The sequence below is a fragment of the Bradyrhizobium sp. USDA 10063 genome (genome assembly GCF_054063735.1).
Map to the genome: position 1 here is coordinate 4656902 of NZ_JBSSGP010000002.1, position 57168 is coordinate 4714069.

General features: G+C 63.4%; 54 protein-coding genes, 1 tRNA gene and 1 pseudogene (2 of these 56 only partly in view). 24 read left to right on the top strand and 32 right to left on the bottom strand.

Features of this window, described 5'->3' with window-relative positions; all coding sequences use genetic code 11:
• From ACVJGD_RS24070 to ACVJGD_RS24080, 3 genes are all read left to right on the top strand, one after another.
• Positions 1-853, top strand: partial view of a DUF2855 family protein gene (locus ACVJGD_RS24070; RefSeq protein WP_456636637.1) — the 3' portion only. It extends 233 nt beyond the left edge of the window; only the last 853 of its 1086 coding nucleotides appear in the window; its start codon lies beyond the left edge, outside the window; the stop codon is at positions 851-853.
• Positions 854-1046: 193 nt separating this feature from the next.
• The gene (locus ACVJGD_RS24075) at positions 1047-2834 is read left to right on the top strand and encodes a flavin-containing monooxygenase (protein WP_456636638.1); all 1788 of its coding nucleotides are present in this window, start codon (positions 1047-1049) and stop codon (positions 2832-2834) included.
• Between the two features lie 26 nt (positions 2835-2860).
• Positions 2861-3835, top strand: a complete 975-nt coding sequence (locus ACVJGD_RS24080; RefSeq protein ID WP_456636639.1) for a peptidyl-alpha-hydroxyglycine alpha-amidating lyase family protein — start codon at positions 2861-2863, stop codon at positions 3833-3835.
• A gap of 304 nt (positions 3836-4139) precedes the next feature.
• On the opposite strand, the gene ACVJGD_RS24085 is transcribed toward ACVJGD_RS24080, so the two are convergent.
• Entirely contained in the window at positions 4140-5900 is a 1761-nt protein-coding gene (locus ACVJGD_RS24085; protein ID WP_456636640.1) for a chloride channel protein, read from the bottom strand.
• A gap of 190 nt (positions 5901-6090) precedes the next feature.
• Between ACVJGD_RS24085 and ACVJGD_RS24090 the strand changes: the two genes are divergently transcribed.
• Positions 6091-6648 carry an HNH endonuclease gene (locus ACVJGD_RS24090; protein WP_456636641.1) on the top strand — a complete coding sequence of 186 codons (558 nt, stop codon included), beginning with the start codon at positions 6091-6093 and terminating at the stop codon, positions 6646-6648.
• Between the two features lie 77 nt (positions 6649-6725).
• On the opposite strand, the gene ACVJGD_RS24095 is transcribed toward ACVJGD_RS24090, so the two are convergent.
• The 7 genes and pseudogenes from ACVJGD_RS24095 to ACVJGD_RS24125 form a co-directional block, all read right to left on the bottom strand.
• Complete coding sequence (locus ACVJGD_RS24095; protein WP_456636642.1) at positions 6726-7049, bottom strand: hypothetical protein; 324 nt, start codon at positions 7047-7049, stop codon at positions 6726-6728.
• 195 nt (positions 7050-7244) lie between these two features.
• Positions 7245-7418 (bottom strand): annotated as a pseudogene (locus ACVJGD_RS24100) (VOC family protein); the annotation flags it as partial.
• Between the two features lie 355 nt (positions 7419-7773).
• Positions 7774-8361, bottom strand: coding sequence for a hydrolase (locus ACVJGD_RS24105; RefSeq protein WP_456640352.1), 588 nt, complete (start codon positions 8359-8361; stop codon positions 7774-7776).
• A 308-nt stretch (positions 8362-8669) separates the two neighbouring features.
• Entirely contained in the window at positions 8670-9584 is a 915-nt protein-coding gene (locus tag ACVJGD_RS24110; protein WP_456636643.1) for a LysR family transcriptional regulator, read from the bottom strand.
• 217 nt (positions 9585-9801) lie between these two features.
• Positions 9802-10194, bottom strand: a complete 393-nt coding sequence (locus ACVJGD_RS24115) for a YciI family protein (protein WP_456636644.1) — start codon at positions 10192-10194, stop codon at positions 9802-9804.
• A 106-nt stretch (positions 10195-10300) separates the two neighbouring features.
• Positions 10301-11179, bottom strand: a complete 879-nt coding sequence (locus tag ACVJGD_RS24120) for a VOC family protein (RefSeq protein ID WP_456636645.1) — start codon at positions 11177-11179, stop codon at positions 10301-10303.
• 265 nt (positions 11180-11444) lie between these two features.
• Entirely contained in the window at positions 11445-12485 is a 1041-nt protein-coding gene (locus ACVJGD_RS24125) for a LysR family transcriptional regulator (protein ID WP_456636646.1), read from the bottom strand.
• A gap of 296 nt (positions 12486-12781) precedes the next feature.
• Here ACVJGD_RS24125 and ACVJGD_RS24130 point away from each other — a divergent pair, with 296 nt between their 5' ends.
• The 3 genes from ACVJGD_RS24130 to ACVJGD_RS24140 all read left to right on the top strand — a co-directional run bounded on the left by ACVJGD_RS24130 (position 12782) and on the right by ACVJGD_RS24140 (position 15382).
• Positions 12782-13024 carry a DUF3551 domain-containing protein gene (locus tag ACVJGD_RS24130; RefSeq protein WP_456636647.1) on the top strand — a complete coding sequence of 81 codons (243 nt, stop codon included), beginning with the start codon at positions 12782-12784 and terminating at the stop codon, positions 13022-13024.
• Between the two features lie 119 nt (positions 13025-13143).
• Positions 13144-14826 (top strand): Na/Pi cotransporter family protein, encoded by a 1683-nt coding sequence (locus ACVJGD_RS24135; RefSeq protein WP_456636648.1) that lies wholly within the window; start codon positions 13144-13146, stop codon positions 14824-14826.
• A gap of 250 nt (positions 14827-15076) precedes the next feature.
• Positions 15077-15382: a hypothetical protein gene (locus ACVJGD_RS24140; protein WP_456636649.1), complete on the top strand. Its 306-nt coding sequence runs from the start codon at positions 15077-15079 to the stop codon at positions 15380-15382.
• Positions 15383-15391: 9 nt separating this feature from the next.
• Here the strand turns inward: ACVJGD_RS24140 and ACVJGD_RS24145 are convergent, their stop codons facing one another.
• On the bottom strand, positions 15392-16630 hold the full coding sequence (locus ACVJGD_RS24145; protein ID WP_456636650.1) for a cytochrome P450: 1239 nt from the start codon (positions 16628-16630) through the stop codon (positions 15392-15394).
• Between the two features lie 207 nt (positions 16631-16837).
• Between ACVJGD_RS24145 and ACVJGD_RS24150 the strand changes: the two genes are divergently transcribed.
• The 3 genes from ACVJGD_RS24150 to ACVJGD_RS24160 all read left to right on the top strand — a co-directional run bounded on the left by ACVJGD_RS24150 (position 16838) and on the right by ACVJGD_RS24160 (position 20912).
• A complete protein-coding gene (locus ACVJGD_RS24150; RefSeq protein WP_456636651.1) occupies positions 16838-17062 on the top strand; it encodes a dodecin in 225 nt (74 codons plus the stop codon).
• A gap of 115 nt (positions 17063-17177) precedes the next feature.
• Entirely contained in the window at positions 17178-19058 is a 1881-nt protein-coding gene (locus ACVJGD_RS24155) for an AMP-dependent synthetase/ligase (RefSeq protein ID WP_456636652.1), read from the top strand.
• Positions 19059-19394: 336 nt separating this feature from the next.
• Positions 19395-20912: an AMP-binding protein gene (locus ACVJGD_RS24160; protein WP_456636653.1), complete on the top strand. Its 1518-nt coding sequence runs from the start codon at positions 19395-19397 to the stop codon at positions 20910-20912.
• A 203-nt stretch (positions 20913-21115) separates the two neighbouring features.
• On the opposite strand, the gene ACVJGD_RS24165 is transcribed toward ACVJGD_RS24160, so the two are convergent.
• Positions 21116-21538: a DUF1810 domain-containing protein gene (locus ACVJGD_RS24165; RefSeq protein WP_456636654.1), complete on the bottom strand. Its 423-nt coding sequence runs from the start codon at positions 21536-21538 to the stop codon at positions 21116-21118.
• Positions 21531-22025, bottom strand: a complete 495-nt coding sequence (locus ACVJGD_RS24170; RefSeq protein WP_456636655.1) for an NUDIX domain-containing protein — start codon at positions 22023-22025, stop codon at positions 21531-21533. The genes ACVJGD_RS24165 and ACVJGD_RS24170 overlap by 8 nt, the downstream gene beginning before the upstream one ends.
• A gap of 164 nt (positions 22026-22189) precedes the next feature.
• On the opposite strand from ACVJGD_RS24170, the gene ACVJGD_RS24175 reads away from it, so the two are divergent.
• The 3 genes from ACVJGD_RS24175 (at position 22190) to ACVJGD_RS24185 (ending at position 25458) form a co-directional block, all read left to right on the top strand.
• Positions 22190-23251 carry a DUF2252 family protein gene (locus ACVJGD_RS24175; RefSeq protein ID WP_456636656.1) on the top strand — a complete coding sequence of 354 codons (1062 nt, stop codon included), beginning with the start codon at positions 22190-22192 and terminating at the stop codon, positions 23249-23251.
• Between the two features lie 144 nt (positions 23252-23395).
• Positions 23396-24367, top strand: a complete 972-nt coding sequence (locus ACVJGD_RS24180; protein WP_456636657.1) for a S1C family serine protease — start codon at positions 23396-23398, stop codon at positions 24365-24367.
• Positions 24368-24384: 17 nt separating this feature from the next.
• Entirely contained in the window at positions 24385-25458 is a 1074-nt protein-coding gene (locus ACVJGD_RS24185) for a carboxylesterase family protein (protein WP_456636658.1), read from the top strand.
• A 75-nt stretch (positions 25459-25533) separates the two neighbouring features.
• On the opposite strand, the gene ACVJGD_RS24190 is transcribed toward ACVJGD_RS24185, so the two are convergent.
• Positions 25534-26274, bottom strand: a complete 741-nt coding sequence (locus ACVJGD_RS24190) for an SDR family oxidoreductase (RefSeq protein WP_456636659.1) — start codon at positions 26272-26274, stop codon at positions 25534-25536.
• A 120-nt stretch (positions 26275-26394) separates the two neighbouring features.
• Here ACVJGD_RS24190 and ACVJGD_RS24195 point away from each other — a divergent pair, with 120 nt between their 5' ends.
• Positions 26395-27282, top strand: a complete 888-nt coding sequence (locus ACVJGD_RS24195; protein ID WP_456636660.1) for a LysR family transcriptional regulator — start codon at positions 26395-26397, stop codon at positions 27280-27282.
• Between the two features lie 81 nt (positions 27283-27363).
• Entirely contained in the window at positions 27364-27570 is a 207-nt protein-coding gene (locus ACVJGD_RS24200; RefSeq protein ID WP_456636661.1) for a hypothetical protein, read from the top strand.
• Between the two features lie 16 nt (positions 27571-27586).
• On the opposite strand, the gene ACVJGD_RS24205 is transcribed toward ACVJGD_RS24200, so the two are convergent.
• Together ACVJGD_RS24205 and ACVJGD_RS24210 are read right to left on the bottom strand one after the other, a co-directional pair.
• The gene (locus ACVJGD_RS24205) at positions 27587-28249 is read right to left on the bottom strand and encodes a DsbA family protein (protein WP_456636662.1); all 663 of its coding nucleotides are present in this window, start codon (positions 28247-28249) and stop codon (positions 27587-27589) included.
• Positions 28250-28401: 152 nt separating this feature from the next.
• The gene (locus ACVJGD_RS24210; RefSeq protein WP_456636663.1) at positions 28402-28893 is read right to left on the bottom strand and encodes a hypothetical protein; all 492 of its coding nucleotides are present in this window, start codon (positions 28891-28893) and stop codon (positions 28402-28404) included.
• A gap of 188 nt (positions 28894-29081) precedes the next feature.
• Between ACVJGD_RS24210 and ACVJGD_RS24215 the strand changes: the two genes are divergently transcribed.
• The gene (locus ACVJGD_RS24215; protein WP_456636664.1) at positions 29082-29354 is read left to right on the top strand and encodes a PsiF family protein; all 273 of its coding nucleotides are present in this window, start codon (positions 29082-29084) and stop codon (positions 29352-29354) included.
• Between the two features lie 230 nt (positions 29355-29584).
• Positions 29585-30649 (top strand): AbrB family transcriptional regulator, encoded by a 1065-nt coding sequence (locus ACVJGD_RS24220; RefSeq protein WP_456640353.1) that lies wholly within the window; start codon positions 29585-29587, stop codon positions 30647-30649.
• A gap of 533 nt (positions 30650-31182) precedes the next feature.
• Here ACVJGD_RS24220 and ACVJGD_RS24225 read toward each other — a convergent pair.
• The gene (locus ACVJGD_RS24225; protein ID WP_456640354.1) at positions 31183-31695 is read right to left on the bottom strand and encodes a disulfide bond formation protein B; all 513 of its coding nucleotides are present in this window, start codon (positions 31693-31695) and stop codon (positions 31183-31185) included.
• A gap of 176 nt (positions 31696-31871) precedes the next feature.
• On the opposite strand from ACVJGD_RS24225, the gene ACVJGD_RS24230 reads away from it, so the two are divergent.
• A tRNA-Leu gene (locus ACVJGD_RS24230) sits at positions 31872-31956 on the top strand.
• Between the two features lie 300 nt (positions 31957-32256).
• Here ACVJGD_RS24230 and ACVJGD_RS24235 read toward each other — a convergent pair.
• From ACVJGD_RS24235 to ACVJGD_RS24255, 5 genes are all read right to left on the bottom strand, one after another.
• The gene (locus ACVJGD_RS24235) at positions 32257-33855 is read right to left on the bottom strand and encodes a DUF1254 domain-containing protein (RefSeq protein WP_456636665.1); all 1599 of its coding nucleotides are present in this window, start codon (positions 33853-33855) and stop codon (positions 32257-32259) included.
• Positions 33856-34114: 259 nt separating this feature from the next.
• Positions 34115-34243 carry a hypothetical protein gene (locus ACVJGD_RS24240; RefSeq protein WP_456636666.1) on the bottom strand — a complete coding sequence of 43 codons (129 nt, stop codon included), beginning with the start codon at positions 34241-34243 and terminating at the stop codon, positions 34115-34117.
• Between the two features lie 645 nt (positions 34244-34888).
• Positions 34889-35923 (bottom strand): D-alanine--D-alanine ligase family protein, encoded by a 1035-nt coding sequence (locus ACVJGD_RS24245; RefSeq protein ID WP_456636667.1) that lies wholly within the window; start codon positions 35921-35923, stop codon positions 34889-34891.
• Positions 35920-36948 carry a putative zinc-binding metallopeptidase gene (locus ACVJGD_RS24250; RefSeq protein WP_456636668.1) on the bottom strand — a complete coding sequence of 343 codons (1029 nt, stop codon included), beginning with the start codon at positions 36946-36948 and terminating at the stop codon, positions 35920-35922. The genes ACVJGD_RS24245 and ACVJGD_RS24250 overlap by 4 nt, the downstream gene beginning before the upstream one ends.
• A 138-nt stretch (positions 36949-37086) precedes the next feature.
• Positions 37087-37419, bottom strand: coding sequence for a TOBE domain-containing protein (locus ACVJGD_RS24255; protein ID WP_456636669.1), 333 nt, complete (start codon positions 37417-37419; stop codon positions 37087-37089).
• Between ACVJGD_RS24255 and ACVJGD_RS24260 the strand changes: the two genes are divergently transcribed.
• Entirely contained in the window at positions 37408-37824 is a 417-nt protein-coding gene (locus ACVJGD_RS24260; RefSeq protein WP_456636670.1) for a hypothetical protein, read from the top strand. The genes ACVJGD_RS24255 and ACVJGD_RS24260 overlap by 12 nt on opposite strands.
• A 449-nt stretch (positions 37825-38273) precedes the next feature.
• Positions 38274-39869, top strand: a complete 1596-nt coding sequence (locus ACVJGD_RS24265) for an ABC transporter substrate-binding protein (protein WP_456636671.1) — start codon at positions 38274-38276, stop codon at positions 39867-39869.
• Positions 39870-39984: 115 nt separating this feature from the next.
• Here ACVJGD_RS24265 and ACVJGD_RS24270 read toward each other — a convergent pair whose 3' ends face one another.
• The 4 genes from ACVJGD_RS24270 to ACVJGD_RS24285 form a co-directional block, all read right to left on the bottom strand.
• Positions 39985-41076, bottom strand: coding sequence for an ABC transporter ATP-binding protein (locus tag ACVJGD_RS24270; protein ID WP_456636672.1), 1092 nt, complete (start codon positions 41074-41076; stop codon positions 39985-39987).
• Between the two features lie 15 nt (positions 41077-41091).
• On the bottom strand, positions 41092-41943 hold the full coding sequence (locus ACVJGD_RS24275; protein WP_456636673.1) for a carbohydrate ABC transporter permease: 852 nt from the start codon (positions 41941-41943) through the stop codon (positions 41092-41094).
• Positions 41943-42884, bottom strand: a complete 942-nt coding sequence (locus ACVJGD_RS24280) for a carbohydrate ABC transporter permease (protein WP_456636674.1) — start codon at positions 42882-42884, stop codon at positions 41943-41945. Before ACVJGD_RS24280 ends, ACVJGD_RS24275 begins: the two co-directional genes overlap by 1 nt.
• A 91-nt stretch (positions 42885-42975) precedes the next feature.
• Complete coding sequence (locus tag ACVJGD_RS24285; protein ID WP_456636675.1) at positions 42976-44310, bottom strand: ABC transporter substrate-binding protein; 1335 nt, start codon at positions 44308-44310, stop codon at positions 42976-42978.
• A gap of 255 nt (positions 44311-44565) precedes the next feature.
• On the opposite strand from ACVJGD_RS24285, the gene ACVJGD_RS24290 reads away from it, so the two are divergent.
• The 3 genes from ACVJGD_RS24290 to ACVJGD_RS24300 all read left to right on the top strand — a co-directional run bounded on the left by ACVJGD_RS24290 (position 44566) and on the right by ACVJGD_RS24300 (position 47635).
• Positions 44566-44868: a hypothetical protein gene (locus tag ACVJGD_RS24290; RefSeq protein ID WP_456636676.1), complete on the top strand. Its 303-nt coding sequence runs from the start codon at positions 44566-44568 to the stop codon at positions 44866-44868.
• Positions 44869-45035: 167 nt separating this feature from the next.
• The gene (locus ACVJGD_RS24295) at positions 45036-45713 is read left to right on the top strand and encodes a response regulator (protein ID WP_456636677.1); all 678 of its coding nucleotides are present in this window, start codon (positions 45036-45038) and stop codon (positions 45711-45713) included.
• Complete coding sequence (locus tag ACVJGD_RS24300; protein ID WP_456636678.1) at positions 45710-47635, top strand: sensor histidine kinase; 1926 nt, start codon at positions 45710-45712, stop codon at positions 47633-47635. Before ACVJGD_RS24295 ends, ACVJGD_RS24300 begins: the two co-directional genes overlap by 4 nt.
• 351 nt (positions 47636-47986) lie before the next feature.
• Here ACVJGD_RS24300 and ACVJGD_RS24305 read toward each other — a convergent pair whose 3' ends face one another.
• The 3 genes from ACVJGD_RS24305 to ACVJGD_RS24315 form a co-directional block, all read right to left on the bottom strand.
• Positions 47987-48709 carry a hypothetical protein gene (locus tag ACVJGD_RS24305; protein ID WP_456636679.1) on the bottom strand — a complete coding sequence of 241 codons (723 nt, stop codon included), beginning with the start codon at positions 48707-48709 and terminating at the stop codon, positions 47987-47989.
• Positions 48710-48828: 119 nt separating this feature from the next.
• Positions 48829-49074: a hypothetical protein gene (locus ACVJGD_RS24310; RefSeq protein ID WP_456636680.1), complete on the bottom strand. Its 246-nt coding sequence runs from the start codon at positions 49072-49074 to the stop codon at positions 48829-48831.
• A 144-nt stretch (positions 49075-49218) separates the two neighbouring features.
• Positions 49219-50178, bottom strand: a complete 960-nt coding sequence (locus tag ACVJGD_RS24315) for an NAD(P)H-dependent flavin oxidoreductase (protein ID WP_456640355.1) — start codon at positions 50176-50178, stop codon at positions 49219-49221.
• Between the two features lie 113 nt (positions 50179-50291).
• Between ACVJGD_RS24315 and ACVJGD_RS24320 the strand changes: the two genes are divergently transcribed.
• A complete protein-coding gene (locus tag ACVJGD_RS24320; protein WP_456636681.1) occupies positions 50292-51854 on the top strand; it encodes an AMP-binding protein in 1563 nt (520 codons plus the stop codon).
• Between the two features lie 155 nt (positions 51855-52009).
• On the opposite strand, the gene ACVJGD_RS24325 is transcribed toward ACVJGD_RS24320, so the two are convergent.
• From ACVJGD_RS24325 to ACVJGD_RS24345, 5 genes are all read right to left on the bottom strand, one after another.
• The gene (locus tag ACVJGD_RS24325) at positions 52010-54061 is read right to left on the bottom strand and encodes an ATP-binding protein (RefSeq protein ID WP_456636682.1); all 2052 of its coding nucleotides are present in this window, start codon (positions 54059-54061) and stop codon (positions 52010-52012) included.
• A gap of 188 nt (positions 54062-54249) precedes the next feature.
• Entirely contained in the window at positions 54250-55023 is a 774-nt protein-coding gene (locus ACVJGD_RS24330; protein WP_456636683.1) for a thioesterase family protein, read from the bottom strand.
• Between the two features lie 11 nt (positions 55024-55034).
• On the bottom strand, positions 55035-55670 hold the full coding sequence (upp, locus tag ACVJGD_RS24335) for a uracil phosphoribosyltransferase (protein ID WP_456636684.1): 636 nt from the start codon (positions 55668-55670) through the stop codon (positions 55035-55037).
• 170 nt (positions 55671-55840) lie between these two features.
• The gene (locus ACVJGD_RS24340) at positions 55841-56809 is read right to left on the bottom strand and encodes an NAD(P)H-dependent flavin oxidoreductase (RefSeq protein ID WP_456636685.1); all 969 of its coding nucleotides are present in this window, start codon (positions 56807-56809) and stop codon (positions 55841-55843) included.
• A 165-nt stretch (positions 56810-56974) separates the two neighbouring features.
• Positions 56975-57168, bottom strand: the 3' end of a protein-coding gene (locus tag ACVJGD_RS24345) for a hypothetical protein (RefSeq protein ID WP_456636686.1). The gene runs 364 nt beyond the window's last position; only the last 194 of its 558 coding nucleotides appear in the window; the start codon falls outside the window, past its right edge; its stop codon occupies positions 56975-56977.

A 57168-nucleotide genomic window follows, 5' to 3' on the forward strand; every position in this document is an offset into this window, starting at 1 on the left:
CGAGGTGATCGCCTCCCGCCATCCGAACGTTGCCGAAGGCGAACGGCTGTTCGGCTATTTTCCGATGGCAACGCACCTCGTGATCGAGGCCGCCGATGTCAGCAAGCGCGGCCTGCGCGACGGCGCCGCACATCGGCAGGGCGTGGCGCCGGTCTACAACGCCTATGCACGCGTGAGCGGCGATCCCGCCTTTGCCGGGCGGCAGGGCGACTACCAGGCCCTGCTGCGGCCGCTGTTCATGCTGTCGTTCCTGGTCGACGACTTCCTCGCCGAGAACGGATTTTTCGGCGCGGAGAGCGTGATGCTCTCTTCCGCCTCCAGCAAGACCGCCTTCGGGCTCGCGCATCTGCTGCACACCAGAGGCATCAAGGTGATCGGCCTGACATCGGTTGCGAATACCGGCTTCGTGAAATCGCTCAGCTGCTACGACGAGGTCGTCACCTATGATCGCGTCGCGTCGCTGGCTGCGGATCGGCCGGCGGCGTTCGTGGACATGGCCGGCAACAGCGGCCTGCGCGAAGCGTTGCACCGGCATTTCGGCGCTCAGATGAAATATTCCGGGCGCGTCGGGCTGACGCATCGTCGCTCTGAGGAGAACGAGCCGGAACTGCCGGGCGCCAAGCCGAGCTGGTTCTTCGCACCCGACCAGATCCGCAAGCGTGCCAGGGAGTGGGGACCCGGCGGGATCGATACGCGCTTCGGCGCCGCCTGGTCCGGCTTCGCGCCGAAGCTCGAACAATGGCTTGAGGTGACCGAGGGCCGCGGGCCTGCGGCGGTGCAGACGGCCTATCTCGATACCCTCAACGGCCGCGTTCCGCCGGAATTAGGGCACATCCTTTCTCTTCATGCATGATCCGGAAAAGTGGGAACCGGTTTTCCGAAAAGATCATGCTGAGCAAGGAGATGAGATTGTACTTCGATTGAGTTCAATCGAAGTACAATCTCACGGAATAGCCGACATCCCGTCACGGCCTTTCTGCGGCCTGCCGAATAGGTATAGGCTGCGAGCGAACACGCCGCGAAGACGGCCGTGACGGGGAACGCTCATGCTCGACAGGACCGACGACATCTCGGTGGCCGCCGACACTTGGCTTGCACGATTCGAGGACGCACTTCGCAAGCCTGGCGACGGCGCGCTCAATTTCCTGTTTCTCCCCGATAGTTTTTGGCGCGACGTGCTGGCGCTGAGCTGGAACATCCAGACCAGCGAAGGCGCGGACGCCATCATTGCCGAGCTGAAGCGGCATGCGGGCCGCGCCGCACCACGCCGCTTTGCGATCGACCCCGATCGCCGCGCGCCGCGCAAGGTGACGCGGGCCGGCACCAATGCGATCGAGGCGATGTTCAAGTTCGAGACCGCTGATGGCCGCGGCAGCGGCATCGTCCGCCTGATCCCCGACCCTACCGACGGCAATACGCTGAAGGCCTGGACGCTCCTGACCGAGCTCGGCGAGCTCAAGGGCTTTGAGGAGCAGCTCGGCGTCAACCGCCCGCGCGGCAACGCCTATTCGCGCGACTTCCGCGGGCCGAACTGGCTCGACCTTCGCAAGGCCTCGACGGACTATGCCGACCGCGATCCGACCGTGCTCGTCGTCGGCGGCGGCCAGAGCGGGCTCTGCATCGCCGCACGGCTGAAGCAGTTGCAGGTCGATACGCTGATCGTCGACCGCGAGGAGCGCATCGGCGACAATTGGCGCAAGCGCTATCATGCGCTGACGCTGCACAACCAGGTGCAGGTCAACCACCTGCCCTATATGCACTTCCCGCCGAACTGGCCGACCTATATCCCGAAGGACAAACTCGCCAACTGGTTCGAAGCCTATGTCGACGCCATGGAGCTGAACTTCTGGACCAGCACCGAGTTCGAGGGCGGGCGCTACGACGAGAACGAGGGCCGCTGGACGGTGACGCTGCGCTGCGCTGATGGCTCAAAGCGCGAGATGCACCCACGCCATGTGGTGCTCGCGACCGGCGTCAGCGGCATTCCGAGCGTGCCTGATATTCCCGGCCTGAAGGAGTTTTCCGGCAAGGCCATGCATTCCAGCCGCTATGACGACGGCGAGAACTGGAAGGGCAAGCGCGCCATCGTGATCGGCACCGGCAATAGCGGCCACGACATCGCGCAGGACCTTTATTCCAGCGGCGCCAGCGTGACGCTGATGCAGCGCAGCCCGACGCTGGTGGTCAGCATCGAGCCGTCGGCGCAGCTCGTCTACGCGCCCTACAATGACGGGACGCTCGACGATAACGACCTGATCGCAATGTCGATGCCGCTCAAGCTCGGGCGCAAGAGCCATGCGATGGTGACGGAGAAATCAAAAGCACTCGACAAGGATCTGCTGGACGGCCTGGCGCGCGTCGGTTTCAAGCTCGACTATGGCGAGGACAATACCGGCTGGCAGTTCAAATATCTCACCCGCGGCGGCGGCTATTACTTCAACGTCGGCTGCTCCGACCTGATCGTGAAAGGCGAGATCGCGCTGAAACAGTTTTCCGACGTCGACACGTTCGTGGCCGACGGCGCCAGGATGAAGAATGGCGAGCTGATCCCCGCCGACCTCGTGGTGCTCGCGACCGGTTACAAGCGCCAGGAGGAACTGGTGAAGAAGCTGTTCGGCGCCGACGTCGCCGACCGCGTCGGCACGATCTGGGGCTTTGGCGAGGAGCAGGAGCTGCGCAACATGTACACCCGCACCGGTCAGGTGGGCCTCTGGCTGATCGCCGGCGGGCTGGCGCAATGCCGGATCGGCTCCAAGCACCTGGCGCTGCAGATCAAGGCGATTGAGGAAGGCCTGCTGCCGCGCGACGTCGGGCCCAGGGCTGCGTTTGCATAACCAGGCCGCCATTGGGGAGAAATCACATGCCGACCATCCTCGGCTCCGGCGAGCATCGCTACCGCGTGGTGGAGAACTGGGCCAAGCTGCCCGATAGCTGGCAGCTCACCGACGTCGCCTCCGTCGCGGTCGACAGCAAGGACCGCATCTATGTCTTCAACCGCGGCGAGCACCCGATGGTCGTGTTCGACCGCGAGGGCAATTTCCTGCGGAGTTGGGGCGAAGGCCTGTTCTCCCGCGCCCACGGCCTGCACATCGACGCCGATGACAATCTCTATTGCACCGACGACGGCGACCACACCGTGCGCAAATGCTCGCCCGACGGCAAGGTGCTGCTCACGATCGGCATCCCTGGCAAGCCCGCGCCGTTCATGAGCGGCGAGCCGTTCAACCGCTGCACCCACACCGCGCTATCGCCGAAAGGTGAGATCTATGTTTCCGACGGCTACGGCAATGCCCGTGTCCACAAATTCACGCCCGACGGCAAGCTGATCAAGAGCTGGGGCGAGCCCGGCACCGATCCCGGTCAGTTCAATATCGTCCACAACATCGCGACCGATGCCGACGGCTTTGTCTATGTCGCCGACCGCGAGAACCATCGCGTGCAGGTGTTCGACGGCAATGGGAAATACGAGACGCAGTGGAACAATCTGCACCGTCCCTGCGCGCTATGTTGCTGCGGCGGCAAACAGCCGAATTTCGTGGTCGGCGAACTCGGTCCGGGTCTCGCGGTCAACCGCAAGGTGCCGAATCTCGGGCCCCGGCTGACCATCGTCGATGCCAAGGGCAACCGCATCGCGCGGCTCGGCGGCGAAAGCGGCCCAGGCGTCGAGACAGGAAAGTTCCTGGCGCCGCACGGCATCGCGCTGGACTCCAGGGGCGACATCTATGTCGGCGAGGTCGGCGTCACCGACTGGAAGACCAGCTTTCCCGATACCGACATGCCGACCGAGGTGAGGGTGGCGCGCTGCCTGCAGAAGCTGGAGAAGGTTCCGGTATAGTTAGAGTGTAATGAGATAAGGTCGAATTGTGTCCGCCATGGGCGCGGGCTCTTTTTCACCTCTCCCATAGGGAGAGGTCGGCGCGCAGCGCCGGGTGAGGGGATCTGCTCTATCGAGGGACCGTAACCCCTCACCCGCGCCTCCGGCGCGACCTCTCCCTATGGGAGAGGTGAACTTGCGGCCAAGCCGATTCGACCAAATGACATCGCGCTCTGGAGCATGGTCCGGAAAAGTGGAAACCGGTTTTCCTCGCGACAAACGCGCGGCGTTTGCGCGGAGATTATGCTCAACAAAGCGGATGCGATCAGACCTCGCCGATCACCTCGCGCCGGCGCTGCTCGGATTCCTCGGCATAGCGCCGCATCGCGTGCGCTTCGGTGAGGACGCCGATCGGACAGCGCTCCGCGCCCTCCTCGACCACCGCCAGCGATTCCGCTTCCGCTGCATCGAACACCGCAATCGCTTCCTGGATGTTCATGGATGGATGCAGCACCACGTCGCTGTGGCGCAGGATGCCGGCGAGGCCGTTGTGCATATCGATGTCGGGCGCATGCGCCTCCGCGATCAATGCCAGCCCGGCGTAACGCCCCTCGCTATCGACCGCGACCACCTGCGTCTTGGAGCCGAGCGGGAACTGCTTGCGGAACTGCTCGATGGGCATATCCGCATTCACCGTCGTCATATCCCGGCGCATCAATTTGTCGACCGTGAGATCGCGGATCCAGCCGATATCGGCAGCGCTGCGGATCGTCTCCCCGCGCAGGTGCAAGCGCCAGGTCGCAAATGAATAGCCGAACAGTTCCCGCGTGAGCATCGTGGAGATGATGACGGAAACCAGCACCGCCGTGGTGAGCCAGAGATTGCCGGTCGATTCCAGCGCGATGAAGGACATCGTCAGCGGTCCGCCGATCACCGACGCCGACAACGCACTCATGCCGATCACCGCATAGACGTCGGGATCGAGGTTGAGGCCCGGCCACAGCATGTCGCAACCGGCGGCGAACAGCCGGCCGCCCAGCGCGCCCATGAACAGCGTGGCGAAGAACAGGCCGCCGCGAAACCCGCTGCCGAGCGAGACGATCGAGGCCATCGCCTTCAGGATCAGCACGCTCGCCATGAAGGCGAACGGCATCGACACGATGCCGCCGAGATGCAGCGCCCCGTGACCCGAGGACATCACCTGCGGCGTCAGCAGCGCCATCAGCCCGACGGCGAAACCGCCGAGCGCCGTACGCAACGGCGGCCACAGCCCTGTCCTTCCCAGCACCGTCTCGCACAGCGTGACGCCGCGCATGATCGTGATGCCGAACAGCGCCGCCAGCACGCCAAGCAGGGCGGCGATAGCGAGATCGCGCCCCAGCACGTCGCCGACGGTATCGACGCCTACCCCCAGCGTCAGCACGCTGAAGGAATGTGCGACAAAATAGCCGGCGACCGCGGCGACCCCGACTGGCGCGAGGCTCGCGGGCGTATAGCCGCCGATCACAAGTTCGAAAGCATAGAAGGCGCCGGCCAGCGGCGCGCCGAAGGCGCCGGCGATCGCCGCCGCCGCTCCACAGCCGACCATGATGCGCTGATCGATGCGGCGCAGGTGGAAGGCGCGGCCGAGCGAAGCCGAGATGCCGCTGGAGAGCTGCGTGTAACCCGCCTCGAGCCCGACGGACGCGCCGACGCCGGAGGACCAGATCGTCTGGAGCGCAACAATCACGCTGCCGCGAAACGACATCCGCCCGCCATAGAGGGCGTTGGCCTCGATCGGATCGATCTCGCGGTTCGGCCGCCAGTGCGCCAGCGCGAGAAAGGCGAGGCCCAGCAATAGCCCGCCCAGGCTTGGAACCAGCACGGCGCGCAGCGGGTCGAGGCTGATCTGGCTGGAAAGCCGCTCGCCGAACGGCAGGTCGAACAGCGCCACATGCAGGACCGAGACCGCCCCGCTCATGGCGGCCACCACCAGCCCGCCGATGGTTCCGATCAGCGCCGCCAGGACCACCAGGCTCGTTTCATGCGCGCGCACGAAGGCGCGCAGCCGGCGCGGTGCCTCGAGATAGCGGGACTTGGTGAGCATTGCTGAGGCCGCCGACGCAGGAGGTATCTGTGGCCCCGTTTACGGGCCTTGCATCCGGGTGGCAATCACGGCGGGATCATGGCAGCGCCGAGCAGGATAAACGCCTCTATGCTCTTCACAATCCCGTCACGCTGCATGTAGTATGTCAGTACATGCTGCTTCGCAGCGATATGGAGGCCGGGAGCGTTACTTGAACGCACATGTCTCGCAAGGCGGTTGGCCGGTACTGGTCCTGAACGCGGACTTTCGGCCGCTGAGTTATTACCCCCTGTCGCTATGGTCGTGGCAGGATGCGATCAAGGCGGTCTTCCTCGACCGCGTAAATATCGTTGAATATTACGACCGGGCGGTACGGAGCCCCTCTTTCGAAATCCAGCTTCCGAGCGTCGTCTCGCTGAAATCCTTCGTCAAGCCGACCACGCATCCCGCCTTCACCCGGTTCAACGTTTTCCTGCGCGATCGTTTCGCCTGCCAATACTGCAATTCGCCTGATGATCTCACCTTCGACCACATCATCCCGCGCAGCAAAGGCGGCCAGACCACGTGGGAGAATGTGGTCGCGGCGTGCTCGCCCTGTAACCTCAGGAAGGGCAACCTGACGCCGCAGCAGGCCAAGATGTTTCCGAAGCAGGCGCCGTTCGCGCCGACCGTGCACCAGCTCCACCGCAACGGCCGCCTGTTCCCGCCGAACTATTTGCACGATAGCTGGCTCGACTATTTGTATTGGGACACCGAACTCGATCCGTAGTGCCTGGTTTACGCCGGAGTTGTGCCGGGACTCATAAGAACGTCAAAGCACGCAAACGAGTGTCATGTTTCCCGGTTTCAATCTCGACCATTGACGCACTTGGCGACAGACCGCAGCGGACCGAACCTGTTGCGAATTTCGTACTCCACGAACGCGACAAGCCGCCCGGGAGGTTGCTGCGGGAGCCTGAGCACGATTTCAGGGCCGCCCCAGACAGAATAGGGGTCGAAGAAGATCGGCTGCTGCCACGCTTCGACGATATTGATCCGGTGATACGCCCAAGGCGTCGCCAACCGCTGTTTCAACGCTCGCTCACACCAAACACCCAACGTCGATGCCTGCGCGCCGAAAGCCGGGGCAAGCGAAAGCACCAATGCTGCGAGAGCTGACATGGTCTTCATTTGACTGCTCCTCGTGCGGATGACAACGCGTAGGATTGCAATGGTCTTTCATAGACGTCTACCAAGATATCGTGGCCGCTGCGTCCGACCAGTCTGCAATCACCTTGGCCGCCGGCATGGACCTCGCAAAATCGGCGCGAATGACCCAAAGCGGAATAGGACCCCGACTGAGCCTCTCTCCCAAGTGATGCCAATCTAAGCTTGGCAAGCCTGCGGGGCAATCTCTGCGTAGATTTCCAAGACATTGCCGTCGGGGTCGCGAAAGAACAGCGTGCGATGACCAAATGGCTGGTCGGTCGGTGGAGAAACGATTGTCGCACCTCGCTCCGCCAACGTCGCCGCGCAGGCATCAACTTCCTGCGGCGCAACTCAATAGAGTCGGGCTTATGACGGCGTTTGTGAAGCGCTGGCCGCAGTCCGTATCTTTGCACCTCGGCTAATGTACCGCCAACGTCAATCAGCTTTTGCAATACCGCTAGTCCAGTAAGGAAGGGTGAGTAACGCGCGGGAAAACACACCGAACCATCGATATGCAAGCAACGTGGCTATCGCTGATGGCGTCATGGACGGGCTGTCGGGATTGCCGCCCGGAATGCTTGAGCCGCTGTCGCGGCTCAAGCATTGCATCGGACGGCCCGGCCTGCGCCGAATGGACGAAATACAAGTACATCCGACGCCGAGGGTGGCGATTGTGTGCCAGGGGGCGAGAAGCAGAAGTTCAGCGCTAGTGAGCGCCGAACATCGCCTTGACGTATTGCACCCCGACACCGAAGGCGCCACCGTACTTCTTGGCGATGCCAGTGGTGACGTCGTACGTCTCCTGACGCGCCCAATCCCGCTGCAATTCGGACAAATAGCCGAGCGCCGTGATCGGACGTGCGCCGGCCTGGATCATACGCTCGACCGCCCGTTCGTGTGCCTCGGCCGTGCAGTCACCGCAGGCATCCGTGACGACATAGACTTCAAAGCCCTGCTCCAGCGCCGACAAAACGGGACCCATGCAACAAACTGAAGTCCACAGGCCACAGATAACGAGGCGATCCTTGCCGACTGCGTTGACGCGGCGAATGAGATTCTCGTCTTCCCAGCCATTCAACATCGTCCGGTCGGTGACCTCCGCATCCGGAAAGACATCCGTGATTTCGCTGAACAGCGGACCCGCGAATGTGTCCCTCGAGATTGTCGTGAGGATCGTCGGCACCCCGAAGCCCTTCGCCGTGTGAGCGAGGATCGCCACATTTGTACGCAGATTGGTAATGTCAATCGACTTGGTGTTGAATGCCATCTGCGACTGATGATCGATCAGGATCATGGCATGATCCTTGGGGCTCAGAAGCGTTTTTGCCGGTTTGGCGATCGCTTTGATGCTCACGTCGGTTTCCTTTCTAGAGCGATGAAACTTCTTGATCTTGGCGGATAAGCCGATGCGGCGCCGAGAGCCGCGTGGGGACCGACGACCACAATGCGCGAAGGAGTTACGACGAAGCTTTGCACCGTGCGAGCGGCATTTCTGCCGAAGCATTTCCGCAAAAATGCGGGCTTCGATCCGCTGCGCAACTTGCGGCGCTTATGCGGCGAGAAGAGCTTAACGACTATCGCTTGCTGTTCGCCTGGCGCGCGCTAGGGCCGTCTACCCTCGATGAGCGCTCGCTGTTTAGCGATAGCTTCCATGCAATGGGTCATGAAGGCGTTTACCCGCCCCGACTTTCGGATGTCCGGATGGGTCAATATCCAGAGCTCGTCGCTGACGTCGGGTTCTATCGGCCTGATACGCATTAGATCTGCAGCGATATCCCCGTGCATGCAGGGCAAGAGGCCAATGCCCATGCCCGCCGCGATCGCGGTCGCCATCCCGGCGACGGAATCGCATCGGAAGACGATACGTCCGCCAGGTACCCGCTGCTCGACAAAGCCGTGTGCTTTAAGACCGGACAGGTTCTTCCCGTACGATAGCCATTGACGCTGATAGATATCACCGGGTAGCGGTCGGCTGTCGACAGCGTCGCGCCTGCGTCCATAGGCCGCCCATGCAATGGTTGCGACTTTCCGGCCGAAAAGATTTTCGGGGGGCGCGCCGGTCACGGCGCGGAAGGCGATATCCGATTCTCCACGGGCAAGATTGAGCAGGCAATTTCCGACGATTACGTCGACCCTCACGGACGGATTGGAGGACTGGAAGTCCGCAATAATCGGCGTGAGAAAATCCATCATCAGCGCATCGCTGGTCGTCACGCGCAACTCGCCCGCGTGGCTCTCGACCTGTCCCGAGACCCGTCGCGCTACGCTGACGACGTCGAGTTCAACGCGTTCGGCGAGAGCTATCAATTCGAGGCCGGCAGCCGTCGGCAGATATCCGGCGCGCCGCCGGTCGAAAAGCGCGACACCAAGGGCATCTTCGATCTGCGTGAGCCGTCGAGAAACAGTGGACGTGTTGATACGGAGCGCTGTTGCTGCGAGCGCGAGAGACCCGCTCTCACCAATCGCTTTAATGACGCGTAAATCGTCCCAAGCAAGCTTACCCAGGGGATCGTTCATGGTGATCCTTCGATCGCTGCGAGATTAACGCTCCTAGGTAGTCCATTAAGGTGCCAGCGTCACTCCCGTGTCGATGCGCCCGGCTGAGATCGCGACAGGACCTGCTCGATGAGTCGAGTTACCGTTTGCGAGCCTTAAAGGGCGGCCGAGTTCGCCGCAAGCGATGCTTGTAGCGCGATCGCTTGCGGCTTTCCGGTCAGCTTCTCCGCCACGCGCGCTAGTTGATCGTCATTTTACCATCAGAGAAGCTTACCTTGATGACCAGTCCGCCCTCGTTGACCAGCCATGGCCGCACCGTGAACGCGCGCGCACCCGCTTTGTGCATCGGGTCAGACGCAGCGATCTCGGTGGCGTGTGCTAGCGAGGTGGCGCGGATCACGAACATGCCATCGCCGTCCCAAAATCGCTCGTCGTCGGTCCAATGCGGCCCCGCCGCCACCAGGATGCCTTGACGCTCGATCTCGCACTGGTGCGCGAGGTGGACGGGAAGGTTCTCCATCACCGGGCCTATGCCATTCGTCGGCGTCGAGAACACCACGTAGAACTGTTTTTTCAACATCTCACCACTTGCTTCGAGAACCTCGTCCTTAGTGACACGCGTCGTCATCATCGTCTTCTCCTGAGTTGCTGCATGCGAATTGAGGCTTGAACCGATCTATGCGCGGCGGATCTTCCGGGATCCATTTCGGGGTAGAGCAATGCCACCCGGCTTCAGATCAATCGGCGTGCGCCGCGCTCGCGAAAGCGACGCCCGGCTCGCCGAAATTGGGGGGAGGCGCTGAACCCCAGAGATTGATCCAGCGATGTGATCCCGTCATCTCCCAGTCGCGCGCCTGATACAGCGCATCATTGTCAATGCGATCCATTCCGACCGACATCTCGACCACGCAGTTGTTGGGATCGACGTAATACTGGAAGACATTGCCACCGGCGCCATGCCGCCCTGGTCCCCAGAGCAACGTCCGATCCTTGAGCACGAGACCATCGGCTATCCGCGCCAGATCCTGGAGGGAGTCGAAGTCGAACGCATAGTGATGCAGGGCGGGCTCACCGCGGAACACCGCCACGGTGTGATGGTAACCGTCATGAGCGCGAAACCAGTTGAACTCGTCACCCGTCGTGCGGTCCGACAGCTTGAGCCCGAGCACGCTGGTGAAGACGTCGCGCACAGCAAGGACGTCGGGCACCCTAAAGTTTACATGCTCGATGCGTCGCGGATGAGAGCCGGGTCCAACATAGCGCGCCACTTCGCTGCGCTTCACGGGTGTATGTACTTCGATGATAAGACCAAACGGCGCCTGGAAGCGTACCGCACGTTCTATGGCCGGGCCGAGAGGTTTGTCCTCGATCACCTCGAGGCCATCGGAGACCGCGCGACGGTAAACCTCGTCCACCGCGGCGGCGTCCATAGCTTCAAGGCCAACAGCGGCGACGTAGCGCTCCGTGCTTTGCCGAAACGCGACCTCGTAGAACCGCTCGTTCGAAGTAAGGAATACCGTTCCGTCGCGCCGACCGCTCACCCGCAATCCGACGAGATCGACAAGATCCAGAGCCGAGCGCTCCGGATCAGGGGTCCCGAAAGTCACGTGGCCCATTTGCCTTATCAAGTGAGTCATGGCTGTTCCTCGCGCCTACAAGTCCCGTGCTGCAGTTCGCGGCGTTACAGCGGCCTCAGCACTCAGCGTTAGTTGGCGCTCGGACGTCGGAATAAAATCGGCAGAATCCCGAACATACTTTTTGATCCTGCCTAAAAGTATTGTTTGGCCGAGCCGCGCCAATCCAAAGGTGCATGGCCTCAATCGACCCAAAAGCGCCGCCTTCCCGGGCAGCCGATGAAAAGGGCGAAATCGCAGATCGCATTCACGTCGTAGCTTGCGGGCGCAAGTTGGCACGAAGAAAATCGATGAGCGCCTTGAGGGCCGCCGAGTTTTGCCGTCGGCTTGGATAGTACAGGAAGAACCCGTCCGTTGTCGGAAGCACGGCCTCCTCCAGCAGGCGGACCAATCGCCTATCCGCGATCATCGCAGCCACGTAGTCTTCATCGATATAGGCGATTCCGACACCGTCCAATGCGGCGCGGACCAGAAGCTGCGGGTCGTCCAGGATAAGCGATCCCTCGACCTCGACCTCGGCAACCTTGCCCTTGGTGATGAATTTCCATGGAATGAACCCGCCGGCGGATAGCCGAAGCCGAATGCAACTATGGGAGTGGAGATCGGCGGGCGTCTGCGGATGGCCGCGGCGCTCCAGATAGCCTGGCGAGGCGACGACAACGTAACGCACATTGTCGGTGATCCGCACTGCGATCATGTCCCGGGCGAGACGGCTGCCGACGCGAATGCCGGCATCGTAGCCTCCGGCAACGATGTCGGTTAAAGCCGACTGGACCGAGATCTCGAGCGTGATTTCCGGATATCGGTCCAGAAATCGGGCAAGCAACGGCCCCAGCACAAAGCGCGCCACAGGCGGCGGGATGGTCAGCTTCAGGTGCCCCGCCGGCTTGTCGCGGTAAGCGTCCACTGACTCGATCGCCGCGTCGAATTCGTCGAGCAGGGGCCGCAACTGCGCCAGCAGCCGTCCCCCGGCCACTGTCAGAGCGACGCTGCGCGTCGTACGGTTCAGCAGCCGGACGCCAAGGCTCTCCTCCAGTTGACGGATCGTATGACTCAATGTTGCCGTAGAAATCCCCAGTTGCTGCGCCGCTTTCGTGAAGCTCAAGAGCTCGGCAACGGCTACGAAGGCGCTCAGCTCGGCGAATCGGGTCCCCCGCATTTCAAACCATCCCTTACATCGTCCGTGCTGCCACCCCGCGTCCGCCCGCTGATCGACGGACGCAATGCCGGATCGGGAAGGAAGCCTATCATTCACCCCGTATTTGGTGGAGATGGCTGTGCCGTACACATGGCGCTCGCCTTCGGCACGGCCATGCCTGCCACGCGCATCTCGCTCAATTCCAGGCGGTTGTCGATTGGTGTCTCCGCTCCATTGCAGTGACGCCGTTCTGGATCGCCGATGCTGAAGAGCCGGCGCGATTGTTGTGACGGCAACCTTTCGTACCGAGCGGATATCGACAGGCCTCCCTACGCGTCTGCGGGGCCGATCTCAAAAACTTGAATCCACTGATGTGAGGCAATTCACATCGACCCCGCACGTTTGGTCCCAGCGTCGAGTGGGGCACTTCAACGTGGGAGAGAAAGATGCGTACCCTCCTTCTTGCCCTTGCGACGTCCGCGACCATCCTCGCAACCGGTGTAACGCCGGTGGCAGCCAGCGAGTATCGGTATTGCCTCCAAGGCGAGGAATTTGCCGGCGCGGGCGATTGTGGATTCGCCAGCTACCAGCAATGTCAGGCTAGCGCAAAAGGCCGCATGGCCTACTGCGGTGCCAATCCGGATTTTGCGACCGTCCTGACAAATCGTGCCAGGCCGCGCCACCGCTGACGCCGTGCGAGAAATAAGCAACCGCCGCGCGCCGGTTGCACATTGCGGGCCCTTGTCGGCTGCCTTCGCTCAGCAACTGCGCTACAGTGCAGGAGCCGGCCTGTTCGTCAGGAGCCCGCATGTCTACGGCAATCTCGGTACTTGGCGGCGTAGGTCTCTTCCTGCTTGGCATGACGGTGATGACCGACGGCCTGAAGGCGCTGGCCGGCTCCGCCCTTCGCACCGTGCTCAGCAAGGCGGCGGCGACGCCGCTGCACGGCTCGTTCTGGGGCGCCATCGTCACGCTTCTGGTGCAGTCCTCCAGTGCAACGACCATGACGACGATCGGTCTCGTCAGCGCCGGCCTGCTGACATTCCAGCAAGGGTTGGGCCTCGTCTTCGGCGCGAACGTCGGCACCACGGGGACAGGCTGGCTGGTCGCGCTCATCGGCGTCCGTGTCTCGCTCACGGCCGCGGCACTGCCGATGATCTTCGTTGGCGCGTTGACGAAGCTTCTGGCCAGCGGGCGGATAGCCGGGGTGGGCGCCGCTCTGGCCGGGTTCGGGCTTGTGCTTTTTGGGCTGACGACCCTGCAGCAGGGCATGGGCGGGCTGGCCGAACGGTTGCACCCGGCGGACCTGCCTGCCGTTCTCGCCGGTCCCGACGCCCGGTGGTGGTCGGGCCTGTTCGGCGTGCTGGTGCTGGTCGTGGTCGGGCTGGTGATGACCGCGCTGATGCAGTCGTCGACGGCCGCCGTCGCGGTTACCCTGTCCGCTTACTTCGCAGGTGCGGTCGGACTGGACCAGGCCTGTGCGCTGATCATCGGCCAGAACATCGGAACAGCCACCAGTTCCGCCTTGGCCGCGATTGGCGCGAGCACCACCGCCAAGCGGCTGGCCATCGCCTATGTGCTTTTCAAGCTTATCGCCGCCGTTATCGCGCTGGTGCTTTTTCCCGTCGTCATCCCTCTGCTCGTGCGTGCCTCCGATACCGTCGATGGCGTCACGCTGCTGGCCCTGTATCACACGGCGTACAATGTTGTCGGCGTGGTGGCCCTGCTGCCGCTGATCAACTGGTTCACGCGACTGGTCGAGCGCATTCTGCCCGAGCGTGGCTCGCCGCTCACGCGCTGCCTCGATCCTTCCGCGCTTGCGGCCCCGATCGTGGCGGTGGAAGCGGTGCGGCGAACGATCGCACGCGCGCTCGCAACGGTATGCGGTTCGATCGAGGCTGCACTGGCCGGCCGCACCGAACCAATCCGTCTGGGGAAGGACGCCGCATCGGTGCAGGATGCGGCCGATGCCTTGCGCCAGGCACAACTATTCCTGTCGGATATGACCGGACCGCCTGAGACCGACGACGAGCAACGGCGTCTCACGAGCACACTGCACGCACTCGACCACGCGTCTCGACTGACGGAATTGGCAAATGGAGGAATCAATTTCGGTTCGGTGCATGGCGGACCGGAGGACATCCGCGCCGGAGAGCTCTGCGCAGAAGCGATGCGAAGTGCGGCCGCGATTGCGCGCGGAGTGGCGGCGCCGCCTCGCGCCGCCGGATCGCCGCAGGTCATGCCACCCTCACATGGCGCCGACGTCATGGCCGGCCCGATCTCGACTGACGAGGCCATCGTCGAGCTCGAGCGTTGTGCGACGCAACTTACCGAAATGCTGCACACCCACCGCAGCGCGACACTGGGCGCGGTCGCCAATGGAACGCTTACGGCCGACGCGGCGCTGGTTCGCGTCGAAACGGTTCGAAGCCTCGAAGCGCTGTCGCGTCACGCCTGGCGCTCTGCAGCCCATCTTGTCGGTCGCGGCTAGCTTGGCGAGCCTTCCCCGGCCGACGACAATCCCGGGGTTGCATCGAATTTTAGAGATATCTCGAAGCGACTTTTCAAGGATTTGCGTTACCTATCAGGTCATGAGCACCCGACCCAGACCCTGATCCCGCGCTGTAGTGCTGCGGGCTAGCGAAACCGACACGTAACCCCCGTTCCCAATCCCACGAAGCAATGGCCGCAGGCGTCCTCGTCTGCGAAGGGCGGAACTTTGCCCGTGAACAGGACCGACGATGACCGTCTCATATTTGAGCTTCCGCGTGCCCTACTCTGCCAACCGGGACTGCGTGATCATCATCAAGCCTCAGAGCAAGGCTTATCAAGCAGTCTGCGTCGACGCAGCGACCAGGCTGACGATCGGAAGCCCGTCCCTCCAGCGTGAGTCCGACGGCGCTCGGCCACAGGTCTCTGCCGCAGAAGTCATCGGCAGGATTGGCCGCTATCGCCTGGCCGCCGCCGCCGTCGACCTCGAGGCCGACGAGTTGGCAGACCGCAGCCGCCGGATCTCCAGCCAATTGCGGTCGCGCCGGCGTCTGTAGCAAACCATGCTACGGGTTCCAGGAGATTCGCATGGCGTCGACGCGACGGATGCCGAAATGGCCGCTGATTTTCGGCGGTACATCCAGGTCGGGCTGCGGTATGCGGGCAGTGATCGCGCTGAGGCTTTCCTCCAATTCGGCGCGGGCGATCGCCTCGCCGATGCACCGATGCGCGCCATAGCCAAAGATCGGATGCAACCGCGGCTGCTTGGTGCGATGAATATCGAACACGTCGGGACGATCGTAGGCCATCTCGTCACGCATCGCTGACATGGTCGACAGCGTGACAAGCTGGCCGGCCGGGATAACAGTGCCGCCAACGTCGACATCCTCGCTTGTGACCCTTGCGACCGCCCCGACGCTCGGTTCGAAGCGCATCGCCTCCGTGACTGCGCCCGAAACCAGGGCGGGATCGCGGCACACCTCCGCCCATTGCTCGCGATGCTGAAGCAGAAGCGCGACCTGCATTGCGATCGCGACCCTGGTGGTATCGGTGCCTCCGACGATCAGTTGGAAGATTTGGTAAAGCATCTCCTCGGGCGACATTTCACCGCCTTCGGTGGCGGCGGCCAGGAACGCGGAGAGGAAATCCTCTCGCGGGCTGCGGCGACGTTCGTCGAGGACCTTGTCGACGTACTCGCGTAGCCGCTGCCCTGCCTTCTCGATCCCGACGATGTCGTCCGGACTCAGCCCGAGACTGAAGGCCTTTGTCACCTCATAGACCAGCAGCGTAAACTCCGGGATGTCCTCGCGCGGAAGTCCCAAAAGATCGGCAATGACGCGGGCGGGCATTTTGGCCGCGATCTCATCGAAGAAATCGACCTCGCCTACCCCGTACCACTCCTCGATGAGATCCTCGGCCGTGCGGCGAATGCTCGGACGCATCTCATTAATCGCGCGGGCGGCAAATAATCGTGAGAACGGCGCGCGGCGGCGCCGATGTACATCACCGTCGGCCGTCAGCATGCCATAGTCGAACATGTCGAACATCGTTCCACTGCCAAAGCCCTGCATCTTGGGGAAGCTCGTTCCGCTGGAGTGGAAGCGCGGATCCTTGCTCAGGCGGTCGACATCGGAAAAGCGCAGCACGAAATATCCGCCGGTCTCGTGCAGCACCACAGGGTATTTCTCGCGATAGGCACGGAACACGCCGTGAGGGTCCGCTTCGAGTTCCTGCAGGGTGACTGTCGGGACTTCGGCGCCAGCGGGGCCGACAGAAAAATTCTTGGCGCTGATCTCTGCCCTCATCGTACACTCTCCGCCTTTCTATCACGCCGCAATTCCGGCTCACGCAGAAGGCGAAGGCTGCCCGCGCGGAGTTTCAGCTCTATTTCGCAGGATCGATACTCTGTTACGCTCGTAACGCGCCCGATCTCGCCGGCGCCCGTTGGGAGCACAGGCGCCGATCGAGGATCGCGTCGCAAATGCCCGGCACGAATTGCAAGGAGATTTGCCATGCCCACGACAGTCGAGAAAGACCACGTCTACAAGATCCTGGAGCTCGTCGGATCGTCCGAGACGAGCATCGAGGATGCGATCCAGAACGCCATCGCCCGCGCCGCAAAGACCATTCGCGAGATGAAGTGGTTCGAAGTCGTGCAGACGCGAGGCCATATCGAGAATGGCGCCGTCCGCCATTACCAGGTCACGCTGCGGGTTGGATTCACGCTGGAGGAGTGAGCCCGGCACTGCCGGCACACGACCTGCCCGTTCTTGCGCCAGGTCAAACATTTGATGTAGCCCACGTGCGATAGATCCATACTTTGTTTGATGCTGAACGTCGTCCGGAGGCTATGTGCAGGTTGATAAACGGTCCGGCGCCGCTTTGATCCCGCCAACCAGCATACCGGACAGGCTTGCGCAGGTCCGTACGCTGCCCGAGCTGCTGCGTTGGCGCGTCCGGGCAACGCCTGATACGGAGGCCTATCGGCATTTCGACGCGGCGGCCGGGCGCTGGGTCAGCCACTCCTGGCACGGGATCGATCTCGAGTTCGACCGCTGGCGGCGCGCGCTGGCCACCGAAGGGTTCGCAGCCGGCGAACGCGTCGCGATCCTGATGCCCAATGGCATCGAGCATATCGCGATGGACCAGGCCGCATTGTCGCGTGGCCTCGTGCCGGTACCGATGCATGCGATCGATAATCCCGAAAGCATCGTCTACATCCTCAAGGATTCCGCTGCGTCGCTGTTGTTGGTCGACGCCATCGACCGCTGGCGGATCCTCGCCAGCGCAGGCGCGCCGGCGGACACGCTCAAGCGTGTGGTCTGCGTAGATCTGCAAGGTACCGAAAACCCGGCAGCGACGGACGATCGCGTCGTGGCGCTGAAATCCTGGCTGACGTCCGAACAGACGGCCGAGGCCGTCATGAACGACGTGGCGTTGGAGCCGGATGACCTTGCCGCGATTGTCTACACCTCCGGCACGACCGGACGACCCAAGGGCGTCATGCTTTCGCACGGAAACATCGTGGCGAACGTCAAGGCGATCCATGCGCGCATCGCCGCCAGTCCGAACGATATCTTCCTGTCCTTCCTGCCGCTGTCTCACACGTTCGAGCGCACCGGCGGCTACTACTATCCGATCGCGGCCGGCGCCTGCGTCGCCGATGCGCGATCGGTGCAGCAGCTCTCCGATGATCTGAAGCAGGTGCGGCCGACCGTACTGATCTCCGTGCCGCGGATCTACGAGCGCATCTATGCGCTGATCATGCAGCACAGCGAGGCGGCCGGCCGCTTTGAACGCGAATTGCTCGAACTTACGGTTGCCGTCGGCGGACGGCGCTTTGATGCGAGGCAGGAAGGCGGCAAGCTGTCGCTGTTCGACCGGATGGTCTGGCCGCTGCTCAAGCACCTGGTCGCCGACAAGGTGCTGGCTCAGTTCGGCGGGCGGCTGCGCGTGGCCGTCAGCGGCGGCGCGGCGATCGGCGAGCGGGTGATCCGGCTGTTCCTCGCGCTCGGACTGGACATCCTGCAGGGCTACGGCATGACCGAGACGTCACCTGTCGTCTCCGTCAATACCGCTGATGACAACGATCCCCGCTCGGTCGGCCGGCCCCTCGACGGTATCGACGTCAGGATCAGTGAGGATCGGGAATTGTTGGTGCGAGGGCCGAACGTGATGCTCGGCTATTGGCACCGGCCGGACGAGACGCATCGGGTCAAGGAAGCCGACGGATGGCTGCATACCGGCGATCAGGCGCGCATCGAAAATGGCCGCATCAGCATCACCGGTCGTATCAAGGACATCCTGGTGACCTCGACCGGGGAGAAGATCGCGCCTGTCGATCTCGAAACCGCGATCCTCGCCGATCCCTTGTTCGAGCAGGCCATGGTGATCGGCGAGAACCGTCCCTTTCTCGCGGCACTCGTGGTGCTGAACGCGAAGGCCTGGGAGCGCGAGAAGGCGAGGCTCGTTGGCAGCGGCGCGGAGGCGGAAACCGCATTCCTTGTCAAACGCATCGCCGAGGCCGTCAAAGCCTATCCGGCCTATGCGACACCGCGCGCGGTATGGTGGACGCTGGAGCCATGGACCATCGCTGCCGGCCTGTTGACGCCGACGCTGAAGAACAAGCGCCCGGCGCTCGAACATCGCTTTGCCGCGGAAATCGAACAGATCTACGCGCACAGGCCACAGGGCGGATCGCGTCCTACGGCATCGCCGGCGCGAACGCAATGAGGACTTCGTCGCGTCTCCACGGTAATTCCTCATCCTGAGGAGCCGCGCAGCGGCGTCTCGAAGGATGGGCCGCGGGCGCCAGCGGGGGCCTCATGGTTCGAGACGCGGCGAAGACGCCGCTCCTCACCATGAGGGTTTAGAGTCCGCAAGGTGGATTAGCGGGCGCGTGCTCCGTCGTTCCACAAGTGAAGGCGGAAACAGTAACCCATTTCGTCGCTCTCAGCCGCAGCTTGACTCGCCTCGCGCCTTGTTGATGAAGTGTTTTGAGTGGCGCCACGCCATATCATCCAAGACACAGAAGCGGCTGCACGCAGCCCACCAAATGGAAACGCCTTCATGTTGATTCCGATCGCCGACGTGCCGCGCTGGTATGCTGAACGCCAGCCGCCGGGCACGATCGCCATTCGTCATGGACAGGACACGCTGACCTGGGAACAACTCGAGCGCCGTGCCAACGCCCGTGCACGGGCGTTCGCGGCCAAGGGCGTCAAGCCCGGCGATTTCGTCGCGATCGGGCTGCCCAACAGCAATGCATTCTTCGAGACCACCTTTGCGGTATGGAAGTGCGGCGCGACACCGACCTCGCTGTCCTGGCGATTGCCGCGCGGCGAGGCGGCCGCGGTGCTCGATATCCTCAAGCCCGCGCTGGTGGTCGGCGGCGAGCCTGACTGGAATGCGCCGAACTCGCTGCCGATCGGCTTCGTGCCTGAAGGCTATTCCGACGAGCCGCTCGCAGCACCCGTCTCGCGCTATTGGAAGGCAATGACGAGCGGCGGCTCGACCGGGCGGCCGAAAGTGATCCTCGACCATCTTCCCGCCGTGGTCGATACCACCACGGCGCCGCCGCTCGGCATCCCGCTTGGCGCCTCGCTGCTCAATCCGGGGCCGCTGTATCACAACGCGCCATTCATCGTTTCGCATTTTGCGCTGTTCGCGGGCGGCCGCCTTACCGGCCTGACCAAGTTCGATGCCGAGGAGACGCTGCGCCAGATCGAGGCCGAGCGCGTGCAATGGATCAATTTCGTGCCGACCATGATGCATCGGATCTGGTCGCTGCCGGACGACGTACGCAATCGCTACGATCTCTCGAGCCTGCAGGTCGTGTTCCACATGGCGGCGCCGATGCCGCCATGGCTGAAGGAGAAATGGATCGAGTGGCTGGGCCCGGAGCGGATCTGGGAGCTCTATGGCGGCACCGAGCGGCAGGGCGCCTGCATCATCTCCGGTGTCGAATGGCTCGCGCACAAGGGCTCGGTCGGCAAGATCGGTGAGACCGCGCGGCTGCGCATCATCGGCGAGGACGGCAATGACGTCGCACCCGGCGAGACCGGCGAGATCTATTTCCTGCCCAATGACGGCGCCGGCACCACCTACCACTATCTCGGCGCCGAGCCGAAACGCCGCGCCGACGGCTGGGAGTCGCTCGGCGATATCGGCCGGCTGGATGCGGACGGCTATCTCTATCTCGGCGACCGGCTCGCCGACATGATCCTGCGCGGCGGCGCCAACATCTATCCGGCGGAGGTCGAGGCCGCGGTGTGCGCGCATCCCGATGTGCGCTCCTGCGTCGTGGTCGGCCTGCCCGACCCCGAACTCGGCCAGCGCGTGCATGCGATCATCGAGTGCGGTCCTGAGGTGGACGCGCAAGCTATCGCCGATGGCATGGGCGATTTCCTCGCCGACCGGCTCAGCCGCTACAAGCATCCGGAGAGCTTTGAAATCGTGGACGCACAGGTGCGCGACGATTCCGGCAAGGTCCGCCGCACGCTGTTGCGCGACGAGCGCGCGGCATGGCTGAAGGAGAATCGCGCGTTCCGGATCATGCCGTCGTGCGTGCCGGTGAAGGCGGAGTGAGCGCGAAGTTCACGATTGATTCGAAGGCTGCCGCATCGACTCTTACCTCTCCCATCGGGAGAGGTCGCGCCGAAGGCGCGGGTGAGGGGTCATGGTCTCTCATGGGCACCTGCGGCCCCTTACCCGATTTGCTGCGCAAATCGACCTCTCCCCGCCGGGGAGAGGTGAAAAGAGCGCGCGGTCGGGCTGACTCCGCCCATCAACTATTGGCCCAGCAGCTCCAGCGTTCGTGGGTCAGCTTCGCCGCCATAATACTTCCTGAGGGCAGCGGGAAATTCGGACGCCGACGACACCGCGGCGAACAAAGTCATCGAAGAACGGAATTTCAGATCGTCGGGGCTGCCGAGAATTTCCCGGATGGTCCTGCCTTCGACGGCGTTGACGAGACGCGTGCACTCGAAGAGCCGCGGACCCAGGATATCATGCTGGAGATAGGCGATCGCCTCGTCGCGGGAGGCGATCGCGAAACGCTGCGCCATCGCGCTGAACCCGAGACCGGCAAGCTGCGGGAAGATGAACCACATCCAATGGCTTTGCTTGCGGCCGCGGCTGAGCTCCGCCACGACCTGTCGATAGACGGGAGCTTGCGCATCGACAAAGCGCGCGAGATCAAAGCGATCACTCATGGTCGCCTCCTGATGGACCGACAAGCTCGGCGAGGCGATCGAGCAGCGGCCGCTGGCCCTCGAGGATCTTTACACGCGCGGCAGCGAGATCGAACCATTCGGCGCGATCGATCTCCGGAAATGCCTGCATCTTCCCGCTTCTCGGCGGCCACTCGATCTCGAACGTATTACTCCTGATAGCGTGCACATCGAGATCGCCTTCGACGGCGAAGGCGATCACCCGCTTGCCGGCGCGCTGGCGGATCTCGCCCAGCGGCTCAAGCGGCCGATCGAGGACGACACCGGTCTCCTCGGCAAATTCACGGCGCGCCACGGCGGTTGCATCCTCCTCCCCGTCCATCTCGCCCTTGGGGATCGACCAGGCGCCCTCGTCCTTGCGCCGCCAGTAAGGCCCGCCGGGATGCACGAGCAGAACTTCCAGCCGCGGCCCTGAACGGCGATACATCAGGATGCCCGCACTTGCGGGCGCGCGAAGGCTCGCCTTCAACGATCGTTGCTCCCGCCATGCATATTCGGCTCCGTTGGACAGGACCGCGTCTTTCGGGATGTATGCGACGTTTGGCATCGGCTCAAGACGGCACATGCGAGGTTTTGGAGCTTAACATCTTAAGGTAGAATATATCCAACCGATTCAACCTTGCGAGATTTTCAATGTCTTTCCGCGATGACAACAGGGACTATGAGAAGTGGTTGGCCACGCAGTGCAAGATCGTCAAGAGGGACATCAACTACAAGCATAAGCGAATGAAGGAGAGCGCCTTCATCTTCCTGCGCGCGACCTATTTCCGCTGGGCGAAGAAAATCGGCGACTGGTGCCCGGAGTTGATGGACGCGCCGAAGGTGCTCGCCGTCGGCGATCTGCATTTGGAAAATTTCGGAACCTGGCGCGACGCCGATGGCCGCCTGGTCTGGGGCGTCAACGATTTCGACGAAGCCGCCGAAATGCCCTATGTGCTCGATCTCGTCCGCCTCACGACCAGCATCCAGCTCGCGCCGCGTTCGGCCGTCGATGACGAAGATGCCGCCAGCGCTCTGTTGGAGGGATATCACGAGGGCTTGAGTCGTCCGCAACCGGCGCTGTTGTTCGAGAACCGAACCTGGCTCAGGCCCTACGCCGAGCCCGACGACGGGGAAGCGGAGGAATTCTGGGACGACATCGAAAAATACCCCAAGCCCCACCCGCGACCCAGGGAGGTCGAGAAGGTGCTGGAGGCAAGCCTGCCGAAAGGCGCCAGCGACGTCCGGCTATGCCAGATTTTCAGGAAGGGCGGCGGCAGCCTCGGGCGGCCGCGTTACGCGGTGATCGCGAAATGGCGCGAAGGCCTCGTCGTTCGTGAGGCAAAGGCGCTGGTGCCCTCGGCGTGGATCTGGGCTCACAAGCCGACAGGGTCCGAAAGATCGAACTTCCTCAAATCGGCCAACAGTAGATACCGTTCGCCCGACCCATTTCTGACCGTGCACAAAAAGTTCATTTTCCGCCGCATCTCCGCCGACTCCAAAAAAATCGAACTCGGCAAGAGCGCCGGGAGAAAGCTGCACCTGAAGCTGCTTCACGCCATGGCATTCGACGTTGCGTCCATCCACGCCGCCAGCCCGGCCGGACGCGAGGCGATCGAAGCCGACTTGCGGAAGCGCCCGCGCGGCTGGCTGCAAGCAGCGGCAACTGTCGCGAACGGGAAGGTCCGGCGCGACTATCAGCAATGGCGGGGCTGATGCATTTGTAGTCGTTCCAAACCGTGAAGCCCGCTCGCGCTGGGCTCATTTCGTTGTTATATTGGGTCTGGGACAATCGACCGGACAGTGACTATTTGGGTGCGGCGTTAGTCGAAGGAAACGCGATTCTTACGGAGATCCTTCATGTCTTCCTTGACCGAATGGAGAGTGCCGCCGGCCCACCAGCCCAGTTCCGGCAACTACAAGTTTGACCTCGATCGCACGCTTACCGCCGTGGTGGGGCTGCACTCCATCATCCCGTCCGATGCGTTCAGCGCGGAGACGCTGGGCACGGAGCGCGCCGGCAATGGCGTCCTGATCGACGACGGGCTGGTGCTGACCATCGGCTATCTCATCACCGAAGCGGAAACGGTGTGGCTGCATCTTGGTGACGGCCGCGTGATCGAGGGCCACCCGCTCGGCTTCGATTTCGAATCCGGCTTCGGCCTGGTGCAGGCGCTGGGACGGCCGGGCATCGACCCACTGCCGATCGGCTCGTCCGCCACGACGAAGGTCGGCGACAATGTCGTGGTCGGCGGGGCCGGCGGCCGCACGCGTTCGCTGGCGAGCCAGATCGTGGCGAAGCAGGAATTCGCGGGCTATTGGGAATATCTGCTCGACGAAGCAATCTTCACCTATCCCGCCCATCCCAATTGGGGCGGCACCGCGCTGATCTCCGGCAAGGGCGAATTGATCGGCATCGGCTCGCTGCAACTCGAACGCGAGCGCAACGGCCGCGCCGAGCATGTCAACATGATGGTGCCGATCGACCTGTTGACGCCGGTGTTCGACGATCTGCGCAAATATGGCCGCGTCAACAAGCCGTCGCGGCCCTGGCTCGGCATGTACACGACCGAGATCGACAACCGCATCGTCGTGGTCGGGATCGCCGGCAAAGGCCCGGCGGCGCGCGCCGAGCTGAAAACCGGCGACGTCATCCTCGCCGTCAACGGCGAAAAGGTGATGAGCCAGGCGAGCTTCTACCGCAAGCTCTGGTCACTTGGCACTGCCGGCGTTGACGTGCCGCTCACCGTCTATCACGAGGGCGTCACCTTCGACGTCACGCTGGCTTCGATCGATCGCACCAAGCTGTTGAAGGGGCCGCGGCTGCACTGAGCGCGGAGAGAGATGCAATGAGCGAGGCCGTGGTGGACGACATCGTGGCCGTGCTGCCGCCGCTGTTGCAGACGCTGGAATCGCTCGGCTTCATCGCGCGCCACCTGCACCCGCCGGAGTTCGGCCATGTGATGGAGATCTCGGGTGAGCCCGATGAGGCGCTGCGCGCCGTTCGCCCGCGGCTCGCTGACTGGCCGGAACAATTTGCCGCGATCAGGGCGCAGCTCGACACCGCAAGCGACGCGGCGCTCGCCGCCTATCAGGGACTGCGTGCGGTGCAGGACGGCAATGGTGATCTCGTGAGCGTGTTTCGCGCGCTGCGCTACACACCGCGGGCACTGGAAGCGCTCTATCCGCTGGCCGCGCGATTGCCGCCGGTGAACGAGTTCTTCACCGATCCCGCCTTGCGCGGGGATGCCGAACTGCTGACGCGGCTGGCCGAGCCTGCCGGTGAAATCACCGGCGTCCTGCACGACAGCGACGAGCCGGGCAGCCGCGGCGGCTTTTCGCTGTACGTGCCGGAATATTACACGTCTGACCGCGCCTGGCCGCTGGTGATGGCGTTGCATGGCGGCAGCGGCAATGGTCGCGGCTTCTTGTGGAGCTGGCTGCGCGACGCCCGCAGCCGTGGCGCCATCCTCGTCGCGCCGACCGCACGCGGAAGCACCTGGGCCTTGATGGGCGACGACATCGACACGCCGAACTTAATCCGCATTCTCGATTTCGTGCGGTCGCGCTGGAATGTCGACGAGAAGCGAATGCTGATGACGGGAATGAGCGACGGCGGCACGTTCTGCTACGTTTCAGGCTTGGATGGCGCCTCGCCCTTCACCCACCTCGCGCCGATTGCCGCGACCTTCCATCCGTTGATGGCGCAGATGGCGGATGCGGATAGGCTGCGTGGCCTGCCGGTCCATATCGTGCATGGAAAGCTCGACTGGATGTTTCCAGTCCAGGTCGCGCGCCAGACGCAGCAGGCGCTGAGCGCGGCCGGTGCCGCGGTGACCTATCGCGAGGTCGATGATCTCAGCCATACCTATCCGCGCGAGATGAACGCAGTGATTTTGGAATGGCTGAATGCGGTGCCGTAGCCCCGGGGTGAAGCGCCAGCGTAACCCGGGAACGCTTGCTACGCTGGCGCAGAAGTCCTCGTGGAGGTCGGAGTTTCAAACCAGGCCGCCATTGGCGCGCAGCGTCTGGCCGTTGACCCAGGAGCCATCGGGGCCGGCGAGGAAGGATACGACCGAGGCGATGTCCTCGGGCGTGCCGAGCCGCTCTAGCGGAATCATCTTGGCGAAACGGTCGATCAATTCAGGCGACTTGCCGCGCAGGAACATATCGGTTGCGGTCGGACCTGGCGCCACTGCGTTCACCGTGATCGAGCGTCCGCGCAATTCCTTGGACAGGATCGCGGTCAGGGTCTCGATCGCCGCCTTGGTCGCGGCGTAGACGCCGTAGGTCTCGAGCTTGGTGCCGACGACGCTGGTCGAGAAATTGATGATGCGTCCGCCGTCGCGCAGGCGGCGCGCGGCCTCGCGCATCGCATTGAAGCTGCCCTTGAGGTTGATCGCGATGTGCTGATCGAACTGTGCGTCATCGCTGTCGGCGATCTTCGCAAGCTTCATGATGCCGGCATTGTTGACGAGCACGTCGACGCCGCCGAAGGCGGCCTCCGCCGCACCGAACATGCCGCGCACCGCGTTGGGATCGCTGACATCGGCCTTGGCGGTAAGCGCCCGGCCGCCGGCCGCCTCGATCCGGCTCGCCACCGCCTCCGCTGCTTTGGTGTTGCCGGCGTAGTTGATCACGACGGTGAATCCGTCCTTCGCAAGGCGTTCGGCCACCGCGGCGCCGATCCCGCGTGAGGCGCCCGTTACCAGTGCTACTTTGTTGGTTTCGTTCGACATTTTGCTCTCCTGCTTGTTGGCAGCTTGGCCGCTGGGTGACAGGAGCAAAGTAAGGACTTCCGCACTCCGGATAATCATGCATTCATTGGAAAAACTGTTCGGTAAATCCGGATAATCGAGATGGACCGGTTTGACGCGATGCGGGTATTCACCCGCGTGGTGGAGCGGCGCAGCTTTTCGCTGGCGGCGGATGATCTCGGCCTGCCCCGCTCGACGGTGACGGACGCCGTCAAATCGCTGGAAGCCCGGCTCGGTGTGCGGCTGATCGAACGCACCACGCGGCACGTCCGTCCGACGCTCGATGGCGAAGCGCATTACCGCCGCTGCCTGTCGCTGATCGCCGACCTCGAGGACGCCGAAGGCGCATTCGGCGGCAGCAAGCCGAAGGGGCTGTTGCGGCTGGAAGTGCAGGGCACGCTGGCGCGTCACTTCCTGCTGCCGAACCTGCCGGGGTTCTTCACGGAATATCCCGACATCGAGATCAATATGAGCGAGAGCGACCGCTGGATCGACCTGATCGAGGAAGGCGTCGATTGCGTATTGCGCTTCGGCCATCTGCCCGACAGCGACATGATCGCAAGGCAGGTGGTGATGCTGGAGCGGCTGACATGCGCGGCGCCTGGCTATTTCGAGCGCTTCGGCATTCCAACCACACCCGACGCGCTCGAAGGTCATCGCATGATCGGGATACGCTCGCTGACGACAGGGCGGCTGCGGCCGATGGAGTTTGTGGTCGACGGCGCTGCGCGTGAGGTGATGCTGCCGGCGATCATGTCGGTGACGGGACCGGAGAGCTACCTAGCTACCGCGCGGCTCGGGCTTGGCCTGGTCCAGGTGCCGCGCTTCCACGCCGAGGCCGATCTCGCACGCGGCACCCTCGTACAGGTGCTCAGCCAATGCCCGCCGCCTTCGGTCCCGGTTTCCCTGCTCTACCCGCGAAACCGCCAGCTCTCGCCGCGCGTGCGCGTATTCATCGATTACGTGATGCGCGCCTTCGGGCGGCTGTAACCGCGGTTCCGGCACGAACCGGCCGATCCCGGAACCATCCGGCGGCCATCTCCGTTATCAGCGGTCACCGGAGGGATCGTCATGCGAATGTTTCTCGGAATGATCTTGGGTGCGCTGCTGCTGGTCGCGGGCGTCTATCTCTACGACTCGATGCGGACGTCGAGCGTGGCGAGCGGGCAGGTCGCGCAGAACGGCCGCACCATCGTCAACTGGGACGTTGCCGCCGATGACCTGAAGGCGCTGAAAGCGCGCGCCCATGAGGATTGGCAGAAGATCTCATCGCGCTAGCGAGGACCTGCCAGATCTAACGGCTCATGTTCGCCTTGCGCGCATCCGCAATGGCCTGCACAAATTGCTCTTTGGTCAGGATGCCGGGCACGCGGAATTTGCCGACGATGAAGGACGGCGTGCCCTGGAAACCGAAGGCCTCGGCCTGCGCATTGTTGCGCGCCAGAATGGCATCGATCGACGTGGCATTGGCCGCGAGATCGCGGTTCAGGCGATCGATGTCGATACGCGCACCGGCGAGCACCTCCTTGATCCGCGGCTCGGTCAGCTTCGTGGTGAGGCCCATCATCGCTTCATGCGCCGCCTGAAACTTGTCCTGATACTTCGCGGCCAGCGCCATACGCGACGCGACCTTGGACACATCGCCCAGGATCGGCCAGTCCTTCCACACCAGACGCAGCTTGCCATCGTCCTGCGCCACCTGCCGCAGTTCGGGCTCGATCTTGCGGCAATAGGGACACTGGTAGTCGAACCACTCGACGATGCTGATGTCGCCCTTGGCGTTGCCGGCGACAGGAATCTCCGGATCGCGCAGCACGGCGGCTTCGGTCAGCACCTTTTCTTCTTCCTGCGCAGCGGCAGTGCCGCCGAGCAGCGTGACGCCGACAGCCATTAGGCCGAGCGCGGCACGGCGCGTGGGTTCCGGATTGATCCCGGCACGATCGGTCGATGGGCTCATGTCAAATCTCGCGGCTGCGTTCGCTGTCTACGCTCGGCAGGCGCATATGTCACGCAGCTTTGCTGAGCTCACCGCAAAGTCGGCCGAAAGGCGGCACGATAAAGGCTGATGCGGCCGACGCTGTATCGCCGGCCGCACCGTCGGCTTCGAGATCAAGCGGCGCCCTTCAGGCGCTTGGTGCATTCGCTGTAATAGCCGCCGCCCTTCTGGATCCACTTCAGCCCGCCATTGGCATTGGTGGCCTTGTTGGCGTTGTACTGATCGACGCAGGTGTGCATGCGCGCCTTGCCCTCGGTCTCCTTGGAATATTTCGGATCGACCGCGGTCGGGAATACCGCCGGTCCCGCCGGCAATGCAGGCGCTGCGCTCGGGGCAGCTTCCTTCTTGGCTTCCTTCGCGGCGGGGGCCGGCGCAGGAGCGGCGGCCGTTGGTGCTGCGGGCGCGGCGGCGGGCGTTGCGTCCGCGCCGCACTGGGCCTTGCGGAAGTCGTTCCACTTCTGGCCGTTCAGTGTCCCGGCTGCCTTGGCGGCCTGATACTTGGCGCTGCATTCCTGCGCGGTCAGGGCTTGCGCCGGCGCCGACATCACGAATGCGGCGAGCCCCGAGGCCGCCATCGCACAAAGCAGTTTGGTTTGAATTGTCATGCTTGTTCTCCCTTTTCGTCAAACCTCAGCGCGTTGACGAGGGCCGCATCCTAACGCAACCGGAACTTGCGACAACGCGTTGGCGGATCGCGCGGTCAAAATATTGTGGCGACCGACATGCGCGATATTCATCGGCGGTTCAGCATCGGGCAGCGACCGTTTTCACCTTCACCAATTCGAGGTGCTCCATGCCGAAGCTTTCCTCCCTCGCCACCACAACCGCCCTCGCCTTCCTGCTGACGGGCACCGCCTTTGCGCAGACCACCGCGCCTGCGCCGAAGGACACAACAGCCAAGACCGAGACCAAGGCGCCGATGCCGGAAGAGAAGAAGGCGCGCAGCGCCGCCTCGCTGGAATGCTCCAAGCAGGCCGATGCGAAGAGCCTGCACGGCAAGGAGCGCAAGAAATTCCGCCGCGAATGCCTGAAGGAAGCCGCCGGCACGAGCGCGGGCACGAAGTAAAGGCGGCACCCCGCCCCGCCGAAAAGGGAATGTGAGCAGAGGCGCCGGCGCTCTGGTTTGAGCATGATCTCCGCGCAAACGCTTCGCGTTTGTCGCGAGGGAAAACCGGTTTCCACTTTTCCGGATCATGCTCTAACTAAAAATCCGGCGCATTGCTGCAATCGCGAGATGCATTTGTCGCGGGCCTGCGGATTTGGCATAACGCCGCCGTGAACCTGCTCCCCGCATCGATGGCGTTTGCCGTTCCCAGCCGCGCGAACCTCCTCAATACGACCGAGACGCTCGTCATCGGCGCCGCGGGCGGCCTGCTGTTTCTATGGGCGAACCTGCCGGGCGGGCTGATTTCCGGCGCGATGATCGCGGTCGGCATTGCCGCGCTCGCCGGCCGGCCGCTCACCGTGCCGCCGGCGGTGACCCAGACCGTGCTGATCCTGCTCGGCATCTCCCTGGGCTCGCTGGTGTCCCGGCAACTGATCCAGCATGTGAGCGCCTATCCGCTCACTATCGCGCTGCTGGCGCTCGCCACCGTCTGCTCGATCTTCGGCAGCAGCTTCTATTTGCAGCGCGTGCATGGCTGGGACCAGACCTCGGCCTTCCTCGCCGGCAGCCCCGGCGCGCTGTCGCAGATCACGATGCTCGCGATCGAGAAGGGCGCCGACGTCGCGGCGATCGCCGTGGTGCAGACCATGCGCGTGATCATCCTGACCGCCGCGCTGCCATTGATGCTGGCGCTGCTCGGAATAGCACCGGCGGCGCCGCCGACGATCGCCTCCGCCAGTGCCTCGCCGATCGAGCTCGCGGCGCTGATCGCCGCCTCCATCGTCGCAGCGCTGGTGCTGCGCTGGGCGAAATTTCCGGCAAGCTGGATGTTCGGCGCAATGCTCGCCTCCAGCCTCTTGCACGGCGTCGGCGCGATCGAGGGCGGCCTGCCGCCCTGGGTGCGCGGCGTCGCGCTGGTCGGCATCGGCGCCCTGATCGGGTCGCGCTTTGCCCGGATGAAGCTTTCGACCTTGCGCAGCCACATCAACGCCGGGCTGGGCTCGTTCGCGGTCGCGATCGTGATCTCCGCGATGTTCGTCGCGGCGATCACGCTGACCACGCAGGTTCATCTCTCCGATGTCGTCGTCGCCTTTGCCCCCGGCGCGATGGACGCCATGCTGGCGCTCGCGCTGACGCTGCACATCGACCCGATCTTCGTCGGCGCGCACCACCTCTCGCGCTTCGTGTTCGTCACGCTGGCGACGCCGGGCATCGTGCACCTGTTCGGCCGGCCGCAGGAGGACGTGGACGATTAGTGGGCACGTCTCATCGTCATTGCGAGCGGAGCTTTCTGATTCAACTGTCAAACAGCTTCTCCGCTGTCATCGTCCGGCTTGACCGGACGATCCAGTATTCCAGAGGCGTCTGAGCATGAGCCGGGAAGCCGCCGGATACTGGATACCCCGCCTTCGCGGGGCATGACGGTGGAGTATGGGAAGAGATGTGAGTCCGCATTCTCGCGGCGCGTTGCGTCCGAGCTTTGCGTCACTTTCCACCCTCCTCGATAGCAGAGGGCGCAGGGAAAGCCGGGTGCCGGTTGCACCCATGGGCCCCGTGCAACAAAAAGCACGGGGGTAGGACCACAGGTCAACCGGAGCAACACCGGCTTTCCCTGCGCGATGGTTTACCCCTCATGGTGAGGAGCGCCTCAGGCGCGTCTCGAACCATGAGGCCCCAGTCTCGCCCGCGGCCATCCCTCGAGACGCCGCTCACGCGGCTCCTCGGGATGAGGAGTCTGTCATGCTGGGGCTCTCACGACTCGTCGCGCCCGGAATGCCGGAGAGTGCAATCAGGCGCGCGCGGTCCGCGCAAAGCCCCAGGCGGCGATAGCGGTCATGAGCAGCGAGATCAGCACGTTGTAACCGGCGAGCGAGAGGCCGAGGAAGCGCCACTGCACCTCATCACAACGGATTACCTTCACCGTATCCAGCCGCTGCAGCAGCGTGCCGGCCTTGCCGAGATCGACGATCGGGCCAGAGCAATCGGTCGGCCCCTGCCAAAAGCCCCATTCGACGCCGGCGTGATAGGCGCCGAGCCCGGCATTGACGAGCGCGGCGAGCGCGAGGACCGTGAGCCCGGCGAGCAGCATCGGGCGCGGTGCCCCCTTCGCAGCGGCGAACGCGACCAGCACCCCGAGCGGGACCGCGAGATAATAGGCATAGCGCTGCTCGAGGCAAAGCGGACAGGGCAGGATCTCCAGCACGAGCTGGAAGAACCAGGCCCCCGCCAGCGTCGCCGCCGCGATGCCAGCCACGATTGCCGACGCAGTCAGCGCCGGATTGGCCGATCTACGTGTGGACAGCGGATTGGCGGTCGCGAGCGTCACGGCTAAAGCTCCTTCAATACCAAGGTGGTATCCCTTGGATGTACCGCTGTCGAGCCACGTTGGGATCAAAACCGCGCGGGTTGACCCCGACACCCCGCCCGCTATATTCCGCCCGCTTCGCGACGCCAGCCCTCCGGGCTGATGGGGCGAATGCCCCTGTGGCGGAACTGGTAGACGCGCTCGACTCAAAATCGAGTTCCGCAAGGAGTGCTGGTTCGATTCCGGCCAGGGGCACCAACTCGCCACCATTCGAGACAAAGCCAAGAATAACCCCACTCGCTGTTGGTGCGACTAGCCGCCCCATTCAGCGGGCGCACACCGCGAAGAGCCGCACGGATGTCAGCATCCCGCCGAGCATCTGACGCAGAGGCAAGGCCGCGCGTGCCGTCGGTCCAAACGGCGCAGAAGCGGAGCTTGAAAGGAGGTTAGATCGTTCTGGTCTACGTTCATAAGCGGACCATTTTTGAGCCTGCCCCGACTTCGCCCTTGGGGCCAGGAGCTGACCTAAGCAACACCGGGCTGCCGCGCTTGCCCACATCAATTGGCTTGTTTGATCGGAGGAAGATATTTGCTCAGCGTCGTGGGATTTCGAGCATCACCCGCTGGAAGGTAAATCCGATAGTTGATGCGAAACAATCCGCTCGGCGGGCTAGGGAGCCAGTTTCCTTCAAGTCCCGTCGGCGCCTGATTCTGAATGTAGATATCCAGCGAGCCGTCCGGATTGTAGGTCAGCCCTTTGGTTCGGTCGCCAATCGAAAAACGGTTGATGGGATTTTTCACCAACTGAAAATCGGAGCCATACATGGTGAACGACCAGAAGCCGTGCTTCAGGGTGGGAGGAAGTTCGTCCTTGTTGAAATGAACCGTGTATCTGTTCGCGCCATCGAGTAACTTGGCGCTGCCGTCTTCATAGCTGCTGAAATATTCCGCTTCTTCGCGGTCATGAACGAACAGGCCTTCAAGCGCTCCTGCCGCGCGGTCGAAATAGTCAAACCCGTAGGTGCCAGGGCGCAGATTATTCCAGCGTGTGGGATAGGGAGTGCCGCGGAACTTCACTTTCCACTTCATGATCTGCGGTCCCATCTCAGCGGCCCGCGCGAGCCCCTTGTGGGCGGGTTCGTCGAGCTTGGAGACGTCGAAAGGCTGACCCACATTGATGCCGCCGCGGCCGAGCAGGATGACGGCAGCTTCCTGGTCTCTCGGCGGAGGATTCTCCGCAAGCAGGTCGGCCACCGTTTGGAAATAGGCCAGGTCTCCCTGGTAGTCTGGCCGTTTCGCGAGCCGAGGAACCGGCGCTTGGCCAAACTTGCTCTTGTCGCCCCAATTGCTCAGCGAAGTCAGATGGAAGTTCTCCTGCAGAGCGTTGACCCTTGCCAGATCCTCATTGTCCTGAGGAACTACGCCTATGCGGATGGCGAACATGATGGTGTTGCTGGGCACACGGTGCTCGATGACACCCTCCGGAAGCTTGCCCTTCCAGTTAGGCCCGACAAACGCATGGTTTCCGCCCTTGCCGTCGGTCGCGCGCGTGCCGATGTAGAAAAGATTGTTGGTGTAGACGTCGGCGACCTCGACCGACCAGTAACGGTCCAAAATGTCGGGCGCTGTCAGGATAATGGGCTGCTCGGCCAGTTCGAGCACCGCGCCGCTATAAACGGTGTCATTGTTGGGGGTGTAGGGCATGACGTCATCGGCGGTCGCGAGCGCCTTCATGTGGCCGATCTGATTGATCGGTGCGGCCGGCGCAAATTTCTTCGCCTTCTCCAGCGCAACCGGATCTAACCTTATCCTCCGCTCTCGCTCGAGCATCGTGAGCGGAAGCGTGAATACATAGTTTTGGATGCCCACCGCGTAGTACCATTCCTCCTCGGATTGGGCGTCGAGGTTGCGAATCTTCTCACTTGAGGCAGGCTGCGCACTTGCCTGGGCGACCCATTCCTGGGCGTGGGCAATTGAGACAGAAGCCATGATCGCAAAGGCGGCAAGGATCGTGCGATTCCTCATCTGCAGCCCTCCTGCTTTCGCGCACAGAGCATCCACGTTTGCTTGGATGTCGTAAAGATAGGCCGTGGGCCTTGCCTTACCTGCGGGGTCCAGATCCTCGCACGCGACCGCTTCACCTTCCCGAACAGACATTCACGGCGACGTCCCGCTTGTCGGACTCGGGCCAACAACCGACGTTCGATATATCGTCCTCGTTCGCATCTCGGAACCACGTCGCGCACGCCGTAGTTAACTGCCTATTGTACTCGCTTGACAAGCGGCGGTCTCCACTGACCATCGAGGATGGGGCGCCCAGCCCAGTGGGCGAGAATTTAAAGCGAGAACGGGCCACTCGCGGGCAGCCAGTTGCTCTCCCTGTCTACGCCCGGCGATTTGGCGCCGGCGTACAGCGTCAGCGAACCGTCCTGACATTGAACATTCCCTTCGCAAGGAACGTTGGCAGCATCTTGCCGCCTTCTTCGCGCGGGTCGATGTAGAGATCGAAGAAGGCAGCCCTGGACAGACCGGGCTTTTCGCCCACCCATACGCGCTTTTTAGTGTTACCTGGGCGCCTTAGCGCCAGGTTGCCGGTTCGCAGGGAGGATTATTCCACGGACCTCCGGCAAACTGGCCAGTGTCTGGAGCCCGGATGCAGTGAACGACGCGGGAGGGAGCAACGACTGCGCCATTTCTGTCGCGCCACGCCGCCCTGGTGCCTGAGCCCCGGGTTGCCGGTTCGCAAGGAGGATTGTTCCACGGACCTCCGGCAAACTGGCCAGTGTCTGGAGCTCGGATGCAGTGAACGACGCGGGAGGGATGGATGACTGCGCCGTTTTTGTCGTACCACGCCGCCATGGCCGGATTAGCGAACATGGCCGCGGCGATCAGTCCTACCGAAACAAGCTTACTCATTGCGCGCCTCCATATGATATCAGCGATTGAACGACTGACTAACTTTTGCTGCAGCTTGTTTCTCTAGCGACGATCCACTTCATCAAGTGTTGATCTATATCAACCTCCTCCCCGAACCGGTGGGATTGAGCGTGAGGCGAAGTCGGTCGTGGACTTTCACTTTGACGGTCGGTTCAACTGCGGCCACCATCGTGTTGGGGCCGCCCCTCACGCCCAGCAGAATGAGCCGATGAAGCCCGCACCCCCGCCGTGCATGCCCGTCTCGTGTTGTGTTTCAGCCCAGGGATACGCCGGCCTTTGCACGGCTTATTCCGAGGGCCAGAATGCGATGCAGCAGATCCGGGTAGTCTAGTCCGTCATGCCGAGCCGCTGTAGCGAACTCCTGGCTCTTCGCGATTTCGGGATTGGGATTCGCTTCAATGAAATACGGAATGCCGTCGGCAGAGAGGCGAAAGTCGATGCGCGCGTATCCATCGAGCCCCAGTGTCCGGTAGATGCGTTTCGCTATTCGCTGAATACGGGCGGATAGTTCCGGTGCAAGGTCCTTGGCCGGCCCATCTTCAATTCCGACACGTTCCTGATAACTGGGATCGTGTTTGACTTTTTCGGTGGCGATGTGCCGTGCCCCGCGACCGCCCATGCTGCCAAAGTTCAATTCCCAAACCGGCAGAACCCGCAGCCGATTGTTGCCAAGCACGCCGACATAGAGCTCGCGTCCGTCGATATACTGCTCGGCGATGGCGGCAGTTCCGACCCGCTCGTGGATGAAGGCGACTCGCTCCGCGAGCTTCTCGTCCGTATCGACGATGGATGCCTGCGAGATACCAAACGATCCATCCAGGTTCAGGCTCTTGACGATGAGCGGCAGCGCAAGACGCGCCGGCCGTTTGACCTTGTGGCGCATCGGGAACACGGCAAAGCCGGGCACCGCGATCCGGCGATGGTGCACCAACGTCTTGGAGAGATCCTTGCCGCGCGCCAGGATCAGGCCACGCGGGTTACACCCGGTATACGGGATCCGCATCAGCTCGAGATAGCTTGCGATGTGCTGGTCATACACGACCTCATAGTGGAATTCCTCAAGCAGCGTGAAGACCACATGCGGCTTGAATCCCTCGATCTCGTCGCGGACCGGCTTGATTTCCTCCTGCACGCCGAGTGGGCGAACCTCATGGCCGGCTGCACGCAAGGTACTCACGACGTCGTATTCTGTTTTCCATTCATTGATTTGCTGCGCGGTGTATCCGTCGGTCGAGTCCGGGGGCACGCAGTCGGGATGCATGAGCACGAGAATGCGAAGGCGTCTCATAGTGCAATCCATTTGCGCCGTGACGGGCCAAACAGCGCGTGCATGGTCTTGGCGGTCAAAAGGATGGTGAAGTTGATCACGAGCTTCTGTTCAGGGCCGACCGCACGTAGATTGAGCTCGCGACAGCGCGAGATCATGTCGTCAAGCACAGCATCGAGCGTCAATTGGTTCTCGCCCGTCCATCGCGCGACCAACTGCCTGATCTGAGCGCGGTGCCGCCTGATGAAGGCCGAAGCCGGCGGCTGCCGTTGATGCCGCGGATCGGCGGAGAAGAGCCGGGAAAGGTCGCGGTCGTAAGTCTTCGGTGGCGTGAAGGCGTAGAACGCCTGCTTCTTTTTGTAGTGCTCGCCAAGCGTTTGGCTGAGCTCATGCAGCGGATCGACGCGCTCTCGCGTTGTGAGCAGCGGTCGCTTCCCTGCGATCTCGTCCATCAGCTCGTCGACATATTCGAGCTTCTTCAGTGCCGGCCAACCGGCGTATCGCGTCCGCCAGTTTGAACGCGGCCGCAGCCACACCGCGAAGGTTTCGGCGAAATCTTCGTCTGGATGGCTCTGCGCGTACCAGAGCCGAAGATGCTGAACATAATGCCGGCTGGCCGGATTGGGCCGGTAGTAGCGCGGGTAGTGTTTCGAAGACGGACCGAACAGTTGCTGCCAACGCCGGCGGCGTTGTAGCTGGTAGCCGTGCTGCACCGCATGGCCCGCCTCGTGACGGAGAATGGCCATGCACTCGGACCAGGTGCCGCCCTCGACGTCGAGCATCATCTTCTTCTCGAGCTTCATCAGGCGAGGATGGGCGAGATAGAATGGGATGGCAATACCGGGCACATTTGCCGGACTGAACCATTCGCTCGATATCCATGCGTGTGGCCGCAGCCGGATGCCCCGCCCGTCGAGCTCTTCATAGAGAGCGCTGAGACAATCCTCGAGCCAAGTGCCTTCGACAGCGACCCTTAGACTACCGAGGCGTTGCTTGAGCAACTGCTCATCCGACAGCTTCTCCCAATCATATTTCCGGCGTGGCATAGGCTTCCAGACGTCAAAATACCTCGGTATCCAGATGGTGTCATAGGTTGCTGTCGCCAACAACCGCCGAGTCTTCGCGGTATGCCGTGGCCAAGCGTGCGGACGCGCCGCGCCGTCCCAAGCAGGCTACGAGAAACCTCAGATCGCCGCCTGCGACACATGGTCAAAGAAGTACAGCCGGTCGGGATTGAGCGCGAGGCGAAGCCGGTCGTGGACTTTCGCTTTGACGGTCGGTTCGACTGCGGCCACCATCGTGTTGGGGCCGACCCTCACGTCCAGCAGAATCTGGGAGCCGAGCTTCTCGATGACCTCGACCACGGCATCGAAGCTGAGGTCCGCCTCCTCGCTGCCGGATGCGACGTGCGGGTCCTCCGGCCGGATCCCCAGCGTGACATTCTCTCCGACATGCTGGCGGAACCGGCCCGCGAGTTCGGCCGGCAGCTTGATGCGGATGCCCTCATGGCGGGGCAAGGTGGGCCCCGGGGAGACCAGATCACGCCCAACGCAAATCAAGATGGTCGGTGTGCAGCACGAATTGTTCTCTGCTCGGCGTTATTGCTCGGCTTCGCAACCTCAGCAGCAAGAGCTGAGAGCGATTTGAGAAAGGTCTGCAAAATCGGATTGACGGTGAACACTCTGGAGCCTGATGGTCATGCAATGAGCTGCAGAGCCTTGGGCCTTCAAGTAAAAGCCCAGAGCTATCAAATTGGCTGCCAGAGCGCAGAAGTTGAAGATGCGGTCATGCTCACGACGCCGATAAACATCAACGATAAATCGGCTCGCTTAACAACTTCATCTCTGGTGGCGAACACGGAAAACGCAAAGCACGCACCAGAAAGACTTGCCGCGTGCGCGAAGGTTTGGGTCGTTCGATAGGCCGGCGGGGCGGTGCAGGCGTGTTATAATGCTCTTCGCATAGCTTGAGAGGATGGCTGTTCCCAGACTCCCGCTTGGGGTCGAAAGTGACGTTAGGGAAGTCGGGCAGTCAATTCCGGTCTACCCGAATAGGCGGACCATTTCAGAGCCCGCCCGGACTTGGCAAAGAAGCGGACGCACTCCATTGGAGCAGTAACACGTTCACCTCTCTGTACTGAAACCATCCAATGACGGGGAGCGGCGTCGGGGCAGTGTGGCTGTCGGATTTCACCGCTTGCTCTAATACAACTATGAGCGTTGAATTTCGCGATATTACGCTGACGTTGCGAGTCCCTAATTTAGCGATGCAGTGCTTCGAACAATCACTCCTGCTCTGACCTCGCGTGAATCTCCGGAGATTAAGCGCTCGGCCGATTCGGCGACCGAGCCACGAACACAGGGAGGACAATATGGTGAAGCAGTATTTGTGTTGCATTACAGCGGGCTCACTGCTGTTGGCGCTTTCTGCCGGCCATCCGGCCTGGGCGCAGAAGCGCGGCGGCATCCTGCGGCTCGCGAGCCCGGTCAGCCCGGCCAACATGTCGATCCTCGAGACGTCGACCATCGCTGCCGAGATGCCGATGATGGGCGTGTTCAACAATCTCATCGTCTTCGACCAGCACAAGCCGCAGGTCAACCTCGACACGATAGTCACCGATCTGGCGACAAGCTGGTCGTGGAACAAGGACGATACCGCGCTGACCTTCCAACTGCGTCAGGACGTCAAATGGCATGACGGCAAGCCGTTCACCGCCGCCGATGTCAAGTGCACCTGGGACCTGCTGCTCGACAAGCGGCCCGACAAGCTGCGGGCCAACCCGCGCAAGACCGGATATGAGAACCTAACCGATGTAACGACCAACGGTGATTACGAGGTCACCTTCAAACTGAAGCGGCCGCAGGCCGCCTTCCCGATGCTGCTTGCCGGCGGATTCTCGGCGATCTATCCCTGCCATTTCACAGCGACGCAGATGCGCCAGCATCCGATTGGCACCGGCCCGTTCAAGTTCGTCGAGTTCAAGCCCAATGAAAGCATAAAAGTCACCCGCAACCCGGATTACTGGAAGAAGGACCGGCCGTATCTCGACGGGATCGAATACACCATCATCCAAGAGCCTTCGACTGCGGACCTGGCGTTTGTTTCCGGGAGGTTCGATATGACATTCCCGTTTGAACTTTCGGTTCCCCGCTACAACAACATGCGCGCGCGAGTGCCGGACGCGGTGTGCGAGCTGTCGCCCGGCACCCTTAACACCCACTTGCTGATCAACCGTGCCCAGCCGCCGTTCGATAATCCCGATCTGCGGCGGGCGATGTCGCTGACGATCGACCGCAAGGCCTATATCGATACGCTCGGTCAGGGCGAAGGCGAGATCGGCGGCATTTTGCAGCCACCTCCGGCCGGGCTGTGGGGTATGCCCCCGGAGCAGATCGCCGAACTGCCGGGGTACGGCCTCGATGTGCAGAAGAACCGAGAAGAGGCGCTCGTCCTGGTGCGAAAACTCGGCTACGGCCCCGACAACCGGCTCAAGATCAAGGTGACGACGCGTGACTGGTCGGTGTATCGCGATCCAGCGGTGCTGCTGATTAGTCAGCTCAGGCAGATCTACATCGACGGCGAACTCGACCTCGTCGACACGGCGCAATATTTCCCGAAGATTCAGCGCAAGGAATACACGGTCGCGCTCAACGTGCAGACGGCCGGGCCCGATCCCGACCCGGTTGTGCAGCTGTTCTACGGCTGCGGCTCGAACCTCAACTGGGACAACTATTGCAATCCCGAGTTCGACAAGATGATCGAGGCGCAATCACGCGAGGGCGACGCGGCCAAGCGCAAGCAGATCCTATGGACGATCGAGCGCAAGCTGGCCAACGACGATGTGAGGCCGATCATTTTCTACCGCCGCGGCGGCACCTGCGAGCGTCCCTATGTCAAGGGCCTGACGATTATGGTGAACAGCACCTTCAACAGCTGGCGCATGGAGGATGTCTGGCTCGACAAGTAGATGGATGCCGTCCATGCCCGGGGGTCGATCGACGCCTCGAAGCCACGGTTGACGTTTGTTGCCATCCAAAAGCGTGCGAACACGCCACGCCATCCCGAGCAGGCTACGAGAAACCTCAGATCGCCGCCTGCGACACGTGGTCAAAGAAGTACAGCCGGTCGGGATTGAGCGCGAGGCGAAGCCGGTCGTGGACTTTCGCTTTGACGGTCGGTTCGACTGCGGCCACCATCGTGTTGGGGCCGACCCTCACGTCCAGCAGAATCTGGGAGCCGAGCTTCTCGATGACCTCGACCACGGCATCGAAGCTGAGGTCCGCCTCCTCGCTGCCGGATGCGACGTGCAGGTCCTCCGGCCGGATCCCCAGCGTGACACTCTCTCCGACATGCTGGCGGAGCCGGCCCGCGAGCTCGGCCGGCAGCTTGATGCGGATGCCCTCATGGCGGGCCCAGAGAGCGCCGTCAGTATCAGCCATTTCCACCGTCGCGAAGTTCATGGCCGGGGAGCCGATGAAGCCTGCGACGAAGCGGTTGGCGGGCTCGTTGTAGAGCTCGAGCGGCTCGCCCACCTGCTGGACGACACCATCCTTCATGACGACCACGCGATCGCCAAGCGTCATCGCTTCGACCTGATCGTGGGTGACGTAGATCGCGGTGGTGCCGAGGCGGTCGTGGATCTTCTTGATCTCCACCCGCATCTGGATGCGCAGCTTGGCGTCGAGATTCGATAGCGGCTCGTCGAACAGGAACACCTGCGGATGCCGAACGATGGCGCGGCCCAGGGCGACGCGCTGCCGCTGGCCGCCGGAGAGCTGCCGCGGCTTGCGCTTGAGCTGCTCCTCGATGCCAAGGATTTCAGCCGCAGCCTTCACGCGCTCGGCGATCTCGATGCGATCGAACCCCCGCATCTTCAGGCCGAAGGCCATGTTGTCGTAGACGCTCATGTGCGGGTAGAGCGCGTAGTTCTGGAACACCATGGCGATGTCGCGGTCCATCGGCGGCAGCTCGTTGACAACCCGCTCGCCGATCAGGATCTCGCCCGACGTGATCGTTTCGAGCCCGGCCACCATGCGCAGCGTCGTCGTCTTGCCGCAGCCCGATGGACCGACAAGGACCACGAATTCCTTGTCGTGAATCTCGAGGTTCACGTCCTTGACGGCGTGGACCCCGTCAAACCTCTTGTTCAAGTTCCGTATGATGACCCGGGACATCGCTCACCCTTTGGCTCACCCTTTGACGGACCCGGTGATGCCGGCGACGTAGTACTCGACGAAGAAGGAATAGATCAGCGCCACCGGCACCGAACCGAGAAGGGCGCCGGCCATCAGCGAGCCCCAGTAGAACACGTCGCCGCGGACAAGCTCCGAGGTGACGCCGACGGAGACCGTCTTCTGCTCCGGCGAGGACAGGAAGACGAGGGCATAGATGAACTCGTTCCACGACAACGTGAAGGCGAAGATTCCGGCTGAGAGGATACCCGGCACGGCGACCGGGAAGACGATGTAGACCATCGCCTGCCACCGCGTCGCGCCGTCGATCCGCGCGCATTCCTCGAGCTCGCGCGGGATCGCCTTGAAGTAGCCCATCAGCAGCCAGGTGCAGAAGGGAATGAGGAAGGTGGGGTATGTGAGAACGAGCGCCCAGGGCGTATCGCCGAGGCGGAAGTTGCGGATGATATCGGCGAGCGGAATGAACAGCAGCGTCTGCGGCACGAGATAGGTGATGAAGATTCCGGTGCCGAGGCTGCCGGCGAGCGGAAATTTGAGCCGCGAGAGCGCGTAGCCGGCGAGGAGCCCGCAGAAAAGCGAGATCACCGTGGCCAGTACCGAGATGAAGAAGGTGTTCAGCATCCACCTGCTGAACAGCGTCTCGTCCAGGAGGTAGCGGATATGGTCGAGGGTCGGATTGAAGGTCCAGAACGGGGTGTAGTTCGGCGCCATCCAGGGACGATAGAGCTCGGCGTCCGGCCGCACCGTCGTCACCATCATCCAATAGAATGGGAACAGCAGCCCGATCACGAACAGCGCAAGCGGCAGATTGAAGAAGACCCAGCGACGCCAGCGCGCACCTTCTATCATCAGAGCGTCTCCACGCGGCGGATATAGAGGAGCTGCACCACGACGACGACGAGCAACACCGGGAACATGGCGAGCGATATCGCCGCGCCCTCGCTCAACAGACCCGTGCCGACGCCGACCTGATAGGCATAGGTGGCGAAGAGCTGCGTGGCGTTGGCCGGTCCGCCGCCGGTCAAGATATAGACGAGCTGGAAATCGGCGAATGTCTGGATCACCGAGAACAGCACGACGACCATGGTGACCGGCAGCAGCAGCGGCCAGGTGATATAGCGGAAGCGCTGCCAGGGCCGCGCTCCGTCGATCGCGGCCGCCTCGGCCAGCTCCGGACTGATGGTCTGCAATCCAGCGAGCAGGCTGATTGCGAAGAACGGCACGCCGCGCCAGACATTGACGATCATCACCGAGATCAGCGCAAGTCCGGGCTCGCCCAGCCAATTGATGCGGGTGCGGATGATGCCTAGGTGAAAGAGCGTCCAGTTGATGACGCTGAAGGTCGGATCGAACATCCACTTCCACGCAAAGGTCGAGAGCACGGTCGGGATGATGAAGGGCAGCAGGATGAAGGCGCGGGTCAGGGCCTTCGCCCTGAAATGGCGGTTGAGCAGCAGGGCAAGCCACAAGCCGAGCGCCAGCTTGAACACGGTCGTCACCGCCGTGTAGAGAATCGTGTTCCAGACTGCGATGCGGAAGATGCTGTCGTTCGCCAACACTGCGAAATTCTGCAGTCCGACGAAGTTTCCGGGAACGCCGACCTTGGCGTCGGTCACGGCCAGCAGCACGCCCTTGACGAAGGGATAGGCGATGAAGAGGCCGAGCAGCACGGCGGTCGGCAGCAGCAGGAAGAAAGCGAACCAGCGCTCGTTCTCGAGAACTCGCGTGACCGGGCCGCGCCGCGGCGCGGCCACAGAGGGTCTTGCAGCGGCGACGGAGTCGACGGCCATCGAGTGTTTCTCCGAACGGCTGCCGGAGCGCTGCGGCCGCGGGCCGCAGCACCGAGGCGAGATCAAAACCTAGCGCGCCGAGGAAGACGCTTCAAGCAGCATAAATCCTTGCGACCTCCTCGTGCGCCCATTTCACAGCGTCTTGGGCCGGCATGCCCTGTATCGCCTTTGCCGTCATGTCGACCATGATGTACTTGCTCAGCACCTCGGCTGCACGGCGGTCGGCTGGTCCGGCATAGCCAGGGAAACGTCCGGCCCGCGCCGCCGTCCGGAAGGGCAGCATCACGGGATCCTTCTCCCAGAGCTTATCCTGCTCCCAGATCGTGGTCGCCCCGACCGAGTAGCCCTGCTGCGAGTCGAACCACGCCTGATAGACCGGTTTCGAGGTGATCCAGCGCAGGAACTCCTTGCCGGGCTTTGGGTCCTTCACATACTTCATCAGCATGTTCGACATCGGCAGGTGATAGCCGAACTGGCCGGCGGCGCCCTTGGGCAGCGGCGAGTGCAGGATGTCCTGCCAGAGCGGGGTGCCGGTTTCGGTAAGGTAGACCTGGGGCTTGCGCTTGGCCTCGATGTAGATCGAGGCGCCGTTCAACGTGGAGCTGATCGTGCCTGCGAGGAAGGCCCGGTTGTTGCTGCTGTCGTCCCAGGCCAGCCCGCCCTCGTCATAAGCGTCGCTCCAGAAGCCGACCGCGAACTTGACGGAATCGACCGTCGCCTTGGAGTTCAGCGTCACCGTCTTGCCGTCCGCTTCGACCTCCTTGCCACCCCATGACCAAAGATACGGATAGGCATAAGTCGGCGGGTCGCCGAAGCTGTGGCCGACCGTCTGCCCCAGGGGCCTGCCCTTCGCCTTGAGCTTCTTGCCGGCCTCGCGGTATTCCTCCCAGGTCTGCGGGAACTTCGGGGCCTCGTACCCGATCTCCGCGAACCAGGACTTGCGGTACGCCAGTTGCGCACCGAGCACGCACCAGGGGACCGCGATCCACTTCTTGCCGTCATTGGCGACGACGCGCGATTCCTCGTAGAAGCCGCCCTGCGCCTGGCCGATCTCCTCTGCCACATCGCTGACATCGATGACGCTCTCGGGATAGAGCTGCGCCCAGTTGTTGAGCGCGCAGATCACGTCCGGTCCGGTGCCGGACTGAATCGCCGAGGTGGTGCGCGCCTGGATGTCGTTGCCGTTGATCATCTCGATGTTGAGCTTGACGCCGAGCGCCTTGGCGCATTCGGGAATGATCACCTTGCGGAGCACCTCGTCCGAGGCAGGAACGAAATCGTTCCAGCGCAGCCAATGAAGCGTCGTTGCTTGTGCGAAGGCGGGGGCCTGCTTCAGGGCAAGAATTGACGCCAATCCCCCAGTCCTTGCCGCGACTGCACCACCGCCGGAAAGCTTGAGTAGCTGACGCCGACTTATGCGAGGCATGATCTGTCCTCCCTGTTATCCTGTAGGTTGAATTCTCCTCTTTGCATGCAGACGTCACCCAAGCGACCTGGACGTAAGAGACTTGGGCGTACTCGAAATACTAGCACGCCTGCCCAATTCCGATAACAGCGTGGCTGGGGGGCTGGAGCCCGTTCCGTCTCTTTCAAGAGCCGTAGGGCAAAAAAATCGCCATGGCGCGGGAAGCCGGCCGCGTGTATAAGCCGGTAGCTTCTTCCGCAACATGAAGAGGCCGATATGAACGACTTGCATGCGTGGCTCTCGCAACAGCACCATGGCTTGCGAACCTTCCGAAACTTCCAGCAAAAACTCGACGCGTTGACGAGGGACGAGCCCGGGCAGCAGGCTTTGTGCCGGCTGCTGAGCGATCTCGTCGGTGGCTATATCGAAAGCTTCGACGAGGAACCTCTGCCCGTTGACGTCGCAGACCACGCCTATCAGCGCCTGCTTGACCTGGTTGGTAGCCTCGACCTTCAGGCCAACGCCGACCGTCGCTTGGCCGACATCAATCGCGTAGCGGCGTACGACCTGCTGCATTGATCGCGCAGATTGTCCGGGCAAGCCGCCCCCCGGCACGACCGGATCGCGCCTTGCATCCGCAGGTGGCCGCCGCCCTCCCTGTTCCCATAATCATGGTGTCGTAAAATCCCATCCCGTGGTTATGCTGACGGCGGGTGCGCCGGGCGTGATGCGGCGGGAGCGGGTGGATGAAGGGGTCAGGCGAAACGAGCGCCGCACAAGCGATCAGCATTTTGCTGGTCGAGGACGATGCGCCGACCTCATGGCGGTTGCAGGATGCGCTGGCGAAGGCGGGATATGACGTGCGGGCCGCGGCGACGCTCGCGGAGGCGCGCGCTGCCTTCGCCGATGGCCCGCCAAGGGTGCTGCTCACCGACCTGAAGCTGCCGGACGGGCACGGCGTCGAATTGATCCGCGAGACGCGGCAGCGTTTTCCAGAGACCGAGGTCATGGTGATCTCGGCACTCGGGGACGAAGAGAGCGTGATCTCCGCGATCACGGTCGGCGCCACCGGCTATCTGCTCAAGGATGCCTTTCCGACCGACATTGCCACCACCGTCCGCGACCTGGTCGCCGGACATTCGCCGATCTCGGCTTCGATCGCGCGCTTCATCGTGCGGCGGACACAGGACAGCGCCGTGCCGGCGCAGGGGCCGCCGCTCAACACCGCGAAACTCACGCCGCGCGAAATCGACATCCTCTGGGGCATCGCCAAGGGATTCAGCTATGCCGAGATCGCCACCCATCTCGGCCTGTCGCGCCAGACCGTGCCCGGTCACATCAAGAACATCTATCGCAAGCTCGAGGTGCATACGCGCGGCGAGGCGGTGTTCGAGGCGGTGCAGCAGGGCCTGATCAAGCTGTGAGCGAAGTAGCGGCGAAAGCGGACGTCTCGGCGCACAGGCGGCGCCGGCTTCGCGTCGCGCAACTGGTTGCGATTTCGCAGGCGCTGATCGTGGTCGCCTGCATCCTGCTGCTGCGCCTGCTGCCGCCTGACGGGCCGGAAAATTATGCGCGGACCGAATTCACGCTGCAGGAACGCGGCGTCACCGGTCCGGTCACGCTGCCTCACTTCACGTCGTCCCGCCTCTCGCTGGAGGATCCGCCGCGCTTTGCCGGGACCTTCACGTGGACCGGGAGCGAGGCGGAGCACGCCTGGTCGGTGTTCCTGCCGCGCTTCATCAACGCAGTGGAAGTCGCGGTCAACGGCGTCGTGATCCTGGACTCCCGCCGCGATGCCGCCGCCAACCGCCCCAACCGCAACACGCCCGCGATCGCGATGATCCCATCGTCGCTGCTCCGCCAGGGCCAGAATCAACTCACCGTCCGGCTGTTCGTGTGGGGGCCGCTCAAGGGCTTCCTCGATCGCGTCTATGTCGGGCCGGATGAGACGCTGCGCCCGTCCTATAACGCGCGGGCGCTGTTGTTCGTCACGCTGCCGGTGATGTTCTCGGCCTGGCAGGCGATCCTTGCCGTAATCCTCGCGATCATGTGGGTCATGCGTCGCCACGAGCCCGCCTATGGCGTGCTGGCGGCGGCGATGATGCTGGGATTCGTGCAGCAGGTATTCCTGCCGCCGCCGGTTCGACCGGCATTGGATTCGGCGCTGAGCGCAATCCTGGTCGCCTCCGCCCCGACCGAAAGCGCGCTGGTCGTGAGCTTCGCGCTGCTGTTCTTCGGCCGGCGGTGGCCGCGCTACGGCGCGCTGCTGTTCGCCCCGAGCCTCGCGCTGGTGGCTGCGGGGCCGTTCGCGAGCCAGGCTACGACGCTCGACCTCTTCATGTGGATCGGCGCGCCGACGGTAGGCTTCTGTTTGATCCTGCTGGCGGCGATCGTGTTCCGCGAGGTCGTGATGCGGCGGGACGTCGCGAGCTTCCTGCTTGGCTGCGCCATCACCATCGTGCTGACGTCCTGGGTGCACGATATCGCAGCCGTCTTCGGAATCACGTCGGATCCGCCCATCTTCGTCACGCGGCTGTCCTATTCGGCGATGCTGGTCGCGATCGGTGCCGGACTGACCTGGCGGTTTGCCCGCGCACTGAACGAGGTCGACAGTTTTGCCGGCCACCTGGTGACGCGGGTGCGCGAGGCCGAGGAACGGCTGAAGGCGAGCTTCGCCGGCGACGAGGAGCGAGCCCGCGCGGCGGCGCTCGCGCTGGAGCGAACGCGGCTGATGCGCGACCTGCATGACGGGCTGGGCGGCCAGCTCGTCAGCATCGTCGCGCTGGCCGAACGCAGCAATGCCAGCGCGACGATCGCCGAGGCGGCGCGGGCGGCGCTGAAGGATCTGCGCCTCGTCATCGATTCCATGGACGATATCGGCGGCGACCTGATGCTGGCGCTCGGCACCTGGCGCGAGCGCGCGATGGCGCAACTCCGCTCCCACGACATCGCGCTCGAATGGCGCGTGGCAAGCGCGCAGGGCATGCCGGTGCACCCGGAACTGCGGCCCTGGCACGTCATCCAGATCGTGCGGCTCTTGGATGAAGCGCTTACCAACGCGGTCAGGCATGCGGAAGCGCGCCGCGTGACGGTGACGATCGAGACGCTGACGGAAGGCCCTGATGCGGGCCGCGGATGCATCAGCATCGAGGACGACGGCAAGGGCTTTGCCATCACGCCCGATGGTGCAGCCACGGAAAAGCCGGCCTCGCGCGGCCTGCGCAACATGCGCAGTCGCGCCAAGCGTTGCGGCGCCGAATTCGACCTGAGCTCGGATGCATCCGGCACGCGCGTGCGGCTCAAACTGCCGCTGCGCTTCCCCGACGGCGACGGAGTGACCGGTTGAACGGTTGCCTTCGAAATTCGACCTTTCCCCGCGCGAGCGGGGAAAGGCCGAGGCAAATGCGAGTATGATTGCGATTATGACTACGTGAGAACAATCCAGTAACAAGACTTCGCTGACCGGCTTGCGACGCAAGCGGGGCGGTCGCGGCAGCCGGATGCGAACCTAGATGCCGCAACACGGCGCACGAAACCATGCCATGAAGATGGGAGTGCGCCCGGCGCGAATCGCAATGCCGCGATGTTCCGGCCGCCTGATTTCAGACCCACGCAAGAAGGACCGCGGGGCGGGTTCGTAATCCGCCCTACGAGCAGTCGGGAGGGGGGCGATGCGGACTTGCCCGCGGTACGCCGCTCAGATCATCGCGGCGACTTTTTCCAGGCCGATGATGCGGGCGAGCGAGCGGACCTCGTTCTTCTGGTCCTCGCGCAACTGGAACAGGAGCGGCATTGCCGCCGATTTCAACTGCTGGACTTCGTCGGAGTCCGGATCGATCGGCACGCCGGCTGCGTTCGGATCGGCCTGGCGCTTCTGGTGGATCTTGCGGGCGACGGCGCGAAGCGCGGTCTCGACCGCCGGCCAGTAATATTCCTGCGACGAGGTCAGCTTGAGCCGGTCCTTGATGCCGGCGATCTGCGCATCGCTGAGCAGCGCGTAGTTCTTCTGCGCGGCGGGCCTGGCGGCCGCCTTCGGCTTGGGGAGCGCCGGCGTGGTCGGCTGCGCGGCCGCTGGCTCGTTCGCGGGCTCGGTCAATTTCGGCAGGCCGACATCGGCAGGCTCGGTCGAGGCATAGGCCTGGCGCAACGAGGACGTGAGATCCGGGATCGCCGCCTGAGCCTGGGCCTGAAGCTGCGCCTGTGCCGGGGTCTGCGGTGGAGGCTCATAGGCGGCAAGCGCGTAGGCCACGACCGCGAGGCGGTCCTTCTTGCTCTCCTTGTTGGAGACAGGATGAGCGAGCGTGGAATCCTCCGCGACAGTGCGCGGCATCGGCACGCTGTCACGGCTCAAAATGCTGGTGGCGGCGGCGCCAACCACAAGGAAGCAGGTCAGCGCGATGATGGTAATGGCCCGAGTCAATGACGTCTCCATCGCGGCCGGACTTTCTACGAAATTGAACGCCAATTGCGGCGTTAGCATGCCCTTGGAACCGCTAATGCGCGGAAATGTCGAAAAAATCTCGCCGAGGCCCGTGAAAATCAGGCCGCCGCCGCGAGCTCATAGGCTTCCTGGATGTCGGCTATGATCTCATGGGCTTCGAACAGAGCGGACCCCGATACCGAATGCAGGCTGATAGTCCAGTTGGTCCGGCGGGTGCGGGGCATGCCGACGATGTCGAATTCGACGTTGCGACAAAGCGGATGGCGCTGCAAGGCGTGGTGGACGCGGCTCCGAAGCTCATCGAGGGTCGCGGGGGTTTTGGTGAGAAAGGCCTCAAGAAGCACGTCGCATCCCCTTCATCCTGCGCCAGCCCGGTCATGGCGGCGGGCTGTCCTGCGCGGCTATTGTTGGGGCGAACGTAGTTAATGCCGGGTTAAATGGGGGATTCGTATTAATCGTAGCCCGGATTGCGCTGCGCTCCCTCCGGGCTACAGGGCGGCGCGATACTCCTCGACCGTCCGCGCCACCAGTTCATCCACCGCGAGCACATCCGTCACGCCGGAGGCCGAATGGCCGGCGCTCCAGATGTCACGCCATCGCTTCGGGCGGCTTTCGCGGGCACCGATGTCGATATCCTTGCCGATATCGATGGCGCCGCGCTGCGGCAGGTCGTCCGGATCGAGGCCGGCGGCTTCGATCGAGGGGCGCAGCATGTTGGTCTGCAAGCCGGTGAAGGCGGTGGTGAGCAGGATGTCGTCCGCTCCGCTTGTGACCAGCATCTCCTTGTAACGCGCGTCCGCCATGCTCTCGCGCGTGGCGATGAACTTGGTGCCCATATAGGCGAGGTCGCAGCCGAGCGCTTCGGCGGCGCGGAGCGCGTGGCCATCGCAGATGCCGCCGGCGAGCACGATCGGACCTGCAAAGAAGACGCGGACCGCACGCACGAACACGAACGGATTGAGCCAGCCGGTCTGCCCGCCTGCGCCTGCCGTGAGCAGCACCAACCCGTCGGCGCCGGCCTCAATCGCGCGTTCGGCGTGGCGGATCGAGGCGACGTCGGCGAACACCAGCGCGCCGGCATCATGTAGCGGCGCCAGCACAGGCGCCGGCGAACCGACCGACGTGATGACCATCTCCGGCTTGTGACGCAGCAGCACCTCCAGATCCTGCTGCAGCCGCGCGTTGGAGCGGTGCACGACCAGGTTCGGGCAGATCGGCGCGGCCGCTTTCCCGCTCGCATCGGAATGATATTGCAATCGATTCTCGATCTCGGTGAGCCACTGGTCGAGCTGTTCGGCCTCGCGGCAATTCACCGTAGGAAAGGAGCCGATCACGCCATTGCGGCAGGCGGCTACCACCAGTTCGACGCCGGAGACCAGAAACATCGGCGCCGCGATCAGCGGCAGCGAGAGGCGTTCGCGAAAGCGCGAGCGAATGTTGTTCGACAGCAAGACGTTTCTTCCCTCTCCCGGCTTGAGCCGCTTCGTTGTTGTGCTAGCGTTCTCGCCAACATTGGCACGAAGAAATGCCAGACACAAAACCGACAGGAGGAATTTTTCAGATGAGCCATCCGCTCTATGCGTTTCCACCGGTGTGCGAGCAGACGCTGCGGGCGCTGGCACGCTACCCCTCGCGCACCGCCTTCAGTTGGCCCGGCGGCTCGATCACCTATCAGGGCGCCACCGACCTGATCGGGCGATTCCAGAACGTGTTCATGCGGCTCGGCTTCGCGCCCGGCACCCGCGTCGCGCTGCTGACCGCCAACCGGGCCGACACCTGCTGCGCCGGCGTCGCCGCGCAGCTCGCACGACTGGCGATCACCTGGCTGCATCCTCTGGGATCGCTGGACGATCAGCTATTCCAGATCGAGGATTCGGACGCCGAGATGCTCGTCATCGATGCCGCGACCTTCCGCGACCGCGGCGGCGATCTCGCAGCGAAGGCCGCAGGCATCAAAACCGTGTTCACGCTTGGCCCCGCCGATTATGGCATCGACCTGTTGCAGGCAATCGAGCAGGCGGGGCACGCCACCGCGCGCTGCCTGGCTGAACCGGACGACATCGCGACGCTGAACTATACCGGCGGCACGACCGGCAAATCCAAGGGCGCCCTGCGCTATCACCGCGAATATGGCGGCTTCGCCGGCGCGATCCTGGCCGATTTCGAGATCCCCGAGACGCCGCGCTATCTCACGGTGGCGCCGATCAGCCACGTCGCCGGAACGAAGGTGCTGCCGACGCTGATGCGCGGCGGCACCGTGCACATGCTCAAAGGCTTCGATCCCGAGGCCGTGCTCAAGACCATCGAGCGGGAGAAGATCAACTTCACGCTGTTCGTGCCGACCATGATCTATGTGCTGCTCGATCATCCGGCGCTGGACAAGACCGATCTCTCCTCGCTTGAACTGTTGCTTTATGGCGCCTCGGCGATGTCGCCGAGCCGGCTGGTCGAAGGCATCGAGCGGATCGGGCCGGTGTTCTCGCAGCTCTACGGCCAGACCGAATGCTATCCGGTCTCGGTGTTGCGCAAGGCCGACCACGATCCGAAAACGCCGGAATTGTTCCTGTCCTGCGGCTTCCCCATTGCGGCTTGTGATGTGAAGATCCTCGACGACAACGACGAGGAGGTCAGGGCCGGCGAGCCCGGCGAGATCTGCGTGCGCGCGCCGCACGTGATGGCGGAATACTGGAAGCGGCCGGACGCGACAGCGGAGACACTGAAGAACGGCTGGCTGCACACCGGCGACATCGCCCGCGCCGACGAGCGCGGCTACATGTACATCCTCGACCGCAAGAAGGACATGATCGTCTCCGGCGGCTTCAACATCTATCCGCGCGAGGTCGAGGACGTGCTCTCGCAGCACGCCGATGTCGCGATGGTGGCGGTGGTCGGCGTGCCCGACGACAAATGGGGCGAAGCGGTCACCGCTGTTATCGTCGCCCGCGACGGCGCGCGGCCGGACGCGGACGAGCTGATCAACCTGGTGAAGGCCAAGAAAGGCTCGGCGCACGCACCGAAGCAGATCCGCTTCGTGAAGGAATTGCCGATGACCGGCGTCGGCAAGGTCGACAAGAAGGTGCTGAAGGCAAGCTTCTGGGCCGGCCGCGAGCGGATGGTGGGGTGATGGAGCGGCGCCGGTGGCCTCATGGTTCGAGACGCGCGCGAGCGCGCTCCTCACCATGAGGGTCTAGAGTTGCGCTGAGCTCTCAGACCCTCATCCTGAGGAGCGCGGAACGCGCGTCTCGAAGGATGAGGCCACCGGCGTCGCCCGAAGCCCCCTCACCGCAGCAATTGGTCCAGGCGGTCGCGCAACTGATCCTGATGATACGGCTTCGCCAGCCGCGGCAGGTCGACCTGCACGCCGTCGGGCAGTTCGGCATAGCCGGTGGCGAGCAGGATCGGCAGCGACGGACGCACTTTTCGCGTGGCGGCGGCGAGCTCGAGCCCGGTCATGCCCGGCATCACGTGATCGGTCATCATCAGGTCGAGCGGCTGCTCGCTGCGGAGGATATCGAGCGCATGAAGGCCTGAGGTGGCGCCGATCACGCGGTGGCCGAGATCCTCCAGCATCTCCGTCGTCGACATCGCGATCAACGGATCGTCGTCGACGTACAGGATCACCGCGGAGCGCTTGAGCTTGCGCGACGGCGGCGCCGGGTGAGCTGCTTCCGCGAGCGTCGTCGCGACCGGCAGCATCAGCGTTGCGGTGGTGCCCTGGCCTTCGATACTGGAAAGCTGCAGCGTGCCGCCGAGCTGCACGGCGAGCCCATGCACCATCGACAATCCGAGCCCGGTGCCCTTGCCGAGCGGCTTTGACGAGAAGAACGGCTCGATCGCGCGCTTCAGGATCTCCGGCGTCATCCCGGTGCCGGTGTCGATCACCGACAGGTTGAGATAGCTGCCCGGCTTGAGCGCCGGATCCTTCGCGGCCTGATCTTCCGCCACCTTGATGTCGATCGTGCCACCGTCCGGCATCGCGTCGCGCGCGTTGATCGCGAGATTGAGAATCGCAAGCTCAAGCTGGTTGGCGTCGATCCGCGCCGGCGGCAGGCCTTCGGGAAGGTCAAGGCGCAATGCGATCCGCGGCCCCAGCGAGCGCTCGAGCAGATTGCTCATGCCCTGGATCAACGCGCGCAGATCGACCGGCACCACGCGCAGGTCCTGCTGGCGGGCGAAGGCGAGCAGCCGCTGCGTCAGCGAGGCGCCGCGCTCGGCACCCTGCATTGCGCCGTCGATGAGGCGATGCAGGCGCTGGTCGCCGGGCAGGCGCTTGCGCAGGAGTTCGAGATTGCCCATCACCGCCATCAGGAGATTGTTGAAGTCGTGGGCGATGCCGCCGGTGAGCTGGCCGATGGTCTCCATCTTCTGCGCATGGCGCAATTGCTCCTGCGCCTTTTCGCGGGCGGCGACTTCTTTCAGGAGGTCGGCGGTGCGCTGCTCGACGCGCTGCTCCAGCGTCGCCGTCAGCTCCGAAAGCGCGGTGCGCTCGGCCGCAAGCTGGGCCAGCAGGTTTTCGCGCTCGATCTCGGCGGTCTTGCGCAGGGTGATGTCGGAGCAGACGCCGACCAGCGACTTGAGGCTGCCATCGGGCCGCCGCACCGCGCGGGCGCGCACGTCGAGCCAATGCTGCGAGCCGTCCGGCCAGATCACCCGATATTCGATCGCATAATGCTTGCTGGTGCGGATGCTTTGCTCGAGGACGGCACGACGCCGCGCGCGGTCGTCGGGATGCACGGCCTCGAGGAGCTCCCGATAGGTGAACGGCTCGCTCGCGCGACGGCCGAAATAGGTCTTGCAGATGTCCGAGGCCTCGAGCTCGAATTCGGGCAGGTGCAATTCCAGCGCGCCGAGCTGGCCGGCATTCAGCGCGGTCTGCAGCAGGCTCTCGCTTTCGGTGAGGTCTTCGAGGATGGCGCGGGTCTGGTACTGACGGCGCCGGCCACGCACCGCGGAGCCGACGATGCTCGCAAGCGTGGTAGGGTGAAACGGGCGCTCGGTGAACGTCACATTGCCCAGGATCTTGCCGAGCCGTACCGCGCCCGGATCGCGTTCCGGGCTGCCGCCCTGGGTCAAGAGCACGATCGGGAAATCCGACCATGACGGCTGATCGTTGAGCCATCGCGTCAGCCCGGTCAGATCCGCCCCCTTGATCGCGTCATCGGCGATGACGGCCAGGCCCGCGCCGCTTGCGATCTCGCGCCTCAGCGCGGCGAGATCACCGCAGACGTTGGCATAATAGCCGGCCTCGTGGATCAAGCAGGCGGTCTCGGCGGCTTCACGCTCGGTCGCGGCAAGGACTAACGCACGCTCGGAGGAAGGACCCGGCCTCACGGCACGCTCCGGCTTGAAAAAAGCTTACCTGCAATAGGATAGGAGGCGACGACGACTGACGCTTGCCCGGCAGCGAGCGTCACTCCGCCGGCCGCTAAATCAACGCGCTTCATGATAGCCCTCAACGAGGCCAAACTCGCCCGGCATCGAAGGGTTCCAAGCCGACGAAGCGATTTTTCGCGGCGTTGTTAGCGCTTCTCGATCACCAGGCTTTGCACGGCGCGGCCGAAATAGCCGCGCTCGTCGGCGAGGCGCGACATCGCAAGTCCCGCCCCGTCGGGGCCGGTCCAGCTCTCGCCGTCGAGCAGAATCCACTCGCCGACCGGCTGCCGCGCCAGGCTCACGGTGAGGTCGGCATTGATGAAGGTCCACTCCCTGAAATCGAGTGCGGACGAGGTGCCGTTGCTGAAATCGGCGGCGACCACCGCGCGCATTGCCTGCGACACCGGCGACCCCGCGATCAGCGTCCGGTCGACGCGAAACCAGATCGCGGCAGGGCCAACCATGCCGAACCGGCCGCGCGCGGCGCGCATCGAGATGCAGCTCGTGAACGGGCTGCCGGCATTGTCGGCGGGCTCGACCATCGATTGATCGGGGCCGGGAAGCCCGAGCGGCAGATCAACGACATCGGGCGGCAATGCCTGCGCCTGCGATTTGATCCGCAGCACGGAGGCCGCGACCACAGGCACACCTTCGGCCAGGAGCCGCACGCCGCAGAGCTGGATCTTGCGGCCCTCGCGCAGGATCTCGGTCTCGATGGTGAGCGGCGCGACCGGCACCGGCCGCATCAGGTCGATGGTGACGCGTGTGATCTGCATCGGTACCGGCGTGGGCAGGGACTCCGCGGCCCACACCACCAGCGCCGCGGGCGCGGAACCGTGCTGCATCTGCGGATGCCAGGGGCCGGCGGCATCGGGGCTGGTGACGACCTTGCTGCCGTCGACGCGGAAGATGGGGTCCATGACGTCAGGGCCTATTTGGTGCCGAACATGCGGTCGCCGGCATCGCCGAGGCCGGGCAGGATGTAGCCGTGGTCGTTCAGCCGCTCATCGATGGCCGCGGTCCAGAGCGGCACGTCGGGATGCTCCTTCTGGAAATGCGCGATCCCCTCAGGGGCGGCCAGCAGGCAGACGAAGCGGATGTCGCGGGCGCCGCGCTTCTTCAGGAGCGTCGCGCCGGCGACGGCGGAATTGCCGGTCGCCAGCATCGGGTCCATCAGGATCGCGGTGCGGTCGGCCAGATCGTGCGGTGCCTTGAAGAAATATTCGACCGCTTCCAGCGTCTCGGGATCGCGATAGAGACCGATATGCGACACGCGTGCGGAGGGCACCAGCGCGAGCATGCCGTCCAGGAAGCCGACGCCGGCGCGCAGGATCGGCGCGAAGGTCAGTTTCTTGCCCGCGATCATCGGCGCCTGCATCGGCATCAGCGGCGTCTCGATATCGACCAGTTCGAGCGGCAGGTCGCGCGTCACCTCATAGCAGAGCAGCATGCCGACCTCGTTCACGAGTTCCCGGAAACTCTTGATCGACCGGTCGCGCTCACGCATCAGCGTAAGCTTGTGCTGCACCAGTGGATGGTTGACGACGGTGACGGCGGCGGCGCTCATGGCGGTATTTGTCGCACAGGCGTTGTGGCTGCATCAAGGGTGTGCGGACGGCAACGCGTGCCCCACTCCGTCATGGCCGGGCTTGACCCGGCCATCCACGCGTTTCCGCGATGTGCAAGGACGTGGATGCCCGGGACGAGCCCGGGCATGACGAGGCACAACGCGACTGTTCACAGCGGCGGATCGACCGCTTCCTCGTATTCCTTCTTGAAACGCGCGATCAGTTCGGCGGCGGGTACGATCTTTTCGACGCTGCCGACGCCCTGGCCGCTTCCCCAGATCTCCTTCCAGGCTTTCGGCTTCGCCCGCTCGCCGGAGGCGTCGGTGCCGAAGCTCATCTTGGAGGGATCCGACGTCGGCAGGTTGTCCGGATCCATGCCGGCGGCGACGATCGACGGCTTCAGATAATTGCCGTGCACGCCGGTGAACAGGTTGGAATAGACGATGTCTTCGGCGGCCGAGCCGGTGATCATGTTCTTGTAGCCTTCGACCGCGTTCGCTTCTTTCGTCGCGATGAAGGCCGAGCCGATATAGGCGAAGTCGGCGCCGAGGATGCGCGCGGCGCGGATCGCCCTGCCGTTGCCCATCGCACCCGACAGCGCGATCGGGCCGTCGAACCACTGCCGCGTCTCCGTGACGAACGGGAACGGCGACAACGTGCCGGCATGGCCGCCCGCGCCGGCCGCCACCAGGATCAGGCCGTCGGCGCCCTTCTCGATCGCCTTATGTGCGAACTTCTGATTGATCACGTCGTGGAAGACGATGCCGCCCCAATTGTGCACGGCCTGATTGAGCTCCTCGCGCGCGCCCAGCGAGGAGATGATCATCGGCACCTTGTGCTTCTCGCAAAGCGCAAGGTCATGATCGAGCCGGTTGTTCGATTTGTGCACGATCTGGTTGACCGCGAACGGCGCCGAGGGTCGCTCCGGATGCGCCCTGTCATGGGCCGCGAGCTCTTCCTTGATCCGCGCCAGCCATTCGTCCAGCAGCTCCGGCGGCCGCGCGTTGAGCGCCGGAAACGATCCGACCACGCCAGCCTTGCACTGCGCGATCACGAGATCGGGCACGGAGATGATGAACAGCGGCGCACCGATCACAGGAATCGACAGACGGCCCTTGAACAAGGCAGGCATGGACATCAGGGAAGATCCTTCGGTTAGCTGAGAAAAGCGACTGGGCTCAAGATGCCAGACATCATACCAGAAAGGCAATCTTTCCAGTGTCAAGTATTGCGTTTTGGCGCTACTGGCAGATGCGGACTCGGCTGCGCTCCCTCTCCCGCTTGCGGGGAGGTGAAGTAGGCGCTACTGGCAGATCGCCCGTGTGACGAAATTTTCCGTCCGGCAGTCATTGGGCCCGCGCTTGTGGCCGGGCACGAACACGATCGGAGAGCATTTCTCGGCGGCGTCGGTGTCCAGGCTCTTGCCTTCCTTGTAGCCCTTGCTCTGGCACAGCCTGTCGGCGCCGGCCTTGCAGTCCGGCGCACCATTGGCGGCCA

Coding starts and splice junctions, on each gene's coding strand:
- ACVJGD_RS24075 (WP_456636638.1), top strand. CDS start 1,047: ATGCTCGACAGGACCGACGACATCTCGGTGGCCGCCGACACTTGGCTT.
- ACVJGD_RS24080 (WP_456636639.1), top strand. CDS start 2,861: ATGCCGACCATCCTCGGCTCCGGCGAGCATCGCTACCGCGTGGTGGAG.
- ACVJGD_RS24085 (WP_456636640.1), bottom strand. CDS start 5,900: ATGCTCACCAAGTCCCGCTATCTCGAGGCACCGCGCCGGCTGCGCGCC.
- ACVJGD_RS24095 (WP_456636642.1), bottom strand. CDS start 7,049: ATGAAGACCATGTCAGCTCTCGCAGCATTGGTGCTTTCGCTTGCCCCG.
- ACVJGD_RS24105 (WP_456640352.1), bottom strand. CDS start 8,361: ATGATCCTGATCGATCATCAGTCGCAGATGGCATTCAACACCAAGTCG.
- ACVJGD_RS24110 (WP_456636643.1), bottom strand. CDS start 9,584: ATGAACGATCCCCTGGGTAAGCTTGCTTGGGACGATTTACGCGTCATT.
- ACVJGD_RS24115 (WP_456636644.1), bottom strand. CDS start 10,194: ATGATGACGACGCGTGTCACTAAGGACGAGGTTCTCGAAGCAAGTGGT.
- ACVJGD_RS24120 (WP_456636645.1), bottom strand. CDS start 11,179: ATGGGCCACGTGACTTTCGGGACCCCTGATCCGGAGCGCTCGGCTCTG.
- ACVJGD_RS24130 (WP_456636647.1), top strand. CDS start 12,782: ATGCGTACCCTCCTTCTTGCCCTTGCGACGTCCGCGACCATCCTCGCA.
- ACVJGD_RS24135 (WP_456636648.1), top strand. CDS start 13,144: ATGTCTACGGCAATCTCGGTACTTGGCGGCGTAGGTCTCTTCCTGCTT.
- ACVJGD_RS24140 (WP_456636649.1), top strand. CDS start 15,077: ATGACCGTCTCATATTTGAGCTTCCGCGTGCCCTACTCTGCCAACCGG.
- ACVJGD_RS24145 (WP_456636650.1), bottom strand. CDS start 16,630: ATGAGGGCAGAGATCAGCGCCAAGAATTTTTCTGTCGGCCCCGCTGGC.
- ACVJGD_RS24150 (WP_456636651.1), top strand. CDS start 16,838: ATGCCCACGACAGTCGAGAAAGACCACGTCTACAAGATCCTGGAGCTC.
- ACVJGD_RS24160 (WP_456636653.1), top strand. CDS start 19,395: ATGTTGATTCCGATCGCCGACGTGCCGCGCTGGTATGCTGAACGCCAG.
- ACVJGD_RS24165 (WP_456636654.1), bottom strand. CDS start 21,538: ATGAGTGATCGCTTTGATCTCGCGCGCTTTGTCGATGCGCAAGCTCCC.
- ACVJGD_RS24175 (WP_456636656.1), top strand. CDS start 22,190: ATGTCTTTCCGCGATGACAACAGGGACTATGAGAAGTGGTTGGCCACG.
- ACVJGD_RS24180 (WP_456636657.1), top strand. CDS start 23,396: ATGTCTTCCTTGACCGAATGGAGAGTGCCGCCGGCCCACCAGCCCAGT.
- ACVJGD_RS24185 (WP_456636658.1), top strand. CDS start 24,385: ATGAGCGAGGCCGTGGTGGACGACATCGTGGCCGTGCTGCCGCCGCTG.
- ACVJGD_RS24190 (WP_456636659.1), bottom strand. CDS start 26,274: ATGTCGAACGAAACCAACAAAGTAGCACTGGTAACGGGCGCCTCACGC.
- ACVJGD_RS24195 (WP_456636660.1), top strand. CDS start 26,395: ATGGACCGGTTTGACGCGATGCGGGTATTCACCCGCGTGGTGGAGCGG.
- ACVJGD_RS24200 (WP_456636661.1), top strand. CDS start 27,364: ATGCGAATGTTTCTCGGAATGATCTTGGGTGCGCTGCTGCTGGTCGCG.
- ACVJGD_RS24205 (WP_456636662.1), bottom strand. CDS start 28,249: ATGAGCCCATCGACCGATCGTGCCGGGATCAATCCGGAACCCACGCGC.
- ACVJGD_RS24210 (WP_456636663.1), bottom strand. CDS start 28,893: ATGACAATTCAAACCAAACTGCTTTGTGCGATGGCGGCCTCGGGGCTC.
- ACVJGD_RS24215 (WP_456636664.1), top strand. CDS start 29,082: ATGCCGAAGCTTTCCTCCCTCGCCACCACAACCGCCCTCGCCTTCCTG.
- ACVJGD_RS24220 (WP_456640353.1), top strand. CDS start 29,585: ATGGCGTTTGCCGTTCCCAGCCGCGCGAACCTCCTCAATACGACCGAG.
- ACVJGD_RS24235 (WP_456636665.1), bottom strand. CDS start 33,855: ATGTCTGTTCGGGAAGGTGAAGCGGTCGCGTGCGAGGATCTGGACCCC.
- ACVJGD_RS24245 (WP_456636667.1), bottom strand. CDS start 35,923: ATGAGACGCCTTCGCATTCTCGTGCTCATGCATCCCGACTGCGTGCCC.
- ACVJGD_RS24250 (WP_456636668.1), bottom strand. CDS start 36,948: ATGCCACGCCGGAAATATGATTGGGAGAAGCTGTCGGATGAGCAGTTG.
- ACVJGD_RS24260 (WP_456636670.1), top strand. CDS start 37,408: ATGGCGGGGCAAGGTGGGCCCCGGGGAGACCAGATCACGCCCAACGCA.
- ACVJGD_RS24265 (WP_456636671.1), top strand. CDS start 38,274: ATGGTGAAGCAGTATTTGTGTTGCATTACAGCGGGCTCACTGCTGTTG.
- ACVJGD_RS24270 (WP_456636672.1), bottom strand. CDS start 41,076: ATGTCCCGGGTCATCATACGGAACTTGAACAAGAGGTTTGACGGGGTC.
- ACVJGD_RS24275 (WP_456636673.1), bottom strand. CDS start 41,943: ATGATAGAAGGTGCGCGCTGGCGTCGCTGGGTCTTCTTCAATCTGCCG.
- ACVJGD_RS24280 (WP_456636674.1), bottom strand. CDS start 42,884: ATGGCCGTCGACTCCGTCGCCGCTGCAAGACCCTCTGTGGCCGCGCCG.
- ACVJGD_RS24285 (WP_456636675.1), bottom strand. CDS start 44,310: ATGCCTCGCATAAGTCGGCGTCAGCTACTCAAGCTTTCCGGCGGTGGT.
- ACVJGD_RS24290 (WP_456636676.1), top strand. CDS start 44,566: ATGAACGACTTGCATGCGTGGCTCTCGCAACAGCACCATGGCTTGCGA.
- ACVJGD_RS24295 (WP_456636677.1), top strand. CDS start 45,036: ATGAAGGGGTCAGGCGAAACGAGCGCCGCACAAGCGATCAGCATTTTG.
- ACVJGD_RS24320 (WP_456636681.1), top strand. CDS start 50,292: ATGAGCCATCCGCTCTATGCGTTTCCACCGGTGTGCGAGCAGACGCTG.
- ACVJGD_RS24330 (WP_456636683.1), bottom strand. CDS start 55,023: ATGGACCCCATCTTCCGCGTCGACGGCAGCAAGGTCGTCACCAGCCCC.
- upp (WP_456636684.1), bottom strand. CDS start 55,670: ATGAGCGCCGCCGCCGTCACCGTCGTCAACCATCCACTGGTGCAGCAC.
- ACVJGD_RS24340 (WP_456636685.1), bottom strand. CDS start 56,809: ATGTCCATGCCTGCCTTGTTCAAGGGCCGTCTGTCGATTCCTGTGATC.